A 57671-nucleotide genomic window follows, 5' to 3' on the forward strand; every position below is an offset into this window, starting at 1 on the left:
TCGTTCCGACCTCCTACGCGCGTTCCCGCTCCCCATCGCGGGCGTCATGGGAAGGACCGCGCGGCCCGGGGTCAGGCGTCGGGACCGGTTACCCACTCCCGGACCCGCAGCAGCGCCTCCCGACGCCAGCGCCAGTACGGTGCGAACTTCGTGCCGTCGTCCTCCCAGGCCCGCGTGAGCAGCCCGATCTGACGACGGCGTTCCCGCCCGGCGGTGTCTCGCCACTCGACCCAGGCGTCGTCGAGCACGGCGGTGATGCCTGATCGGGGAAGCGTCCAGGAGACGAGGAAGCCGTCGTACCGGAGCGCGTCGTCGGTGAGGTGGACCGCGACCCGTGGCAGGCGGCTCGTGAGCCAGATCCCCGTCGCGACGAAGACCGCGCCGAGGACGACGAGGAACACCCGCGCCGACGCGTCCGGGGACGTCGCAGCGAGGGCGATCGTGACCCCGGTGCCGATGAACACCGGGCCCATCACGATCACGTTGATCACACGGTCGAGCTTCGGCGGGCGGATCGTGGTCGTCACGCGGTGCCGTCCTCGAGGGCGTCGAGCTCGGCGCGGGCGCGCTCCGCGTCGGCGACGCGGTCGGCCTCCGGGCGCTCCCACCACACCGGACCGCGTTCGCCGAGGCCGTGCTTGGCCAGGCCGTTCCGGTGCCGGGCGGCCTCGAGCGCCGCGTCGTCGCCCGCGCGCTTCGCCTGCTTGACCGCGTTCCGCCCACGCCCGAGGTGCGACCGGAGGGCCGCGGCGATCTCCTCGGGAACGGCGGGGTCCGTGCGGCGCCAGCGTCGGCCGTCGACGACGAAGAAGTGCTCGTCCGGCTCGCTCATGCGTCCGAGTCTGCACCGTCGGTGGTGCCCGGTAGACAGGGAACGATGACAGAACCCCGCGTGCGCCCGATGCTCGACGTCCACCGCATCTACGCCGAACCCGCGGCGCTCGAGCTGCCCCGTGGGGCCGAGGTCGTCGCCAGGTGGCCCGACGCCGAGGTCGTCCCCGTCGAGTCGCACTGGAACATCCCCGAGGTCCACGGCGACGAGCGCAACGTCTCGCGCTGGGTCCGGATCAAGACGGAGGCGCTGGTGCTCGGCGTGAAGAAGTCGCTCGTCACCCGGCCGAACGGCCGCTCGGCGGACTTCATCGCGCCGTCGACGGCCAACGGCTGCGCGATGGCGTGCGCGTACTGCTACGTCCCGCGCCGCAAGGGCTACAGCAACCCCGTCACGGTGTTCGCGAACATCGAGCAGATCACGAAGCACATCGCGCGGAACGTCCAGAAGCGGGGGCAGAAGACCGAGCCGAACCAGTGCGATCCGGACGCCTGGGTCTACGACATCGGCGAGAACAGCGACTGCTCCGTCGACGCGATGATCAGCGACAACGTGCGCGACCTCTGCGACCTGTTCCGGATGACCCCGACGGCGAAGGCGTCCTTCGCGACGAAGTACGTCAACCGCGACCTGCTCGACTGGGACCCGATGGGGCGCACGCGCATCCGGTTCTCGCTCATGCCGCACGAGACGGCGAAGGTCACCGACATCCGGACCTCCCCGATCGCCGAGCGGATCGCCGCGGTGAACGACTTCGTCGACGCCGGGTACGAGGTCCACCTCAACTTCTCGCCCGTGATCCTCACGCCGACGTGGGAGTCCGACTGGGCGGAGCTGCTGCGTCAGGTCGACGACGTGCTCTCCCCGCGGGCGAAGGCGCAGCTCGCGTCGGAGGTCATCTTCCTCACGCACAACGAGCCCCTGCACCAGGTCAACCTCGGCTGGCACCCGAAGGCCGAGGACCTGCTCTGGCGTCCGGACCTGCAGGAGCAGAAGGTGTCGCAGAACGGTGCCGTCAACGTCCGGTACCGCTCGGGCATGAAGGGGCAGCTCGTCGAGCGGTTCCGCGAGCTCGTCGCCGAGCACCTGCCGTCCTGCCGGATCCGCTACGCCTTCTGACCGCACGAATCCGAGGGCACGAACTGCAACCACGAACGGCTCGGCATCCGTGGATGCCGAGCCGTTCACGTGTTCAGGAGCAGGTGCTCACTTGCCGTCGACGGCGTCCTTGGCCTTCTCGGTCTCCATGCGCGCCTCGCCCATGTGCTGGTCCTTCTTGCCCTGGGCGTGCAGCTCCTGGTCGTCGGTGTGCTCGCCGACGGTCTCCTCGACCTTGCCGACGATCTTCTGGGTGGCGTCCTTGGCCTTGTCTCCGAGCGACATGGTGATTCCTTCCGGTGGGGGCATCACCGGTGGTCCCGGCGGTGTGTCACCGACAGTACGGACGCCTCTGTACCCCGTTCACTGCGGCGGGCCAGGTGCGGCTGATCAGGGGATCATCCGGTCTGCGCGGTAGCGCGCGAACAGGTCGGCGAAGGCCTGTTCGGTGCGTCGGTAGCCCGTGAACCCGGCGTCGCGGCTCTTGCCCATGTCGGTGACGACCTCCATCGCGCGGCCCAGGTCGGCGTCGGTGTGCCACCACGACGCGACGCGGGCGATGTCCGGCTCGACGAGTCCGTGCCGCTCGGCGATGCCTGCCCAGGCCGCCTCGTACGGGGCCATCTGCTGCTCGAGCGGTCGGGCCTCCCCGGAGAACCCGACGACGCGCGCCGGGTCGACCCCGAGGTGTGCGGCGAGCCGCGGCCACATCCAGCGCCAGCGGAAGACGTCACCGTTGACGATGTTGAACGGCTCGTCGGCTCCCTCGGGCGAGGTCGCCGCCCACACCATGTGCTCGGCGAGCAGACCGGCGTCGGTCATGTCGGTGAGGCCGTTCCACTGGGCCTCGCTGCCGGGGAAGACGAAGTCCAGGTCGAGCTCCTTGGCCAGCGTCGCCTGCACCGCGAGGGTCAGGCCCATGTTCATCGCGTTGCCGACCGCGTGGCCGATCACCGTGTGGGAGCGGTGCACGGACCACGTGAAGCCCTGACGCTCGGCGGCGGCGAAGAGCTCGTCCTCCTGCGCGTAGTAGAAGTTCGGGGTGTCCAGCCGCGGTTCCTCCTCGTGGAAGGGGGTGTCGGGCATCTCGCCCGCGGCGTACGCCTCGAACGGGCCGAGGTAGTGCTTCAGCCCGGTCACCAGGGCGACGTGGGCGAGCGGCGCGTGGTCGAGGGCGGCGAGCAGGTCGCGCACCATCGCACTGTTGACGGCGATGTTCTCGGCCTCGGTCGCCTGTCGCTGCCAGGCGGTGAAGAACACGTGCGTGGGTCGTTCGTCAGCGAGTGCGCTGCGGAGCCCCTCGGGGTCGCGGAGGTCGGCGGCGATGCCACGGACGCCGTCGCGGGTGCCGGCGCGACGGGAGAGTGCGCTCACCGCCCACCCGTCCTGGGTCAGGCGCTCGACGAGGGAGGAGCCGGTGATGCCGCTGGCACCCACGACGAGGGCGCTGCGCTGGTCGGTGGACTGTGTGGTGGTTCCGTCGGGAGTCATCGCTGGTAGCCAACACCTGTCGTCACGAGGGTGTTCCCTCAGCGTGGACGGCGGATGCGGATCGGGCCCTTGGCGGTCGAGGGGTCGATGACGTTCCCGCCCTGGGTGATCTCGACCTCGCCCCTGGCGACCATCCGCCGTGCGGCGCGACGGGCGGGTTCCATGAGGTCGCGCCAGTCCTCGCCACCGATCGCCCGCGCGGCGTCGGAGGGGCAGATGCTCGAGGTCAGTGCCCGGGCGTCCAGCAGTTCGTCGATGGTGCGCTCGAGCGTCCGGTCGGTGTCGTCGAGCTTGTGCCGACGGCAGGCGTCCGAGCACCACTTCGCATCGGGTGACGCCGACTCCGGCATCCGACGCCCGCAGGACGCACACGTCCGCTCGGCCTGTGCCGCCTCGACCCGGCGTGCGTCGTCCTCGGTGCGGATCGCTCGTCCCATGCGACCATCATCGTCCGGAAGCGCAGTCCCGTACCCAGCCGACGCCGAGCTGGCAGCATCGGAGCAGTGACTCCCGACAGCGCCCCCGCCCGACCGTCCGAGCCCGCCTGGGTCGAGCACGTGCTGTGGTGGCACGTCTACCCGCTCGGCTTCGTCGGCGCCGAGGTCCGCCCCGAGACGCCCGTCGGCGACCGGCCGGTGGAGCACCGCCTCGACCGGGTCACCGGCTGGCTCGACCACGTCGTCGACCTCGGCCTGAACGGGCTGCTCCTCGGGCCGGTCTTCGCGAGCAGCACGCACGGGTACGACACGGTCGACCACCTGCGGATCGACCCGCGCCTCGGCGACGACACCGACTTCGACGCGCTCGTGGCCGCGGCGCACGGGCGCGGCATCCGGGTGGTGCTCGACGGCGTCTTCAACCACGTCGGCCGTGAGCACCCCGCGTTCCGGGCGCTCGAGACCGACGGACCCGGCGCGGCGTCCGCACCGCTGTTCGGCATCGACTGGACCGGCTGGAACCCCGGCGACCCGGTACCGGTCGGACTGTTCGAGGGCCACGACATCCTCGTGGCGCTCGACCACTCCGCCCAGGCGACCGAGGACCTCGTCGTCGACGTGATGACCCACTGGCTGGAGCGTGGCGTGGACGGGTGGCGGCTCGACGCGGCCTACGCGGTGCCGTCGGCGTTCTGGGCGCGGGTGCTGCCGCGCGTGCGGGAGCGGTTCCCGGACGCGTGGTTCACCGGCGAGGTCATCCACGGCGACACGGCCGCGATCGTCACCGAGTCGACGATGGACTCGACCACGCAGTACGAGCTGTGGCAGGCGGTGTGGCACGGGATCGCCGACCGGAACTGCTTCGAGCTGGCGCACGCGATCGAACGCCACGACGCACTGCTCGCGACGTCGGCCCCGAGCACGTTCATCGGCAACCACGACGTGACCCGCATCGCCAGCGCGGTGGGGGAGCGGTTCGCGCCGCACGCGGCCGCGGTGCTGTTCACCGTCGCCGGCACCCCGAGCGTGTGGGCGGGCGACGAGTACGGGTGGACCGGGGAGAAGGAGGAGCGCCTGGGTGGCGACGACGCCGTCCGACCGGAGTTCCCGCCGACGCCCCCGGAGCCGACGGCGCTGACCCACACGTACGAGGCGCTCATCGCCCTCCGCCGTCGGCACCCCTGGCTGCACCGGGCGCACACCGACGTCGTGCACCTGGAGAACACCGTCGTCGTGCTGCGGACGGCGACCGGGGACGACGCGGTGGTGACCGCCCTGAACCTGGCCGAGGAACCTGTCGAGGTACCCGCGGCCGACGCGACCCGGGTCGAGGCGGGCGCAGGCGACCTGCGGGGCGGCACCCTGAGCCTCCCGGCCGCGGGCTGGGCCGTCCTGACCAGCTGACAGGGCCAACGAGACTCGGGCCGGCGGACAGTTCCGCGGGTCCAGGACCCGCAGAGTGTCCGCCGGCCCGAGTCTCGGTCCAGCGCGCTACGCGCGCCGCGCGGTGCGCCCTACTTCCGGGCGGACGCCGCCCGGCGCTTGTTGAACACGTCGAACGCGACGGCGGCGAGCAGCACCAGGCCCTTGATGAGGGACTGGAACTCGGTGCCGACACCGAGGATCGACATGCCGTTGTTCAGGATGCCGATGATGAGACCACCGACGATGGCGCCCGGCACGGTGCCGATGCCGCCGGTGACGGCTGCGCCACCGATGAACACGGCGGCGATGGCGTCGAGCTCGAAGCCGTTGCCCGCGCTCGGCGAGGCGAGGTTCAGCTGGCCGGTGAAGACCACGCCGGCCAGGGCCGAGATGACACCCATGTTGACGAAGAGCAGGAACGTGACGCGCTTCGTCTTCACGCCGGACAGCTGCGCCGCGAGGGCGTTGCCACCGATGGCGTAGATGTGGCGACCGAACACCGCGCTGCGCATGACGAGCGAGTACACGACCACGAGCACGCCGAGGATGACGAGCACGATCGGGGTGCCGTTGTAGCTGGCGAGGAGCAGTGCGACGTACAGGACCAGCGCGACGGTGAAGACGAGCTTCGTCATGAACCAGGCGAAGGGCTCGTCCTCGAGCTGGTACTTGCGGCGGGTGGCACGGCCACGGAACGCGGTGACGACCAGGATCGCGGCGGCCGCGAAGCCGAGGATCATCGTCAGCGGCTCGTAGCCCGAGCTGCCGAACGCCGGCAGGAAGCCGGAGCCGAGCGAGCGGAAGCCCTCCGGGAACGGCGAGATCTGCTGGTTCTGCAGGGCGATCTGGGCCGCACCACGGAACGCGAGCATGCCCGCCAGCGTCACGATGAACGCCGGGATCCCGAAGTAGGCGATCCAGAAGCCCTGCCAGGCGCCGACGAGGGCGCCGATGACCAGGCAGAGGACGACCGCGATCGGCCACGGCACGTGCCACTGGGTGATCATCACGCCGGCCATCGCGCCGGTGAAGGCGACGACGGAACCGACCGACAGGTCGATGTGGCCGGCGATGATGACCATCACCATGCCGATGGCGAGGATCAGGATGTAGCTGTTCTGGACGACCAGGTTCGAGACGTTGATCGGGGCGAGGGTGATCCCGCCGGTCGTCACCTGGAAGAAGATGACGATGACGATCAGCGCGATGAACAGGCCGATCTGCCGGAGCTGCCCGGTGAGGTAACTAGCTGCGGACTTGAGCGCGTTCATTGACTGGGGTCTCCCGTTCCTGGGTCATGTACTGCATGAGGGTCTCCGGCGTCGCCTCGGAGCGGGGGACGTCCGCCGTGATGCGACCCTCGGACAGGGTGTAGATGCGGTCGCAGATGCCGAGCAGCTCGGGGAGTTCCGAGGAGATCACGATGATCCCCTTCCCCTGGTCCGCGAGCGCGTTGATGATCGTGTAGATCTCGTACTTGGCGCCGACGTCGATGCCGCGGGTGGGCTCGTCGAGGATGAGCACGTCGGGGTCGGCGTACATCCACTTCGACAGGACGACCTTCTGCTGGTTGCCACCGGAGAGCTTCCCCGTGACCGCGTTGACGGTCGGTGCCTTGATGTTCATGTTCTTGAGGAACTGCCGTGCGACGGTGGTCTCCTCGGAGCCGTTCACGAAGCCCCACTTGGCGAGCTTGCCGAGTGCCGAGCCGGAGACGTTCCGCTTGATGTCGTCGAGCAGGTTCAGGCCGTAGCGCTTGCGGTCCTCGGTGGCGTAGGCGATGCCGTTGTCGATCGCCGCGGTCACCGTGTTCGTCTTGATCGGGACGCCGCGCTTGTAGACGGTGCCGGAGATGCCGGTGCCGTACGAGTGCCCGAAGACGCTCATCGCGAGCTCGGTCCGTCCGGCGCCCATCAGGCCCGCGATGCCGACGATCTCACCGGCGCGGACGTTGAGGTTCGCCTGGTGGATGATCTCGCGCGAGCCGTCGAGCGGGTGGTGGACGGTCCAGTCCTCGATCCGCAGGAGCTCCTCGCCGATGGTCGACTCGTGCTCCGGGTAGCGGGTCGACAGGTCGCGACCGACCATGCCCCGGATGATCCGGTTCTCGGAGATGTCGTCCGCGTGCATGTCGAGCGTCTCGATCGTCTGCCCGTCGCGGATGATCGTCACCTTGTCGGCGATCGCCTTGATCTCGTTGAGCTTGTGGCTGATGATGATCGCCGTCATGCCCTCGGCCTGCAGCGAGCGGATCAGTTCGAGCAGGTGCGCCGAGTCGTCGTCGTTCAGGGCCGCGGTCGGCTCGTCGAGGATGAGGAGCTTGACCTTCTTCGACAGGGCCTTCGCGATCTCCACGAGCTGCTGCTTGCCGACGCCGATGTCCACGATCTTCGTGATCGGGTTGTCCTTGAGGCCGACGCGCTGCAGGAGCTCGGCGGCCGCCAGGTTCGTCTTGTTCCAGTCGATGAAGCCGCCCTTGGACCGCTCGTTGCCGAGGAAGATGTTCTCGGCGATCGACAGGAACGGGCTGAGCGCGAGCTCCTGGTGGATGATCACGACGCCGGCTTCTTCGGAGTCGTTGATGTTCGCGAACCTGACGGGCTTGCCGTCGAGCAGGATCTCGCCCTCGAAGGACCCGGCCGGGTAGACCCCGGACAGCACCTTCATCAGCGTGGACTTGCCCGCGCCGTTCTCGCCGCAGATCGCGTGGACCTGGCCGCGTTCGACCTCGATGGAGACGCCCTGCAGGGCCTTGACGCCGGGGAACGTCTTGGTGATGTCCCGCATCTCGAGGATGGTGTCCGTCACGTGGACTGCCTTCCGTTGTGCGCGCGAGCGCGCGTGGTGAGACGAGCGGGAGGCGCGGTGCGGTCTGGCACCGCGCCTCCCGTTCTGGAAGTGGGGCGGGCGGGAGGCGCGGGGCGGTGTGGCACCGCGCCTCCTGTCCGGAGTGGAGCAGGACCTACTTGAGGTCGGCGTCCGTGTAGTAGCCCGAGTCGACGAGGACCTTCTTGTAGTTGTCCTTGGTGACGACCGTCGGCTGGAAGAGGAAGGTCGGGACGACCTTCACCTTGTTGTCGTAGGTCTTCGTGTCGTTGACCTCGGGCTTCTTGCCCGAGAGCAGGTCCTCGGCCATGCTCGCCGACTTCTCGGCCAGCTGACGCGTGTCCTTGTAGATGGTCGAGTACTGCTGGTCAGCGATGATCGACTTGACGCTGGCGGCCTCGGCGTCCTGACCGGTGATGGTCGGGAGCGGACGGCTCGAGGTGCCGTAGCCGGCGCCCTGCAGTGCCGAGATGATGCCGATCGACATGCCGTCGTACGGGGAGAGCACGCCGTTCAGCGTGGTGCCGCCGGAGTACGACTTCGCGACGAGGTTCTGCATGCGGGACTTGGCGGTCGCCGGGTCCCACTGCAGCGTGGCGGCCTGCGTGAAGCCGTCCTGGCCGGAGCCGATCTTGATGGTGCCGTCCTCGATGTACGGCTTGAGGGTCTTCATCGCGCCGTTGAAGAAGAACGTGGCGTTGTTGTCGTCGGGCGAACCGGCGAAGACCTCGATGTTGAAGGGGCCCTTCTTGCCGGTCTTCTTGCCGTCCGCGTCGAGCACACCGAGACCGGTGAGCAGCGAGGTGGCCTGGTCGACGCCGACCTTCTCGTTGTCGAACGACACGTAGTAGTCGACGTTCTTGTTGCCCGTGAGCAGGCGGTCGTAGGAGATCACCTTGATGCCGGCCTTGGCGGCGGCGTCGAGCTGGTCGGAGAGCGAACCACCGTCGATGGACGCGACGATGAGGACCTTCGCGCCCTTGGTGATCATGTTGCTGACCTGCTGGACCTGCTGCGGGATCTTGTTGTCCGCGTACTCCAGGTCGACCTTGTAGCCGGCCTTCTCGAGGTCGGACTTGACGGCGTTGCCGTCCTTGATCCACCGCTCGGAGACCTTGGTCGGCATGGCGACGCCCACGAGGGCGCCCTTGTTGTCGGTGCTGCCGCTGCCGCCACCGTCGGAGGAGGCGCGACCGCCGGCCGAGCAGCCGGCGAGTGCGATGGCGATGCCGAGGGCTGCGACGCCCGCGACGATCCTGCGCTTCATCATCGAAGTACCTCTGTTCCCGCCACGTCGACGTCGACGTGAGCTGTGTGACCTCGGCTGCTGTGCCGGTGTCGGAGTGTGATGCTCTGAGTGAGCGCTCACATCTTGGGCTGCCCACGACGCCGTGTCAACTCGCTCAGCCGTTTCGTGCGGGCCGTGCGGTTCTCCCACCGAGCGGTACGGTGTGCACGTGACGACCGCATCGACGACGAACGGCAAGGGGCGCAAGGCCCCCACCATCTTCGACGTCGCCGAGCGCGCGGGGGTCTCCCACCAGACCGTCTCCCGCGTGATCAACGGGGACCCAACGGTGCGCGACCACTTCCGCTCCCGGGTCACGACGGCCATCGGGGAGCTCGGCTACCGTCCGCGCGCCGCTGCTCGTGCCCTCGCCGGCGGTCGGAGCAAGGCCCTCGGACTGGTGACGGCGGGGGATGCGCTCTACGGGCCGTCGAGCACCGCGATCGGGTTCGAGCGCGCGGCCCGCACCGCCGGCTACCACGTGCTGCTCTCCACGCTGCCGGACGACCCGCGGCCCGCCGACCTGTCCGGCGCGCTCGTCAGCCTGCTCGCGCAGGACGTCGCCGCGGTCGTGCTCGTCGCCGCCGACAACCGCGTGCTCGACGCCCTCGCGTCGCTGACGGTGCCGGTGACCGTGCCCGTCGTGGTCTCGAACGCGATGCAGCGGGACGCGATCCCGGCGGCATCGCGCGCCGAACAGCTCCTGCCGAGCGTCGCAGCCGTGGCGATCGACCAGGTCGTCGGCACGACCCTGGCGATGCAGCACCTGTTCGGCCGCGGGCACCGGCGCATCGTGCACATCTCGGGCCCCTCCGTCTCGCAGGAGTCCGAGGTGCGCCGGACCACCTACACGCGGCTGATGCTCGAGGCCGGGCTCGAGCCCGTCGTGCTCGACGGCGACTGGACCCCGGCGAGCGGCTTCGCGGCCGGGCGGATGATCGACGCGACGGCGGTGGACGCGGTCTTCTGCGGGAACGACCAGATGGCGCTCGGGGTCCTGCACGCCTTCGCGGACGACGGGCTCCGCGTGCCGGACGACATCGCCGTGCTCGGCTTCGACGACATCCCCGAGGCCGAGCACTTCACCCCGCCGCTGACCACCATCCGGCAGGACTTCATGGCGATGGGGGAGCGGGTGCTCGCCTCGGTGCGGTCGCTGGTCGAGGGCCGGCCGCTCGACGGCACGCTCATCCAGCCGCAGCTGGTGGTGCGCCGGAGCGCCTGAGGCGGGTGGTGCGGGTGGTGCGGCTTCTGTGCCGTGGTGCGAGGTTGCGCACCCGGTGCGGGCTCGTGACCGGGCACCGGGTGGGCAACCTCGCACGTGAGCGCTCAGCGGCCGAGCGGCAGCCAGACGCGCATCGGGACCGCACCGCGGTTGGCCCAGGCGTAGTACGGGATCGCGACCGCGTTGACGGCCTGGAGGCTCGGCGCGGCCCCGCCGTCACCGGTCCCGTCGTCAACGCTGGTCGCGGCACGGGCCGCACCCGAGCCTCCCGGCTGGCTCGCGGCGTCGAGACGGCGGTACGGCCACGCTGCCTGCTCGTGCCGCGTCGGGGCGTGGGCCGGGACGCGCAGGGTGACGATGCCGTCGAGGAGGTCCTCGCGAGGGTCCTCGGTGATCACCGCGTCGGCGTCGACCGTCAGGTCGTCGACCGTGAAGCCGTCCTGGTCGGGCTGCTCGACGGCGTAGACGAGGGGGCCGCGTTCGATCGCGACCTGACCGCGGGCGGCATCGATGCGGGCGTCCGCCACGAACCGGTGGGGCGTGGTGTCGAAGGCGAGCTCGACCGTGTCGCCGGCGTGCCACTCGCGCTCGATCGTGTGCAGGGAACCGGCGGTCGGGTGGGCCTCGGTGCCGTCGACCGTGACCGTCGTCGTGTCCGACCACGCCGGGATCCGCAGCCCCAGGGCGAGGGGACCGTCCTGGGTCACCGTGACCAGTACGCGGCCGTCGTGCGGGTACCCGGTCTCGATGGACACCGGGCCGAGGTCCGCGGTGGCGTACTGGTGCACCTGGAGCCCGCCGTCGGTCGCGGTGGCGAGGTAGCCGTCCAGGCTCGCGAACGTCCGCATGATGTTCGGCGGGCAGCAGGCGCAGTCGAACCAGCCGCGGCGGCCGTGGGCGGGGGAGCGGTTCTCGTCGGCGAGTGCGGCGTCGCGGTGCTGCAGCGGGTTGACGTAGAAGTACTCCGTGCCCGCCAGGCTCACCCCGGGCAGGAACGCGTTGTAGAGCAGGCGCTCGATCGCGTCGGCGTACTCGGGCTTCCCCGTCGCCAGGAGCAGGCGCCATGCCCACTGCACGCCGCCGATCGCGGCGCAGGTCTCGGCGTAGCCGCGGTCGGTCGGGAGCTCGTACGGGTCGCCGAAGGCCTCCCAGTCCCAGCGCGCGCCGAGGCCGCCGGTGATGAACGCCTTCGTCGCCATCATGTCGGCGAACTGGCGCTCGCTCGCGGCCAGGAGCTCGGTGTCACCGGTCTCGATCGCGACGTCGACGGCACCCGCGGCGAGGTACACGGCGCGGACCGCGTGGCCCTCGACCGTGGTGGCGGTGCGCGCCGGGACGCGGTCGGAGAAGTAGGTCGGTTCGCCGCCGGCGCGCTCGATGATGCCCTGCCCGCGGGCGTCGACGAACCAGTGCGCCAGGTCGAGGTAGGCGCGGGTGCCGGTCTCGCGGTACAGCTCGACCAGGCCCATCTCGACGACCGGGTGGCCGTCGATGTCGTGCTTCCTGGGCGTGCCGTCCGGCGCGGTGCCGTCACCGAACGTCCGCACGAGGTGGTCCGCGTTCCTGACGGCGACCTCGAGCAGGCCGGTGTCGCCCGTCGCCCGGGACTGCGCGACCGCTGCCTGCATGAGGTGGCCGGCGCAGTACATCTCGTGGCTCCACTTGAGGTCCGTGTACCGCTCGCCCTTCCCGCGCACCTGCTGCACGGAGTCGAGGTAGCCGTCCTCGGCCTGGGCGGCGGCGACGAGCGCGGTGACCTCGCGCTGCAGGTCGCGGAGGTCCTCGGCGGGTTCGCGGCCGAGCTCCCACGCCACGGCCTCGAGCCACTTGTACACGTCGGAGTCCATGAAGATCGGGCCGACGACCTCGCCCTGCTCCGTCCCCGCGGCGATGCGGAGGTTCCGGAAGTTGCCGGCGGTGTCGAGCTGGCGGTAGCCGTCGCGGACGGCGTCGCGGCCGTTGCGCTCCTGGCGGAGGTGCCAGAAGCCGCCGGTGATGCGCGGCGTGGCGGTGCCGGTTCCGGCTGTGGTACCGGTTGCGGTCGCTGTGCCGGCTCCGGTTCCGGTGCCGAGTGGGCGGTACGTCAGGTGCGCGGCGGCGGTCGGGAGGACCGGGGTCGCGGTGCGCACGCGGCTGTCGGTGGCGAGCGTGGTGGTCATGACAGCTCCTGGTGACGACGATGTCGGAAAACGGTTTCTGCACCGTGACGCTACGACACGATCCGGCGGCGTGCAAGGGGTCTTCCTCATCGCGTTCTATGCTGCGGTGGCAGCTCGACGACCGGAAAGGGGATTGCCGTGACGCTCGAACGACCCGGTCGCTCCGGTCGCCCCGGCGGTGCTCCCGTGCGGATCACCGACGTCGCGGCGCTCGCCGGGGTGTCGATCGGCACCGCGTCGAAGGCCCTCAACGACACCGGGCAGCTCCGCGAGGAGACCCGTGCCCGCGTCCGTGACGCCGCGGCCAAGCTCGGGTTCGTCGGGGACGCCCGCGGTCGAGCGCTGTCGTCCGGTCGCTCGTACACGGTCGGAATGATCACGACGGACTCCTTCGGCCGCTTCTCGATCCCCGTGCTGCTCGGCGCCGAGGACGTGCTCTCGGCCGGGCGGATGGCCGTCCTGCTCTGCGACACCCGCGACGACCACGTCCGCGAGGAGCACTACCTCCGCTCCCTCGCCTCCCGCGGGGTCGACGGCATCATCGTCACCGGGCGGTCCGCCGACCCGCGCCCGCCGATCGACGTGTCCATCCCCGTCGTCTACGCCTTCACCCCGTCCACCGACCCGGACGACGTCTCGGTCACGCTCGACGACGAACACGGAGCCGGGCTCGTCGCGTCCCACCTGCTGACGCTCGGGCGCCGGCGCGTGGCGATCGTCACCGGGCCCGCGTGGCACCGGTCCGCCTCGCGCCGCGTGACCGGGGCGTCCGAGGCGCTCGGGGAAGCGCTCGTGTCGCCGCCGCTGTACGGGGAGTGGTCGGAGCGCTGGGGGCGGCAGGCCGTCGACGTGCTCGCGCGTGGGACCGTCGAAGTCGACGCCGTCGTCTGCGGGTCGGACCAGATCGCGCGGGGCGTGTGCGATCGGCTGCGGGAGCTCGGACGCTCCGTACCCGAGGACGTCGCCGTCACCGGCTTCGACGACTGGGACGTGATGGCGCTCGCGAGCCGTCCGCCGCTGACGACGGTCGACCTGCGGCTCGAGGAGCTCGGGCGGGTCGCGGGCCAGGCGCTGCTCGACCTCATCGAGGGCTCGTCCGCCGCGTCGGCCGTGGTGACCCCGTCGCTCGTCATCCGCGGCAGCACGATCGGCGCTTGACGGCTGCGCCCGGCGGTGAGGTCGCAGTTCGTGTCGCCTCGGCCGAGGTTGAGCCGACACGAAGTGCGATCTCACCGGGGTCCGGACGGCGCTCGACCGGTCACGACGCACCGCTCACGTTCGCCGAGCGGCCACGGGTCGTCGGCCGGTGGTCTCGGGAGCGACGACGAGCGACCGGTCGACGAACAACGTGCGGGGTGTCGTGACCACTCGGCGCGCTCGGGCCCCGTGCGACGTTGGGCACTCGGTGCGAGGTCGTGGGGCCGCACGGGGTGGGCAAGGTCGCACGGGGCGGCGGAACTCGCACCGTGCGAGGCACCCGGGGCGGCGGAACTCGCACCGTGCGAGGCAGCAGGGCCGCGGAACTCGTGCCGAGCGTCCGCGGTCGGGCCCGGACACGCAGCCGCGTTGCGAGAGTGAGCGCTCACGTGCCAGGATGTGAGCGCTCACGCATCGCAGCGTGCACGGACGACGATGTCTCGGGAGGACAGCATGGGCGACGACCGCCGACAGCGCATCGAGGACGGTCGCGCGACCCTCGGGATCGAGCTCGGATCGACCCGCATCAAGGCCGTGCTCATCGACGAGGACCACGTCCCGCTCGCGAGCGGGGACCACGAGTGGGAGAACGCCTTCGTCGACGGCCGCTGGACCTACTCGCTCGAGGACGTCGAGACCGGACTCCGCGCCGCGTACGCCGACCTCGTCAAGGACGTCGAGTCGCAGTACGGCGTCCGCCCCACCACGTTCCGCGCCCTCGGTGTCTCCGCGATGATGCACGGCTACCTGGCGTTCGACGCCGCGGGGGAGCTGCTCGTGCCGTTCCGCACGTGGCGCAACACCTCCACCGGCCCCGCTGCCGAGGCCCTCAGCGAGCGCCTCGGGTTCAACATCCCGCTGCGCTGGTCCGTCGCACACCTGTACCAGGCCGTCCTCGACGAGGAGCCCCACGTCGCCGAGGTCGCCCGGGTCACCACCCTCGCCGGGTACGTCCACCACCGCCTGACCGGGCACGACGTCCTCGGTGTCGGTGACGCGAGCGGCATGTTCCCGATCGACCCCGCGACCCGCGACTACGACGCCGCGATGCTCGCGACGGCGGACGAGCTGATCAGCACGAGCACGAGCACGAGCACCGGCACCGGCACGAGCACCGGCACTGGCACCGGCGTCGACGTCGGCATCCGCGCCCTGTTCCCCGAGGTCCTCGTCGCCGGCCAGGACGCCGGCGCGCTCACGCCCGAGGGCGCCGCGTGGCTCGACCCGACCGGGTCCCTCGAGCCCGGCGTCCCGCTCTGCCCGCCCGAGGGCGACGCCGGCACCGGCATGGTCGCGACGAACGCCGTCGCCCCCCGCACCGGCAACGTCAGCGTCGGCACGAGCATCTTCGCGATGGTCGTCCTCGAACGCGCGATGGCACAGGCGCACGAGGAGCTCGACGTCGTCACCACGCCCGCCGGCGACGCCGTGGCGATGGTGCACTGCAACAACGGTGCGAGCGAGATCGCCGCGTGGGCCCGGGTGTTCGGACGCTTCGCCGAGGCCGCCGGCACCCCGCTCGACATCAACCACGTGTACGCGACGCTCCTCGCCGAGGCAGAGCAGGCCGACCCGGACGCCGGCGGGCTGCTCTCCTACAACTACCTGGCGGGTGAGCCCGTCACGCACGTCGAGGCCGGCCGTCCGCTCCTGGTCCGCGGGGCCGGCAGCGCGTTCACGCTCGGCAACCTCGTCCGCGCCGAGGTCCAGGGTGCGTTCGCGACGCTCGCGATCGGCATGGACGTGCTGGCGGAGGAGAACGTCAGCGTCGACCGGATGACCGCGCACGGCGGGCTCTTCCGGACGCCCGGCGCTCCGCAGCGCCTGCTCGCGGCAGCGCTCCGCGTGCCCGTCGCCCTCGAGGAGACCGCCGGCGAAGGTGGCGCATGGGGCATCGCCGTGCTCGCCGCGTACCTCGAGCACGCCGCCGACACCGACCTGACGACCCACCTGGCGGAGCGCGTGTTCGGCGGGGACGCCGTGCACGTGGCCGACCCCGACGAGCGCGACGTCGCCGGGTTCCGCGCCTACCTCGAGCGCTTCCGCGCCGGCCTGCCGCTGCAGGCGGCAGCGGTCGCCGCCACCACCCCCGCCGCCACAGGCGAGCACGACGCCACCACAGACGAACGCGAGACGACGGCCGGAGCCGAGCCGAGCCTCCAGACCGAGAAGGAGCCGACCCGATGACGGACGCGACCCACCACGACCAGACCACCCAGGAGGCCGTGGCCGCGACGCGTGCGCGCGTCGCCTCCCTGCACGGCGAGCTGGTCCGCTACGGCCTGGTCATCTGGACCGGCGGCAACGTCTCCGAGCGCGTGCCCGGCACCGACCTCTTCGTGATCAAGCCGAGCGGGGTCTCCAGCGACGACCTGACGCCCGAGAACCAGGTCGTCTGCACCCTCGACGGCGTCCCCGCGGAGGGCTGGGGCAACGCCCACGGCCCCTCGAGCGACACCGCAGCGCACGGCTACGTCTACCGGAACATGCCCGAGGTCGGCGGCGTCGTGCACACGCACTCCACCTACGCGACCGCGTGGGCTGCCCGCGCCGAGGCCATCCCGTGTGTGATCACCGCGATGGCGGACGAGTTCGGCGGCCCGATCCCCGTCGGTCCCTTCGCGATCATCGGTGACGACTCGATCGGCCACGGCATCGTCGAGACGCTCTCCGGGCACCGCTCCCGCGCCGTCCTGATGCAGAACCACGGCGTGTTCACGATCGGCAAGGACGCGAAGGACGCCGTCAAGGCCGCCGTGATGGCCGAGGACGTGGCGCGCACGGTCCACATCGCGAAGCAGGGCGGCGAGGTCGTCCCGATCGCGGAAGCAGACATCGATCGACTCTTCGATCGCTACCAGAACGTCTACGGACAGAACCCCGAAGGAGCCATGCGATGACGCAGGACAACGTCGACCCCCAGGCCACACTCGACGGCTACGAGGTCTGGTTCCTCACCGGCTCGCAGGGCCTGTACGGCGAGGAGACCCTCCGCCAGGTCGAGGAGCAGAGCCGCGCCGTCCACGAGACCCTCGCCGGCGCACTCCCGGTGAAGCTCGTGTGGAAGCCCGTGCTGAAGGACGCCGACGGCATCCGCCGGGCGCTCATCGAGGCCAGCGCCGACGACAGGGTCATCGGCGTCACCGCGTGGATGCACACCTTCAGCCCCGCGAAGATGTGGATCGGCGGCCTGAACGCCCTGACCAAGCCGCTGCTGCACCTGCACACGCAGGCGAACGTGGCGCTGCCGTGGTCGGAGATCGACTTCGACTTCATGAACCTGAACCAGGCCGCCCACGGCGACCGTGAGTTCGGCTACGCACTGGCCCGCATGGGCGTCCGGCACGCGACGGCCATCGGCCACGTGTCCGACGAGCGCGTCCAGCAGCGCGTGTCGAACTGGGTCCGCGCCGCGGCCGGTGCCGCCGCGATCCGGGAACTCAAGCTGACGCGCTTCGGCGACAACATGCGCTACGTCGCCGTCACCGAGGGCGACAAGACCGAGGCCGAGATCTCGCTCGGCGTGCAGGTGAACACCTGGGCCGTCAACGAGCTGGCCGCAGCGATCGACGCGGCCGAAGCGGACACCGCCGCGGTGGACGCGCTCGTCGCGTCCTACGACGCGTCGTACGACCTGGTCGCGGAGCTGCAGGACGGCGGCGAACGGCGCCAGTCGCTCCGTGACGGCGCCGCGATCGAGCTCGGCCTCCGTGCCCTCCTGCAGCAGAACGGCTCCGCCGCGTTCACCACGAACTTCGAGGACCTCGGCACGCTCAAGCAGCTCCCCGGCCTGGCCGTGCAGCGCCTGATGGCCGACGGCTACGGCTTCGGTGCCGAGGGCGACTGGAAGACCGCCGTGCTGGTCCGCGCGATGAACGTCGCCGGCGCCGGGCTGCCCGGTGGCGCGTCGCTCATGGAGGACTACACGTACGACCTCACCCCGGGCGCGGAGAAGATCCTCGGCGCCCACATGCTCGAGGTCTCCCCGACGCTGACCAGCGCGACGCCGACGCTCGAGATCCACCCGCTCGGCATCGGCGGCAAGGACGACCCGGTGCGCCTGGTCTTCACCGCCGACTCCGGCGAGGCCGTCGTGGTCGCGCTCTCCGACACCCGCGACGGCTTCCGCCTCACCGCGAACGTCGTCGACGTGGTCCCGCCGACCGAAGCGCTGCCGAAGCTGCCCGTCGGCCGCGCCGTCTGGGAGCCCCGTCCGTCGTTCCCCGTCGCAGCCGAGGCCTGGCTCACCGCCGGCGCCGCGCACCACACCGTCATGACGACGGCCGTGGGCCTGCAGGTGGTCGAGGACCTCGCGACGATGCTCGGCACCGAGTTCCTGGTCATCGACGAGCACACCACCTCGCGCGGCTTCCGCGACGAGGTGCGCGGGCAGCAGACCTGGCACCGTCTCGACCGCGGCTTCTGAGGGGCCGTACGATGACCGACGTGATCGCGGAGCAGCGGACCAACTGGGCCGGCAACGTCACCTACCGGGCGTCGGCGCTGCTGCGTCCGACCTCGGTGGGTGAGGTTCAGGACCTCGTCACGTCGACCCCGCGGCTGACGGCGCTCGGCTCGACGCACTCGTTCAACGAGGTCGCCGACACCGACGCCGTCCAGCTGACGCTGACGGAGATGCCGCCGTCGCTGGAGATCGACACGGCGCGTCAGACGGTGCGGGTCGCCGCCGGCATGACGCACGCGCAGGTCGCCGCCGGCCTGGAGGCTCGTGGCTGGGCACTCGGGAACCTCGCGTCCCTGCCGCACATCTCCACGGCCGGGGCCGTCGCGACCGGCACGCACGGCTCCGGTGTGCGGAACCCGTCGCTGGCGCAGGCGGTGGTCGGGCTGGACGTGGTGCGTGCGTCGGGTGAGCTCGAGCACGTGTCGGCTTCGTCCGGGGCCGGGTCCCTTGATGCCCATCGTGTGGCGCTCGGGGCGCTCGGCGTCGTCACGGCGCTGGAGCTCGCGATCGAGCCGACGTTCGAGGTCGCCACGACCGTGCACCTCGACCTGCCGTGGGACGCGGTCGAGGAGCACTTCGACGCGGTGATGGCGGACGCCTACTCGGTGTCGATGTTCACGGCGTTCGACGACCGTGGCGCACGTCAGGTCTGGACGAAGCACCGCGTGGACGAGCCTGCCCCGGTCTTCGACCTCGTCGAACTCGGCGCCCGCCGCGCCACCGAGGCCGTGCACCCGGGCGAGAACGACGCCGCCAGCGTCACGGAACAGGGCGGCGTCCCCGGTCCCTGGTCCGAGCGCCTGCCGCACTTCCGCTCGACCTTCTCGCCGTCCACCGGCGCGGAGATCCAGGCCGAGTACCTCATCCCCGCGGCGTTCGCGGTCCCGGCGCTCCGGGCACTGCGTCCGCTCGCCGACCTGTTCGCCCCGCTGCTCATCGCCGCCGAGGTCCGGACCGTCGCGGCCGACACCGCCTGGCTCGCGCCCTCGACCGGTCGGCAGTCGGTCGGGCTGCACTTCACCTTCCGTCGGGACGCATCGGCCGTGGCAGCGGCGGTGCTCCGGATCGAGGAGGTGCTCGCACCGTTCGACCCGCGGCCGCACTGGGGGAAGGTCTCCGCGGCGTCGCCCGCCCGGCTGCACGAGGCCTACCCGCAGTTGGCGGCGTTCGCGGAGCTGGCCCGGTCGCTCGACCCGGAGGGTCGTTTCCGGAACGGGTTCCTCGAGCGCACCCTGGGCTGACGAGGAGTGCTCCGCGCCGCTGGCTGCGGCGCGGAGCACCCGGTCACTGACCTCTGCGGTACAGGTCGTGCAGGAAGCGGGCGAGGGTCACGAGCAAGCTCGCGATCCCCAACCACGGGACCTGACGCCTGGGCCGGCGCTCGTCGTCGTGTGACATCGAGGACCTCCTGGTGTCGTCGCCGGTGGACACGAGGAGCAGTCGGCCAGGGGTGTGGAGCCGAGCGGGCTCGGCTACACTTCTACCCGAGCGGTGACTCGGGGAAGCGTCTTTTCCCCTGGCTTTCCACTCGGAGAGCGAACCGAAGCCCGGAACTGTTGTCGCAGTTCCGGGCTTCACTCGTTCGCCCTGGGGCAGCGGTCCGGCGATCGCACGGCCCCGCCCACAAGCCTACCGATACTGGAGTATCAGCAGTGTGCGGGCCTCCTCTCTCAGGGGATCGGGATGGGTTCTGCGGGCGCTGCACTGCTTCGATGCTGAGCGTTCACATGTGAGGACGCAAAGGTCGGTTCATGGCGAACCTCTCTCGGATCATCGGCATGGCCTCGAAGGTCATCGACAAGCAACTGCAGCAGCGTGGGCAGGGGGAGCGCTCCGGCGGGCAGCTGCCAGGCGAGCAGCAGTCCGGCGGCACGGACTGGCGCAGCGTCGTGCGGAGCGCAGCGGACAAGCTCACTGGGGACGACCGCGGCGGCCAGCAGCGCCCGCCGCAGCTGCACGGCCAGCAGCAGCAGTACGGCCAGCCGCCCCAGCAGTACGGGCGGCCGCGCAGCACCGGCCCTGCTGATCACGACAAGGTCGCCCTCGCGAAGTACGACTACCTCCTGCGCACCTCGTCGCCGGAGCAGCTCGAACAGGTCCACCACGACGCCTTTGCTCGACTCACCCCCGAGCCGCGTCAGCAGGTCCTGCAGCGCATGAACGCCGAGCTGCCGCCGCACGAGCGCGTCGAGGACGACTCGGCAGGCCCGATGGCTCGCGCGATGACGCGCGGCGAGGTCGGGCGCCCCGGACTCATCCGCCGGGTCCTCGGCGGCGGGAACGGCACCGGCACGGGCAACCGCGGTCGCATGGGAACGATGGCCGGTGGCGCAGCGGTCGGCGCCGGGGCGATGGCGCTCGGCGGGATCGCCGTCGCGGTCGCTGGCGGAGCGGTCGTCAGCGCCGCTGCTGCGCCGGTCCTCGCGGGGGCCGCCGACCTGGGCGTGGACTTCGAGGGCATCGCGTCGGGCATCGGGGACCTCGGGCTCGCTGACCTCGGCGGTGGCGTCGAGGGCTTCGCGGCCGAGGGGGAGCAGCTCCTCGGCGGTGTGGGTGAGCACGTGTCCGGGTTCGGCGAACAGGCGTCCGGACTCGGCGAACAGGCGTCGAACCTGGGCAGCGACTTCCTCGGCGGGCTCTTCGACCGCTGACCTGCGCCGGTGCGCAGCGCACCACAGGACGGACACGGCACCGTGCATCTGCACGGTGCCGTGTCCGTTCTGCAGTGTGGCAGCGGGATCGATCAGACGGCGATGCGGCCGCCGTCGACGGGCAGGACGGCGCCGTGCACGCGGACGGATCGAGAACGACCGGTCCACCCCGCGCCGCGGAATGTTGCGTCGTGCGTCACCGGCTGTCTCCGTGCGCATGGGGGCGGTGCCAGGATGGACGCCGCCCGGCCTGGATCGGCCGTGAGCCCCACAGCACCGACCTCTCGAGGAGCACCACGTCATGAGACGCTCGAACCGACTGACCATCACCGCGGCCGTCGCCGCAGCCGCAGCCCTGGTCCTCACCGGCTGCTCGGGCGGCGGCGCGTCGGACGACGCGTCCTCGGGCACGAGCAAGGGCGGGACGTTGAACATCCTGACCACGGCGACGGCGGTGCACCTCGACCCGGCGACGAGCCAGAACCTCAACATCACGACGCTCGGCCTGGTGCTCCGTCGCCTGACAGCGTGGGACGTGCAGCCGGGGAAGACCGCGAAGGTGGTCCCGGACCTGGCGACGAACACCGGCGACTCGAGCGACGGCGGCAAGACCTGGACCTACCACCTCAAGAACGGGCTGAAGTTCCAGGACGGCTCGACCATCACCACGAAGGACATCAAGTGGGGCATCGAGCGCTCGTTCGCGCCGACCCTCCCCGGTGGTCTGAGCTACCACAAGTCGCTGCTGGTCGGAGGCGACACGTACCGGGGTCCGTTCGACGGCAAGACGCTCGACAGCATCGAGACGCCGGACGACTCCACCATCGTCTTCAAGCTCACCGCGGCCTACGGCGACTGGCCGTGGATCGTCTCGATGCCGGCGTTCGCCCCCGTCCCCGACGGGGACGGCACGGACACCGGGGCGTACGACGCCAAGCCGGTCGCGAGTGGTCCGTACGAGGTGCAGGCCAACCAGCAGGGGTCGCAGATCACCCTGGTCCGGAACAAGCAGTGGAGCGCCAAGACCGACTCGGTCCGCACCGCCGGCCCGTCGAAGGTCGTGTTCAAGGAGTCGCAGGACCCCTCGACGGTCACGCAGACGCTCATCGCCGACAACGGCGACGCGAAGAACTCGTTCGGTGCCACGTTCCTGGGTGCGGCCGAGCTGAACCAGGTGCGCGCCAACCCGTCCGCGCAGGACCGGCTCGCGACGTCGAAGGCCGGTCCGCTCCAGTACCTGGCGATCAACACGCAGCGTGGCGCCCTCAAGGACCTCCAGGTGCGCAAGGCCCTGCAGTACGCGGTCGACCGCAAGTCCTACCGGATCGCCTCGGGAGGAGCCCTCGCCGGCAGCTACGCCTCGACGCTGATCACGCCGGGCATCGCCGGCCGGAAGAGCTACGACCTGTACAAGCCGGGTGCGAGTGGTGACGTGGCGAAGGCGAAGCAGCTGCTCGAGAAGGCCGGCGCGACCGACCTCAAGCTGACGCTCGCGACGCAGAACGACCCCGCGAACCTCTCCGAGGCCCAGGCGCTGCAGGCCGGGCTCAAGCGAGCGGGCATCGCCGTCACCCTCAAGCCGCTCGACATCGACTCGTTCTACACGGCGACGACGGACGGCACCGACTTCGATCTGGCGCTGTTCAGCTGGCAGCCGGACTTCCCGAGCGCGAACGCCAACATCCAGCCGCTCTTCGCGTCGTCGGAGATCGGTGGTGGCCGCTACAACGTCTCGAAGTACAGCAACCCGGAGGTCGACGCGCTCATCGCCAAGGCGACCAGCACGATCGACCAGCAGGACGCACGGAAGCTCTGGGCCGAGGCCGACCGGAAGATCATGGCCGACGCGCCCGTCGTCCCGCTGACCTACGCCAAGCAGTCGTTCCTGGCCGGGTCGAACGTGCAGGACTTCCGCGTCGCGGACTTCCCCGCGTACCCGAACTACCTCAAGGTCTCGCTCGCCCAGTGAGCGACCCCATCCTGCAGGTCGAGGGGCTCCGCGTCGCGTTCGGCGACGCGGAGCCCGTCGTGCGTGACGTCTCCTTCGCGCTGACGCCCGGCCGCGTGCTCGCCCTGGTCGGGGAGTCCGGCTCGGGGAAGTCCGTCAGCGCGATGAGCGTGCTCGGGCTCCTGCCGCCCCAGGCCCGGGTCTCCGGCAGCGCCCGGTTCCGCGGCGAAGAGCTCGTCGGTGCGTCCGTGGAGTCCCTGCGCGCGGTTCGCGGTGCGGGCATCGGCGTGGTCTTCCAGGAGCCGATGAACTCGTTCACACCGGTGCTCTCGATCGGCACGCAGATCGCCGAGGCGGTCCGCGCGCACCCGAGCGGCCTCGACCGAGCCGGGGTGTCCGCCCGCATCGACGAGCTGCTGCGCTCCGCCGGCCTCGACGACCCGGCACGCATCCGACGGGCGTACCCGCACGAGCTCTCCGGCGGGCAGCTGCAGCGCGCGATGATCGCGATGGCGCTCGCCGGAGACCCCGTCGCGCTCATCGCGGACGAACCGACGACGGCCCTCGACGTCACCGTCCAGGCGGGCATCCTCGACCTGCTGCGGCACCTCTGCCACGAGCGCGACCTCGCGGTCCTGCTCATCACGCACGACATGGGCGTGGTCGCGGACGTCGCCGACGAGGTCCTCGTCATGCGCCGCGGCGAGCCCGTCGAACACGGCGCGGTCGCCGACCTGTTCGCGGCCCCGCAGGCCGCCTACACCCGAGCTCTGCTCGCCGCCGTCCCCGCCCTGGAGGCTCGGCCCGCGTCCGCCCCGCCCGTCCAACCCGCCACGGGCCCGGCCGAGTCTCGCCCCACCGGACAGGATGCGGCGCACGACGCCCGCGATCTGTCCGCCGGGCCGAGTCTCGGCGACGGTGGGCGCGGGGCCGTGGCCGGGGTGGCGCGTCCTGCGGACGCGAGCCGCGAGGCGGAAGCGGGCCGAGCCTCCCGGCCGGTGGTGGCGCGACTGCGCGACGTGAGCGTGCGGTACGACCGGCGCGGCGCGCCGACCGTCTCGGGCATCGACCTGGAGCTGCTGGCCAGGGAGACGCTCGGGCTCGTGGGGGAGTCGGGGTCCGGCAAGTCGACGGTGGGGCGCGCGCTCGCGGGCCTCGTGCCGGTCGTGGCCGGCAGCGTCGAGGTGGACGGCAGCGACCTCCGGACGGCGCGCGGACGACGGCTGCGCGAGGTCCGCAGCCGCGTCGGCATCGTGTTCCAGGACCCGGCGTCGTCACTGAACCCGCGACAGACCATCGGCTGGAGCATCGCCGAACCGCTGCTGGTGCACGGCTCCACGCCCGCCGAGCGGAGCAGCCGCGTGCGCGACCTGCTCGAGGCCGTGCAGCTCGACCCGACCTGGGCGGAGCGGTTCCCGCACGAGCTGTCCGGCGGGCAGCGGCAGCGTGTGGCGGTCGCTCGGGCCCTCGCGCTGCGGCCGGCGCTGGTGGTCGCCGACGAACCGACCTCGGCGCTCGACGTGACGGTCCAGGCGGCCGTGCTCGACCTGCTGTCCGCGCTGCAGGACGACTTCGGGTTCGGGATGCTGCTCATCAGCCACGACCTCGCGGTGGTGCGCCAGCTCGCGGACGAGGTCGTCGTGCTCCACGACGGCCGCGTCGTCGAACGTGGCCGCACCGAGACCGTGCTCGACGACCCGCAGGAGGACTACACGCGCATGCTGCTCGCCGCCGCCCCCGTGGCCGACCCGGCACGCCAGGCTGCCCGCCGTGCCGCGTGGCGCCGACTCGTGGAGGTGGGACCGTGACCGCGAACGTCGTCGAGCGGCCCGTCGCCGCCTCCGGCCGGTCGACCGGGTTCCGCGCGGTCGTCCGACGTGTCCGGCAGGACCGCTGGGCCGTCACGAGCGCGGTCGTCATCGCGGTCTTCCTGCTCGTCGCCGTGCTCGCTCCCGTGATCGCCGGCCTCAGCGGACAGGACCCGTACAGCTACCACATCGGGGCGCTCAACTCCTTCGGGGCACCGCGCGGCGCCCTCGGCGGGGTCAGCGGCACGCACTGGTTCGGCGTCGAACCGCTGACCGGACGCGACCTGTTCGCGATCGTCACGTACGGCGCGCGGACCTCGCTCGGCATCGGCCTGGCGGCGACCGCGATGTCGATCGTCATCGGCGTGCTCGTGGGCGTCACGACCGGGTTCTTCGGCGGCTGGTACGACCGGGTGCTGAGCCGGGTCGTCGACGTGATGTTCGGGTTCCCGTCGCTCGTGTTCATGATCGCGCTCACCGCCATCGTGCCGACGTCGTTCCCGAAGCCGCTGCTCGTCGTGCTCGTCATCGGGTTCTTCGGGTGGCCGGCCGTCGCGCGGGTCATCCGCGGGCAGACGCTGTCGCTGCGGTCGCGGAACTACGTCGTCGCCTCGACCGCGCTCGGCGCCGGGCGGTGGCACGTCATCCGGACGCAGCTGTTGCCGAACCTCGCCGCGACCATCACCGTCTACGCGACGATCTCGATCCCGTCGATGATCGGTGCCGAGGCCGCGCTGTCGTTCCTCGCCGTGGGCGTCACCCCGCCGACGCCGTCGTGGGGTCGCAGCATCGGCGACGCGATCGGCTGGGTGCAGACCGACCCGATGTACCTGCTGTTCCCCGGCATCGCCCTGTTCCTCGTGACCCTGGCGTTCAACGTGCTCGGCGACGCCCTGCGCGACGCCCTCGACCCGCGCGGAGGCACCCGGTGACCGCGTTCCGCTTCGTCCTGTTCCGCGTGCTCGGCGCCGTGGTCGTGCTGCTCGTCGTCGCCGCGGTGACGTACGCGCTGTTCATGCTGCTGCCGACGAACCCCGCACGTGCCATCTGCGACAAGCCCTGCACCCCGGACCGGCTGCGCGAGGTGCAGGCGTTCCTCGGCACGGACAAGCCCTGGATCGCCCAGTTCGGCGCGTACCTCGGCGGGATCGTCACGGGTCGGACGTTCGGCACCGGCGCCTCGGTCATCCACTGCGCGGCACCCTGCTTCGGCTACTCGTTCCAGCTGCACGACAGCGTCACCTCGCTCATCCTGACCCGGCTCCCCGTCACGGCCTCGATCGCCGTCGGTGCCGCCCTGCTGTGGCTCGTTGCCGGCGTCGCCGGGGGAGCGGCCTCGGCGCTGCGCCGCGGGTCCCTGCTCGACCGCACCGTGATGGGCATCGCCGTCGCGGGGGTCTCCGCGCCGTCCTACCTGGTCGGGCTGCTCGCGATCCTGCTGTTCGGGTTCGTGCTCGGCGTGCTGCCGACCAGCGGGTACGTGCCCTTCGCCGAGGACCCCGTCGGCTGGTTCACGCACCTGGTGCTGCCGTGGTGCGTCCTCGCGTTCATCAGCGCCGCGATCTACGCCCGCCTGACCCGGGGCGAGATGCTCGAGTCGATGTCGCAGGACTTCGTCCGGACGGCCCGCGCGAAGGGCCTCCGCGAGCGCCAGGTCGTCGTGCGGCACGGGCTGCGGACGGCGATCCTGCCCGTGGTGACGCTGTTCGGGCTCGACCTCGGGTCGCTGCTCGGTGGCGCCGTCATCACCGAGAAGGTGTTCTCGATGCAGGGCCTCGGGGCGCTGCTCATCGACGCGGTGCACACCCTCGACCTGCAGGTGGTCGTGGGCTTCACGCTGTTCTCGGCGTTCCTGGTGGTCACCGCGAACGTGATCGTCGACGTGGTCTACAGCGTGGTCGACCCCCGGGTGCGGCGGCGCGGGTAGGCGGGGCGCTCGCGTCGTGCCGTGCGGCGCCCGCGTCGTGCGGCGCCCGCGTCGTGCGAGGTTGCGCACCCCGTGCGGCGCTGTCGGCCCGCACGGGGTGCAGAACCTCGCACCAGCCAGCTGGCCGCGCACGGTGCGAGCCGCCGCGGCCACCCCGAACCGCCCGCCCGACCCCTCAGAAGTACGTGATGCCGTGCGGCGTCCGCGGAGGCAGCAGCATCGCGCGGAGCCGGAGCGCCGCATCGTCCGACGCCCGGAGCAGTCCGGCGGCGGCGAGCGTCACCGGGGACACCGAGCCGATCAACAGCGCACCGAGGTCGGCCACGTCGAGCGCGACGTCGACCGCGATCCCGTCGACCTCGCCGAGGACGTCCGAGGACACCCGCGTCACCGAGCCCACGCCGGACACCACGTCGAGCCGGTACGTGCCGGTCGCGAAGCCCATCGCGTCGGACACCGCGAGCGTCACCGAGCCGTCGACCGCATACGGCCGCGAGGACAGCGTCGCCGCCACGTCGAGCACGCGCAGCCAGACGTGGTCCTCCTCGTGGTCGACGTCGTACGCCCGGTTGTCGGCGAGCGCCGCCACGATCGGGTCGTCGAGCCGCGAGCGCTTGTACTGCACCACGTCGTTGAGGTCGATCGAGAGCAGGAACTCCCACATCGAGAGGTAGGCGGCGTCGTCCGTGTAGACGATGTCCACGATCTCGACCGTGGTCTCGCCGCCGCTGTCCTTGACCTTCCACGTGACGTAGCCGTCGATCTCGTCGGTGCCCTCGGCCCGGTGCACGGCGCCACGGACGTCCTTCGCCTTCTCACCGTCGCCGGTCAGCGCACCGAAGACGACCGGCCACGTGCCGGAGTTCCGGACCATCGAGCCGGGCGTGCGCTCGTGGAAGCGGTCGAAGACCCCGCGTCCGACGCCGTCCGCCAGCCAGGACAGCGGCACGACGGTCACGGTGCCGGAGGTCGGTGCCAGGAACGGCAGCGCCCGGTTCCGCCGGACGCTGACGGCCCGCTCGCGGATCGCGCTGCCGAAGCCGAAGCGCCGGTAGATCGTGCCCTCGGACGCGGTGAGCGAGGCGAGCGCGTAGCCGTCCTCGACACCGCGGGTCAGCGCGTGCGTCATCATCGCGCGGAGGATGCCGCGACGGCGCTCGGTCGGTCGGACCGTGACCCCGGTGATGGCCTGCGTGTCCACGCGGGCACCGTCGCCCCAGCTCAGCCCCTTGCGGAGCCAGGTGAAGGTGCCGACGGGCCAGGTCTCGTCGACGGAGCCCGGGAAGGGCTCGCGGAGGTACACGCCGAGGAAGGTCTCCCCGTCCTCGACGAAGTTCGCCGCCATGCGCGCGGCGGACTCGGGCGACAGGGTGCCCTCGTGGAAGCCCATGCCCACGGCCTCCATCCACGGGGCAGTGCGGGCGTCGGGCGCCCCGTCGGCGTCGGTGCCGGGGGTGAACTCGCGCAGGTCGAAGCGGTCGCTGAAGTCGTCGTTGATCGGTGCCACGCTCCGACCCTATCGGGGCCGTGTCGGCCGGATCGAGTGACCGGGATCAGACCGCGGCGACGACGAGCCAGGCGACGAGCGAGAAGCCCGCCGCGCGCAGCAGCGAGGCCGCGACCGGCCGCCGCCGCCACGTCGCGACGAACTCGGCGATCGCCGCGGCGAGCGCCGTCAGCGTGACCACGACCACGATCCCCGGCAGCGGGTGTCCGACGAACCCGGCACCGACCTGGTGGAACGCGACGATGCCCCACGGGACGATCCCGACCGCCGACCCGAGGCCGAGTGTCACGCGCGAGCCGCCGACCGACCGCTCGTCGCGGCGCTGGACCAGCGCGAACAGCACGCCGGCCGACGCGAGGGCGTAGACACCGACCAGCGCGCCGACGTCCCGGACGCCGTTGAGCTGGGCGATGACGAACACGGTGATCGGCGTGGTCAGCAGCGGGTCGAGCGCACCGGACCACCACGACGACGTGCCCTGCCCTCGCGGCGACGTGCCCTGGCCTCGCGACGACGTGGCCCATGCCAGCGCGGACAGTGCGAGCACCACGACCATCGCGACGCCGAGGTCCACGTGCGAGAGCGTCGTCGTCGGCTGCCCGTCGAGCGTGACGGTCACGGCCCGCACCGTGTGCTCACCGAGCAGGACCACCAGCAGCGCACCGACCGCCTGGACCGCCATCAGGATGCTGATCGTCCTGCCCCGTGCGCCCATGTCTTCAGAGCCTGCCACCTGGAGCACACCCGGGTTCACGGGGACCTTGACCCGCACGCCGGAGACGAGGACGATCACCGCATGAGCCTCTTCATCACCTGCCCGGTCGAGAGCGTCGAGCGGGCGACGACCTTCTACCGGGCACTCGGCTGGACCATCGAGCCCAGCATGTCGGGCGACCAGGCCTCGTGCTTCGCCATCGCCCCGGAGCAGTACGTCATGCTCACCAGTCGCGAGATGTACGCCAGCGTCGGCGGGGTCGAGGAGCTCGTGGGCGGACCGGACACCCCGTCGAAGGTCACCGTCTCGTTCGACCTCGACAGCCGTCAGGCGGTCGACGACCTGGTCGAGCGTGCGGCAGCGGCCGGCGGGCGCGTCGGCGACACCGACGAGTACCCGTTCATGTACCAGCGCCAGTTCGACGACCCGGACGGCTACCACTGGTCGCCGTTCTGGATGGACCCGGAGACACCTGCGGCGCCCTGATCGCGGTGACCACCGGACAGGAGGCCCGGTGCCAGCCCGCACCGGTCCTCCCGTCCGGTGGGTGGTCGCGACCGTGTGCCGTCACGGCATGCGCCGGGCGGCCTCCTGGGCGACGACCTGCTCGCGGTCCGGCATCTGCCGGAGCTGCTGCAGCGGCCGCGTCATGCGGGTGTTGCCCCGGAGTGCTGGCTCCGCTCGGTCGAGGAACGCCCAGTACCCGGCCGTGAACGGGCAGGCGTCCTCGCCCAGCCGTTTCGTCGGGTCGAACCGGCAGCCGCCGCAGTGGTCCGTCATCCTGTCGATGTAACGCCCGCCGGCCGCGTACGGCTTCGTGGCGACCACCCCACCGTCCGCGTGCTGCGACATCCCGATGATGTTCGCGGGCATCACCCAGTCGGTGCCGTCGACGAACACGTCGGTGAACCACTCGGTCAGCTCCACGGGGTCCCAGCCGCGCTGCAGCGAGAAGTTGCCGAGGACCATCAGCCGCTGGATGTGGTGCAGCCAGCCGTGGTCCCTGGCGTCGTCGAGCGCGGTGGACAGGCAGACCGCGTCCACCTCGGAGGAGTCGAGTTCGCGCCACCAGCGGGGGAGCGAGGACCCACGAGGCCGCGCGTCCCCCGGCGTTGCGTCCCTCGGCGTTGCGTCCCGACGCGTCCCGAGTGCCGATGCCTCGGCGCCGTACGCGTCCCCGAGCCACCAGTAGAGGTGCCAGACGTAGTCGCGCCAGCCCGCGACCTGCCGGACGAAGCCCTCGACGCTGCCGATGGGGGCACCGCCGTCCTCGTACGCGCGGACCGCTGCCGTGACCGCGTCGCGCGGGTCGAGCACGCCGAGGTTCAGTGGCACACTCAGCAGCGAGTGCGCCATCGTCCGGTCGTTGGTCAGGACCGCGTCCTCGTACGGTCCGAAGTCCCCGAGCCGGACCTCGAGGAAGTCCTCGAGCGCCGCCCTGGCCTCGTCGGCGGTGACGGCGAAGCGGCGGCGGTCGTCCCGTCCGACGAACCGCACGACCCCGTCGCGCTCCCACCGGTCGAGGTCCTCGCGCACCTCGGCGTCGACCTCGTCCTCGTCCTCCGTCGGTGTCCACGGTCCGGGCAGCCCGAGGGTCGTCGCGCCGCGCGGTGGGGGCTGCCGGTTGTCGGCGTCGTGGCTGAAGACACCGCCGACCGGGGCGGTGCCGTCCATCAGCCAGCCCTCGCGCCGGCGCACCTGCTCGTAGAAGGCCTCCATCAGGAACCGCCCGCCTCGGTCGCGGGCCCAGGCGCCGAAGTCCTCCTCGGAGGTGACGAACCCGCGACTCGGCAGGACCCTCAGGCCGTGCTCCCGGACCTGCCGACGGAGGGTCCGCGACGGCGGGTCCACGACCTCGAGGTCGTCCTGTCCAGCGAGCACGTCCTCCAGCCGGAGGACCTTGACGTGTTCCGCCCGGTCGTCGAGCTCGCGCACCCGGTGGCGGAGGGCGCTGAGCCACAGGTGCGCCTTGGCCCGGTGCACGGGTCGGGCGGTGAAGAACTCGCGGGCCTCGACGACGACCGCGGGGCCACCGTCGTCGAACACCGGGCCGTACTGGCCGGGGAGCACGAGGCGGCGGCGCGGCGAGTCGGTCACCTCGCGGACGCTACGCGGTCCGCCCGCATGCGTGCCCGCGTGCCCGTGCCGCTGCCGCTGCCCGTGCCGCTGAGATCGCACTTCGTGTCGCCTGGCACGCGCCGGACCCGACACGAACTGCGATCTCAGCGGGGGCGGTCAGTCGGTGGCGCCCGCGGGCGGGTCGACCAGCAGCGCGACGCGGTCGGTCAGGTACTCGACGAGGGGGACGGCGGCGCCGGAGCTTGGCGACCACCGGACGAACGGCTCGTCGTCGCGCAGGAACAGGACCCCGTCGGCGTGGCCGAGCGTGTCGTCGAGGGGGATCGGTGTCGCGCCGTGGTTCACCGTGTCGCCCGCGTCGAAGCGACCACGGACCGCTGCCGCACGGTAGGCCCGACGGGTCTCGGCGGACACGGACACGAACTGCGCCCGCCCGGGGTCGGCGACCCGGGTGATGGTGCCCGTCGCCCAGACCCGGCCGCCGGTCTCCAGGGACGACCCGAGGAGCAGCGCCCCGACCCGCCAGACCCGACCGAGCGGGCGCATCGTCGGCTCGCGGCGGATGCCGAGCACCGCCTTCGGCTGGACGTACTCGCCGAGTGCCTCGTCCCGGACACCGGCAGCGCGCAGTTCCCGGGCGGCGTCGTCGACCAGTGCCTGCGCCCGTGCCACACCGTCCGTCACGACCCCAGAGCCTAGACGCGGGGCTCCGGCACCGGCCGCAGCGAGCGGGCGGGGTACGTGCGACTGGACCGGTACGCGGTCGGTGCGGCGTTCCATGGCCGGGCAGCGTCGCCCGCACCGGGGACGCCGACCCGACGACGAGGACCGTCCCAGTGCCCCACGCATTCGACCCCGAGCACCTCCGCCCTGTCAGCCTGCGAGCCGTCGCCGACGCGGTCGGAGGCAGCGCGGTCGGAGGCAGCGCGGTCGGAGCCACTGCGTCGGCGGGCGACGTCCTCGTCACGGGCTTGACGGTGAGCACCGGGGACGTCCTGCCGGGCGTGCTGTTCGCGGCGCTGCCCGGACGCCACCAGCACGGCGCGGACCACGTCGATGCCGCCCGTCGTGCCGGCGCCGTGGCGGTCCTGACCGACACGGCGGGGCAGCCGACCGCGGCCGCGAGCGGGCTCCCCGTCGTCGTGGTGCCCGACGTCCGGACGGTCCTCGGTGCCGCAGCCCGCGCGGTGTACGGCACGGACGACCTCGGTGTCCCGATGCTCGGGGTCACGGGCACGAACGGCAAGACCTCGACCGTGTACGTGCTCGACGCGCTCATGCGGCGGCTGGGGTGGCCCACCGCGCTCACGTCGACCGCGGAACGGCGGGTCCGGGACGACGCCGTCGCCGCGCGCCTGACCACCCCGGAGGCGCCGGAGCTGCACGCCTTCCTGGCCCGGGCCGCCGAGCAGGGCGTCCGGGGCATCGCGGTGGAGGCCAGCGCCCAGGGCCTCAGCCGACACCGGCTCGACGGCGTGCGGTTCGACGTCGCCGGGTTCACGAACCTCAGCCACGACCACCTCGACGACTACGCCGACATGGACACGTACCTCCGGGCGAAGGCGGCGCTGTTCACCCCCGAGCACGCGCGCCGCGGTGTGGTGTCGGTGGACAGCGCCGCGGGCCGGACGATCGTCCGCGACGCCGGCATCCCCGTCGAGACGATCACCTCGCTGCCCGGCCAGGACGCGCCCTGGCGGGTTGCCGTGCTCGACCAGCGGCTGGAGGGCACGCGCTTCCGCCTGACCGGGCCGGACGGCACGGACATCGTCACCGAGGTGCCGTTGCTCGGCCGACACATGGCGGCGGACACCGGTCTCGCGATGGCGATGCTGATCCGCGCCGGCGTGGAGCCGGAGCGCCTCCGGGCCGCGATGGGGGACCGGCTCGAGGTCGTCGTCCCCGGTCGGATGTCCGACGCCTCGGCACCGACCGGCCCGCGGGTGTTCGTCGACTTCGCCCACACGCCCGACGCCTTCGCGAAGAGCCTCGAGGCCGTCCGCGCCGTCGCACCCGCGCGCGTGGCGATCGTCCTCGGCGCCGACGGGGACCGCGACCCGACGAAGCGGCACGGCATGGGTGTGGTCGCGGCGACGGCGGCCGACGTCGTCGTGGTCGCCGACCACCATCCCCGCTTCGAGGACCCCGCACCGATCCGGGCGGCGATCCTGGCCGGGGCACGGTCGGTCGGCTCAGCGGCGATCATCGTCGAGGAGCCCGACCCGGCGACCGCGATCCGGACGGCGCTCGCCGCGATCGGTGACGACGGGGTCGTGTACTGGGCAGGACCGGGTCTCACCGACTACCGGGACGTCCGCGGGGAGCACGTGCCGTACTCGTCGTTCGAGGACGCCCGCGTGGCGCTCGCCGAGGCGGGTCACCCGGCAGAGGAGACCGTTCCGTGCGGCTGACCCGTCCGCCGGTAGCCGGCGACGTGCCGCGCCCCTGAGCGTCGAGCGCGGCGACGGCGACGACGGGCCGCTGAGACGGTGCCGGCGATGATCATCACCGCGCCGTAGGTGAGCAGCACCGCGGCGACCGTCGGGACGAGCCAGCTCCGCGACCCGTTGACGAGCTGGTTGACCCAGCCGATCCCGGGGACGCTGTACCAGACGACGCCGCACACCTGTGCGGGCACCACGACTGCCGCGTCCGCCACGGCGTTGTTGTCCCCCTTCAGCACGAAGGTCCTGGTGCCGTCCGAGGCGGTCGCGATCGAGACGACGCGGTGGCTGACGACCTCGGGCTGTCCCGACGTGATCTGGTAGGTCACGACGTCGCCGACGTGGACGTCGTCGACCGGGGTCGGCCGGACGACGAGCAGCGTGCCCGGGGGCAGCGTCGGCTCCATCGACTGCGTCAGGACGGTCAGCGGCGTCGACCCGGTGGCCTTCGGGATCACGATGACCACGAGGGCGATCCCGACGACCGCGAGCAGCAGTCCGGTGCTCACACCCAGGGCGACCGCGTGCAGTGCCGCCCGCCAACCGGTGCGCCGCGTCCGCGGGGTCGGACGACGGATCGAGGCCGGACGTCGAGTCAGGGTCATGCGCCGCATCGGATCGCCGCTCCGTCGTTCTGCGTGAACAGGGTCACCGGGCCGCTGCCGGCGACGGTCGAGGTCGGCGCTCCGGTGCTGTCGACGACCTTCACCACGACGGTCGAGGTGCCGGCGGGGACGGACGACGGGAAGTCGCTCGGTGCGAGCTGGATGGACCCGGAGTAGTCCTGCGACGTCTGTCCGACCATCGTGTCGCCGACGTAGGCGGCGTACCAGGTGTCGGCCGGGCGGGAGGACGCCGGCCAGGTGAGGTCGACGTAGTTGCCGTCGTGGTCGGTGCACGTCGTGGCGGGGGACGCGGTCGTCGCCGCGGAGGTGGTCAGGTAGAACCCGCCCGTGACGGGAGCGGAGACCCAGGACCCCCAGCTCGTCGTCAGGGTGACCCTGATGTTGGCCGTCGCCGGGGTCGGGGCGGACGCCCGCGGCGTGCTCCTGGTGCACCACACCACCTCGGTGTGGGCGGCGAGCGTCGTGGTCATGCTCGGCAGTGACGCCCAGGTCCCGGAGACCGATCCGCTGCCGACGGCCGCGCCGTCGGTGCAGTCCGCCGTCGTGGGGACCGGCCAGGCGACGACGTCGATGGCCTGCGCGAGCGCGGACGAACTGTCACTCGTGACACTGACGGAGGTCATCGTGGTTCCTCGCAGGTTCTCCGAGTTCATCAACGTCAGGGGCTTGGTCAGCGAGGTCACCGTGCTGGAGAACGTCGTCGTGAGGTCCTGCGCGCCCTTGATCCCGGCGGCGACCTTGCCGATGGTGGTGCTCGACGTCGCGTTCGCGGTCGCGGTCCACAGCGCCCACGCGGCACTCGAACCGCCGACGACCAGCGCCAGGCTCAGCAGCGCGGCGAGGAGCACGCGGACACGGCGGCTCACGGTGCGACCTGCGTCCCGGTCACGGTCAGCGTGAAGTCGGTCACGGCACCCGACACGCTCTGGGGCGCGTCCATCGACAACACGATCTCGATGCAGCCCATGCCGGAGGCGCCCGGGGGCAGCGTGTAGTAGCCGCTGCCGGTGTCGAAGGTCGCGAGCGGACCGGTCGCGCCGGAGATGCCCGCGTGGCACTCCGCCGCCGAACCGACGGACGCGAGCCGCAGGGTCTGCGCGCCGAGGACGACGTCGTCGGTGGTGTCGGCGTAGGACACCTTCGTCGCGGTGATGGCCACGCGCATCGAGAGCGGGACCGTCCCGGTGTTCCGCACGGTGAACGTGCCCGTCGTACTGGACCCCGGGCCGATCGCCGTCTGGTACATCGGCGACAGCGGGCTCACCGTGAGCGTCGCGGTCCCCGACCTGACGACGGACGACTTCGTGCTCGCCGAGGCGTTCCACAGGGCGTAGGTCCCGCCGGTGCCGAGCACCGACGCGACCACGGCGACCGCCAGGGCGAGCGCGGTGGCCCACACCCAGCGATGACGCGACGGCGCACGGTGGCGACGTCGTGATGTGGTCGAACTGGTCATTTCCCGTCACCCCCCGGTGAACATGGTCGTGGTGGTGGAGCCGGCGCGGTCGACGGATCAGGGACCGACCGCGCCGGTGATCAGGAGCCGATCGCCGTCTGCGTCAGCGTGAAGGCGAGCGCACCGACGTTGACGGTGCCGTTCTGACCGGTGGTGGCCGTGGAGGGCAGCTCGATCGTGAAGACGACCTTCACCGCCGAGGTGCCGGCGGCCGGGGAGACCACGAAGGTGTTGGTCGAGGAGGTCGACTGCACGACCGACGCACTCGACGACGTGACGGCGAGGGTCTTCGTCGTCGCTGCGATCAGGCCGGAGTCGCCCGTGATGCTCTGGTTGGCGTAGGTCAGGTTCGCCTTGAGGTCCTGGCCGGTCGCGGCGATGTTCAGGGTCTGCGTGAACTGGTACTTGTTGCCCGGGACCATGAGCACGGACGCGGGGTTGATGGTGGCCGAGCGGCCGTTGGTCAGGTCGGTCCACACGCCGTCGTTCGCAGCCGTGAGGGTCAGGGTGCCGGAGCTGATGGACGACGCCGCGCTCGAGGCGTTGGCGTTCCAGAGCGCGAAGCTGCCCGCGCCTCCGAGGAGGAGGGCGATGCCGGCGGCGCCGGCGAGGGCACCCGTGACGATCTTGTGCATGGTGGATCCGTTCCTGCGCTCCAGGGAGCGCTGAGGCCGCCGGCACGGTGATTCGGGTTGCGTGCAGGCGGGACGGTGTCATCGACCCCGTGGTACGAGGGTCGCGGCTGACCGGTGCCGAGCGGGACCGCCGGGCTCCGGAGCTCAGGGCGGCTCGGGCGGGCTGGATTCCGTCTGACATCGACGCTACCGGTCCCCCAAAGTGCTGACAACAAAGATGATGCGTCTGAATGGACCCAAAACGGGGGTGATTTCCGTCCCCAGGAGTGCCGACGCGATCTGTACCCCGTTTCGGCTCCAGTGCCCAAGGAATGCCACCCGGACCCATGCGGTTGCATCGACCGGAATCGAGGAGGGGACCATGGGCATCGTGCGCTGGTTGTTCGACGCGCAGATCGTCATCGGGGACCAGACGGTGCTCTGGCGCGAGGTGATCGGCAACGTCTTCGGGCTGCTCAGCGCGCTCGGCGGCATGCGTCGCCGCATCTGGGCCTGGCCCGTCGGCATCGTCGGCAACGCCCTGCTCTTCACGGTCTTCATGGGCGCGCTCTTCGACACCCCGAACCCCGTCAACCTGCTCGGGCAGGCCGGCCGCCAGGTGATGTTCATCATCGTCAGCGTCTACGGCTGGTATCGCTGGACGCACCGCCCCGCCGAGTCGGTCACCGTGATCGACCCGCGCTGGGCCTCCTGGCGGACGCGCGGGCTGCTCGTGGTCGCCCTGGTCGGCGGCACGGCGCTGCTCACGCCCGTGTTCCGCGCACTCGGGTCCTACGAGCCCGTCTGGTCCGACGCCTGGATCTTCGTCGGGTCGCTGCTCGCGACGTACGGCATGGCGAAGGGCTGGGTCGAGTTCTGGCTGATCTGGGTCGCCGTCGACCTGGTCGGGGTGCCCCTGCTGTTCTCGGCCGGGTACTACGCCTCGGGGCTGATGTACGTCGTCTACGGCGTCTTCACCCTCACCGGGTTCTTCGTGTGGATGCGCCAGCGCACCCGCCCGTCCGCCGCCCCGGTCACCGTCGGCTGACGCCGGGAGCTCTGACCGGCAGCACCCCCCGCACTGGGACGCGACGTCGACCCCTCGCGTGCGGTGAGATGTCCCCTGTGCAGACACTCACCGAGGGACTCGCCGACGGGACGCTCGACGCCGAGCAGCCGTTGCCAGAACAGACCATCGCCGAGCGCCTCGTCCGTGCCGCGATCCGCGCCTACCGGCTGCACCCCTTCAACGACGTCGACGCCGCGGTCGTGGCGGACGTCGCCGGGCTCCCGCTCGACGCCGTCTCCCGCGCGTTCCCGACGTGGGACGCCCTGCTCCTCGTGACGTACGACCACTGGACGGCGATGCGCGGTTCGACCCGTCGTCGGACCCCCACCTGCACGATCGAGCACGTCCGCCAGATGCTCGCCGAGGACGTCGCCGACCCGGGCCGCGTCCGCGTGCTGGCCGGCGTGATCAACATGGCCGGTGCCGGCACGAGCTTCGCCGACCTGTTCCGGAAGCGATACCAGGACTACGTCGTCGGGCTCACCGTCGGCCTGCAGCGCGACGTGGACGCCGGCATCGAGTCGATCGTCGTCGCGCCCGAGCGTGCCGCGACGCAGCTCCTCGCCGTCTTCGAGGGCCTGCAGATCCAGATGCTCATCCGTCCGCACCTCGACGCACTGACGGAGTTCGAGCACGCCGTGCGTGCGCTCCGCGAGGGCTGGCGTCGCCGCCACGTGCCCGCCTGGGACCTCGGTTCCGTACCGGCGTGGGACCTCGGCTCGGTGCCGACCTCCCCGATCCTCCCGGCCTAGTACGCACGGTCACCACTGACAGCCTGGAGGCCCGGTGCCAGCTGGCACCGGGCCTCCAGCCCGTCATCGGGTCGCGTCGGAGCCGCGACCGGTCAGGAGCGTCGCCAGGACGCGATCTGGCGCAGCGTCACCTTGGAGCCGTACTGGGCGACGGAGTGCCGGAAGAGGTACTGCGCGAACCAGAGCAGCAGGACCGCGACGCCGAAGACCTCGACGATGCAGACGACGGACTCAAGCGGGGACAGCGCCCCGACCGCGTTCCGGACCATCGCGGTGATCGGGGTGAACGTCGGGAAGTACGTGAAGAACGCCACGACCGGGCTGGTCGGGCTCGTCATCACGAAGAACGCCGCGTAGACGGGGATGATCAGCGCGAAGATCGCCGTGGACTGCAGGGCGGAGGCGTCCTTGATCGAGGGGACCGCGGCACCGACGGCGACGAACAGCGCCGAGGCCAGCAGCACCCCGCCGACGAGCAGCAGCGCACCGACGAGCATCCGCCACGGGTCGATCGTCACGTGGCCGACCCGACCGGCCAGCAGGGGCACCACCACCACGAGCGACAGCAGTCCCGGCACCATGAAGACGCCGATCTGCACCAGGCACACCAGCAGCATCGCCACGACCTTGCCGCGGATGAGGTCACCGGCGGTCACCGTGGTCAGGATCATCTCCGAGATCCGGTTCTCCTTCTCCTCGACGACGACCGTCACCATGCGGGCGGCGAGCAGGATCACGAGCCCGAAGAACGCGGCGACGTAGAGGAGCGGCGGCACGATCGACAGCCAGCCGGGGGCGACCCGGCCGTCGGCGTACGCCGTGACGTCCGCCGACGGTGGTGACCGGAGGAGCGCCACGGCCTCGGGGTCGTCGACGCCCGCGGCCACGCTCTGCTCGAGGACACGCTGCGCGAGGGACGCGTACGCGTTGTTCTCGAACAGGCCGCGGTCCGTCGCGGTGACCCGGATCGACTCGGTCGAGGGCTTCGCCGGGAACACGACGAGGGCCTCGAGCCGCCCGGCGACGACGTCCGCGCGGTCCCCGGACTCGTCGTCCGACGGGGTCCCGCCCCAGCGTGCGGCGACGGACTCGGAGACGAGCCCCGAGCGGTCGACGTAGTGGAACGGGGTCTTCGTGGCCGACGCCCGCGAGAGCGCGGAGTCGGTGCCCGCGGCCTGCCCGACGCCCACCAGCAGCGACACGAGGACGACGACCAGGGGCAGCGCGAGGGTGCCGATCCAGAACGCCGGCTTCTTGACCGCGCGGGTGAACTCGAACCGGATGACGGTGCCGATGCGGCTCATCGTGCGCTCCTGGCGGTCTCGTCGACGAGGGCGTCGTGGCCGTAGACCTGGACGAAGATCTCGTCGAGGGGGATCTTGCGCATCTCGAAGCCGGTGACGTGCACGCCGGCACCGACCAGTGCAGCGAGGATGTCCGACCCGTCGGGCGCCGCGGTCGTCGACGGGACGAGGTAGGCGACGTGGCCCTCGTGCCGCGCGAGCTTGTACAGGGGGGAACGGGGGACCGGTCCGCGCAGCGAGACCTTGGCGACCGCGCCACCGAAGGCGTCCTGCACCTCGGGGATGGTGCCGTACGCCGCAGCGTCCCCGTCCTTGAGCAGCAGGATCCGGTCGCACAGCCGCTCGACCTCGTCCATGTGGTGGGTCACCAGGACGACGGTCGCACCGTCGGCCTTCCGCTCGTCGACCAGGTCGAGGAGGAGCCGGCGGTTCACCGGGTCGAGGCCCTTCGTCGGCTCGTCGAGGATGAGCAGGCGCGGGCGGTCCATGATCGTGATGCCGAGCTGGACCTTCTGCTGCTGCCCGCCGGAGAGCTTGTCGACCCGGAGCTTGGCCTTGTCCGCCAGGCCGACACGGGCGAGGTAGTCCATCGACCACGCCGTCGCGGCCGGGCGCTTCATGCCGCGGAGGGCGGCGAAGTACGTCATCACGTCGAGGACGGACTCCTTGCGGTAGAGCCCACGTTCCTCGGGCAGGTACCCGATCCCGCCGGTCGCCGGACGGTAGGGGCGACCGTCGATCGTCAGCGTGCCCGACGTCGGCGCGGTGATGCCGAGGAGCGCGCGGATGGTCGTCGTCTTCCCCGATCCGTTGCTGCCGAGGAGCCCGAAGGTCTCACCGGGCGCGACGTCGAACGACAGCCCGTCCACCACGGCACGGTCCCCGAACCGCATCACGAAGTCCCGCACGCTGATGCTCGCCCCGGCCATGGAGCCCCCTTCTCGCTCCGCTGACCCTACCGGCCGCGCGTGTGGCCCACCTTCCCAGGCACTGCCGACCCAGGACGGGCAGGCTCGTCTTCGAATGAGAGGACCTCACATGGATCGCATTCGGCGTCTGCCGCTCCCGGCACTGCTGCCGATCATGTTCGTCGTGGTCGGCGGGCTGTACTTCCTCATCGGACTGGCGGGGGACTCCTCGCACGAGCACGTGCTCGCGCGGCTCATCGGCGCACTGTTCTACGCCACGGGCATGACCGTCGTGTTCGGCATCCTGATCGCCGTCCGGCGTCGGAAGGCCGGAGGCGCCGACGCCGTCACGGCGATGCAGCGCACGATCCGCACCGGCGCAGTGCCGGCAGACGCTGACACCGCGACGTGGATCCCGGAGCTCGAGCGCTACCGGGTCCGGTACCGCCGCAACCGCTGGGTGGTCCCGGTCGTGTTCGTGCTGTTCGCCGTGACCTGCGTCACGCTGGCGATCTCGGCTGGCCCGGTCTGGTGGCTGTTCCTCGTGCTGTTCGCCGGGCTCTGCGTCTACTCCGTCTGGGAGACCCGCCGGGCGCTCCGGAACCTCGACGCGTCGCTCGAGGAACTGCGCCGCCGCCCGATGACCTCGGCTCCCGTGGGCTCGACTCCCGGGACGCCGCAGCCGACGGCGGGCGCCGTCTGGACCCTGCCCGGCGACGAGGCACCCCGACCGTAGGACGCATCCGCGGCGGTGACGGATCTGGTTCGCGATCCTCGGGGTGCGAGAACCAGATCCGTCACCGCCGAATCCGAACGTCGTCGTCCCGCCAGCGCCGCCACCACCGGGCTCAGCGGGGGATCGGGGCCAGGCGCTGCAGCTGGGTGACGTGGCCGGGCTCGAGCTCCTCGAGGGACGCGACACCGAGCAGCCGCATGGTCCGCTCGATCTGCTCGGACAGGATCTGGATCATCCGGTCGACGCCGGCCTCGCCCCCGGCCATCAGACCGTAGAGGTACGCGCGACCGACCATCGTGTACCGGGCGCCGAGCGCGACCGCCGCGACGATGTCCGCGCCGGACATGATGCCCGTGTCGAGGTGCACCTCGGTGTCCATGCCGACCTCCTTGACCACGGAGGGCAGCAGGTGGAACGGGACCGGGGCGCGGTCGAGCTGGCGTCCGCCGTGGTTCGACAGGGTGATCCCGTCGACGCCCATCGTGGCCAGGCGCTTGGCGTCCGCCAGGGACTGCACGCCCTTCACGACGATCCTGCCCTTCCACTGCGTGCGGATCCAGGCGAGGTCCTCGTAGGTGACGGTCGGGTCGAACATGTGGTCGAGGAGTTCCCCGACGGTGCCGGACCAGCGGTCGAGCGAGGCGAACGCCAGCGGCTCGGTCGTCAGGAAGTCGAACCACCACCACGGGCGGGGGATCGCGTTGACGATGGTCTTGACGCCGAGCTGCGGCGGGATCGAGAACCCGTTGCGCTTGTCGCGGAGCCGCGCTCCCGCGACGGGCACGTCGACGGTGACCAGGAGCGTGTCGAACCCGGCGGCCTCGGCGCGGGACACCAGCGCCATCGACTTCTCGCGGTCCTTCCACATGTAGAGCTGGAACCAGTTGCGCCCGTGCGGGTTGGCGTCGCGGACGTCCTCGATCGCGGTGGTGCCCATCGTGGACAGGGCGAACGGGATGCCCGCGCGGCCGGCGGCCCGTGCTCCTGCACGCTCGCCCTCGGTCTGCATCATCCGCGTGAAGCCCGTGGGAGCGATGCCGAACGGGTACGCCACCGGAGCGCCGAGCACGTCCCAGTCGGTGCGGACCGTCGACACGTCGCGCAGGACCGCTGGCGTGAACTCGATGTCCTCGAACGCCTGTCGCGCCCGGGCGAGGGAGATCTCGGCCTCGGCGGCGCCCTCCGTGTAGTCGAACGCGGCCCGCGGTGTCCGTCGCTCGGCGATCGCCCGGAGGTCCCAGATCGTCAGCGCGTTCTCCAGCCGACGACGTCGGGCGTTGAGGTCCGGCTTCCGGAACTGCATGAGCGGCGCGAGGTCGCGCACCGTCGGCAGCTGCCGCTTCATCGGCGTCCGCGCGGTCGACGGTGTGCCGGGAGTCGCTGCCGGTGCCCCGGTCGCGGGGTCGACGCGGTGCTGGTCGTCGGTCGAGGTCATGCGGACGTCCTCTGTCTCGTGGTGGGTCGATCTGCTGGGTGTCCTGGTCGCGGACTGTACCGGACGGGTTCGACGGTCCTGGCGACCATCGCCCGGAGGGCTTCGAGCGACGCTCCGCCCAGGTCGGCGAGCCCGGCAGCCCGAGCCTGCACCAGGACGTTGCCGAGCGCCGTGGCCTCCACGGGCCCCGCCAGGACGGGCAGCCCCGTCCGGTCGGCGGTCAGCTGGCAGAGCAGGCGGTTCTGCGAGCCGCCGCCGACGACGTGCACCTGCCGGATGTCCTTCCCGGTGACCGCGATGATCGTCCGCAGGGTGTCCGCGTAGGCCGCAGCGAGCGACTCCAGGATGGACCGCACGACCTCGGCGCGGCCCCGCGGAGCGGGCAGTCCGTGGTCGGCGCACCACGCAGCGATGCGCGACGGCATGGCACCCGGCGGGGTGAAGGACGCGTCGGACGGGTCGAAGACGGGGACCGGGGTGGTGACGGCCGCGGCGGCGGCGAGCAGGGCCTCCAGGTCGATCGTGGAGCCGTCCCGCTCCCAGGTCCGGACGCTCTCGGACAGCAGCCACAGGCCGGACACGTTCTTCAGGAACCGGACCCGGCCGTCGACGCCGCCCTCGTTCGTGCAGTTCGCCGTCCGGGCCGCGTCCGTGAGGACCGGCGCCTCGAGCTCGACGCCGACGAGCGACCAGGTGCCGGAGGAGATGTAGGCGAAGTCGGACTCGGTCGCGGGGACCGCGACGACCGCGCTCGCGGTGTCGTGCGACCCGACGAGCGTGACCTGGGCACCGCGTCGACCGGTTCCGGCGCCGACGGCGGCCGCGACGGCGGGCAGCAGGGGGCCGAGCCGGTCACCCGGGTCACGGAGCGGGGCCAGGAACCCGGACGGGAGGCTCGCGGCGGCCAGCAGCGCCGGGTCCCACGCGCGGGTGGTCGCGTTCAGGAGACCGGTCGTCGAGGCGTTCGTGCGTTCGGCGGCCTCGACCCCGGTGAGTCGGGAGCCGAGCAGGTCGGGGACGAGGAGCGCCCGGTCGGCTCGTCCGCGTGCGGGGTCGGCCGCGAGCTGGAACAGCGTGTTGAACGGCAGGTGCTGCAGGCCGTTGCGGGCGTAGAGCTCGGCGGCACCCATCCTGGCGTGCACGATCCCGACGCCGCGCTCGTGCCGGTCGTCGCGGTAGTGCATCGGCGGTCCGAGCAGCTGCCCGTCGCGGAGCAGGCCGTAGTCGACCGCCCAGGAGTCGATGCCGATGCTGGCGAGGTCGGGGGACCGCCCGAACGCGACGCGGAGCCCGTCGAGCGCCTGGCGTTCGAGCTCCTCGACGTCCCAGTGCAGCGTGTCGCGGCCGTCCTCGGTGCGCGTGACGGGGCCGTTCGGGAACCGGGCGACCTGCTGCATCCGGACCCCGTCGGCGTCCACGTGCCCGACCACCACGCGCCCGCTCGTCGCGCCGAGGTCCACCGCCGCGACGCTGCCGCCCGTGGTCATCGCGTCACCGGAGGAACGCGGCGGCCACGCCGGCGTCGACGGGCACGTGCAGCCCGGTGGTGTGCGAGAAGTCCGCCGTGCAGATCGCCGCGACGGCGTTCGCGACGTTCTCGGGCACGACCTCCCGCTTGAGGATCGTGCGCTGGGCGTAGAACGCGCCGAGGTCCTGCTCGTCGATCCCGTAGGTCTTCGCCCGGTTCGCACCCCAGCCGCTCGCGAAGATGCCCGAGCCACGGACGACCCCGTCGGGGTTGATGCCGTTCACGCGGACGCCGTGTTCGCCGAGCTCGGCCGCGAGGAGCCGGACCTGGTGCGCCTGGTCGGCCTTCGTGGCGGAGTACGCGATGTTGTTCGGCCCCGCGAACACCGAGTTCTTCGACGAGATGTACACGATGTCGCCGCCGAGGCCCTGCTCGATGAGCACCTTCGCGGCCGCCTTCGACACCAGGAACGAGCCCTTCGCCATGACGTCGTGCTGCAGGTCCCAGTCCTGTTCGGTGGTCTCGAGGAGGCTCTTGGACAGCGAGAGCCCGGCGTTGTTCACGACGAGGTCCAGGCCGCCGAAGTGCAGCAGCGTCTCCTGCACCGCCCGCTCGATGGCCGCGGCGCTCGTGACGTCCGCGGCGATGCCGATCGCTCGGTCCGTGTCGCCGATCTCTGCGGCGGCGGCCTGGGCCTTCGTCAGGTCGAGGTCCGCGATGACGACCGCGGCGCCGTCGGCCGCGAGGCGCTTCGCGATGGCCTTGCCGATGCCCGACGCGGCCCCGGTCACCAGGGCGATGCGCGTCGCGAGCACCTTCGGGGCGGGCATCCGCCGGAGCTTCGCCTCCTCGAGCGCCCAGTACTCGATGCGGAACTTCTCGGCCTCGTCGATCGGGGCGTAGGTGCTGAGCGCCTCGGCGCCGCGCATCACGTTGATCGCGTTCGTGTAGAACTCGCCGGCGACCCGTGCGGTCTGGGCGTCCCTGCCGTACGAGAACATCCCGACGCCCGGCACGAGCACGATGAGCGGGTCGGCGCCGCGGATGGCGGGGGAGTCCTCGTCAGCGTGGCGGTCGTAGTAGGCCTGGTAGTCCGCGCGGTACTGCTCGTGGAGTTCGTGCAGGCGCGCGACCGCGTCCTCGACCGAGGCACTCGCGGGCAGGTCGAGGACCAGCGGCTTCACCTTCGTCCGGAGGAAGTGGTCGGGGCAGCTGGTGCCGAGGGCGGCGAGCTCCTCCGCCCGTGCCGACGCCAGGAAGTCGAGCACGACGTCCGTGTCCGTGACGTGTCCGACGACGGGCGTGTCGTGCCCGGCGATGCCGCGGATCGTCGGGGCGAGGGCAGCGGCACGTGCCCGGCGCTCCTCGGTCGGCAGGGCCTCGAACCCGGGGCGCACGGGGCCGAACGGCTCGGGCTTCCCGTTGGCCGCGATGTAGCGCTCCGCGGTGTCGATGATCCAGCGCGAGTTCGCCTCGGCCTCGTCGCTCGTGGCACCCCACGCCGTGATGCCGTGGCCGCCGAGGACGGTGCCGATCGCCTCGGGGTGCTCACGTTCGACGGCGGCGATGTCGAGCCCGAGCTGGAACCCCGGTCGACGCCACGGCACCCAGACGACCTTCTCGCCGAAGACGCGCTCGGTCAGCGCCGGTCCGTCCGCCGCGGTGGCGATCGCGATGCCGGCGTCCGGGTGCAGGTGGTCGACGTGCTGAGCCCGCACGAGGGCGTGCATCGCGGTGTCGATCGACGGGGCAGCGCCGCCCTTCCCGAACAGGCAGTGGTCGAACGCGGCGACCATCTCGTCCTCGCGCTCGACGCCCGGGTAGACCTGCTGCAGTGCCCGGACCCGGTCGAGCCGCAGCACGGCGAGGCCCGCCGGGGTGAGCGTGCCGAGGTCGCCCCCGGAGCCCTTCACCCAGAGCAGCTCCACCGGTTCGCCCGTCACGGGGTCGGTGTCGGTGCCCGTGGCGGACGTGTTGCCGCCCGCGTAGTTCGTGATCCGCGGGTCGGAGCCGAGCGCGTTCGAGCGCGCGACGAGCGCCGCGACCGTCGCGTCTGCGTCGGTGCCGTGCGGTGCGGGGTCCACCCGTGCCTCCAGGTCGTTGATCGTCATGTCCCTACGCACCCCAGCCCGCCTGGACGCCACCGACGCGGTCGGCCGCGATCGACTGCTGGTACCCGGAGTCGAGGTAGGCGCGCATCGGGTTCGCCGGCAGCCCGCGCGACTCGCGCCAGGCCGCCAGGTCCTTCCGGACGTCGGTCTGGAAGGCGTCCATGAAGACCTCGTTCGCACCGAGGACGTCGTGGGCCTCCTGTGCCGCGGTGAGGGCCACGCGGTCGAGCAGCAGCGCCCGGGCCGTCATCTCCTGCACGTTCAGCACCGAGCGGATCTGCCCGGGGATCTTGTCCTCGACGTTGTGGCACTGGTCGAGCATGAACGCCACGTCCGCGTTGTCGTACCCGCCGCCGCGGATGACCTCGACCAGGATGCGGAAGAGCTGGAACGGGTCGGCGGCGCCCACGATCAGGTCGTCGTCGGCGTAGAAGCGCGAGTTGAAGTCGAAGCTCCCGAGCTTCCCGAGGCGCAGGAGCTGCATCACGATGAACTCGATGTTCGTGCCGGGGGCGTGGTGCCCGGTGTCCAGGCAGACCATCGCCTTCGGGCCGAGGGCGCTCGTCTGCACGTAGCTGGTGCCCCAGTCCGGGACGTCCGTGTGGTAGAACGCCGGCTCGAAGAACTTGTACTCGAGCACCAGGCGCTGGTCGTCGCCCAGGCGGCCGTAGATCGTGCTGAGCGACTCGTGCAGGCGGTCCTGGCGTTCGCGCATGTCGGCCTGGCCGGGGTAGTTCGACCCCTCGGCGAGCCAGATCTTCAGGTCGCGGCTGCCGGTGGCGTCCATCACGTCGATGCAGCGCAGGTGGTGGTCGATGGCCTTCTGCCGGACGACGGCGTCGGTGTGGGTGAGCGCACCGAACTTGTAGTCGTCGTCCTGGAAGGTGTTCGAGTTGATCGTCCCGAGCCGCACGCCGTGGTCCTCGGCGTGACGACGCAGGTCGGCGAAGTCGTCGACGAGGTCCCACGGGATGTGCAGCGCGACCGTCGGGGCGAGCCCGGTGTACCGGTGCACCTGCGCGGCGTCGGCGATCTTCTCGTACGGGTCCCGCGGGGTGCCCGGCGTGGTGAAGACCTTGAAGCGGGTGCCGGAGTTGCCGAAGGCCCATGACGGCAGTTCGATCTGCTGGCGTGTCAGCTGGTCGGCGATGCCGGCGAAGCTCGGGGTGGATGTCATCGTGTCACTTCCTCGTGTGCGACTGGTTCGTGCTGCTGCGGCCGGGTCATCAGTGCACCGGGACCGCCGCCGGCGCCCGCAGCTCGTGCGTGCCGCCCGCCAACCGCTGCTCCTCGAGCCCGGGCAGGCGCACCACCGCGGTGACGCCCTCCGGCACGGTCACCCGCACCAGGAGTGCCTCGTCGGCCAGCTCCCACCGCACGGCGACGTGCCCGTGCACGGTGTCGAGCGTCGTCTCCGCCCAGGTCAGGCCGCCACCGGGCTGCGGCGCGACGAGCACCGTCTCGTACCCGGGCGTCAGCGGCGCGAGGCCACCGACCACCCGGTGCATCCAGTCCGCCACGGCACCGAGTGCGTAGTGGTTGAACGAGGTCATCTCGCCCGGGTTGATCGTGCCGTCCGGCAGCATCGAGTCCCAGCGCTCCCACACCGTCGTCGCCCCCATCGTCACCGGGTACAGCCACGACGGGCACTCCGTCTGCAGCAGCAGCCGGTACGCGTCGTCGAGGTGCCCGGTCTGCGTCAGCGCGTCCGTGATGAACGGCGTCCCCGCGAAGCCCGTCGAGATCCGGTACCCGGACTCGGCCGCCAGCTCGGCGAGCCGGTCGCCCGCCGCGCGGGTGTCCTCGTCCGAGAGGATCCCGAACACGATCGCCAGCGCGTACACCGTGGTGCAGTCCGACCTGATGCGGCCGTCCGTCACGTAGTGCTCCCGGAACGCGGCCTGGAGGCTCGCAGCCATCTCCCGGGCCTCGGTCGTCTCCGCCTCGTGGCCGGGGAGCAGGGCGCCCGCCTCGGCGACGAGCGTCGCCGACCGGTACGCGCAGACCGTCGCGACGACGCCGGGGTCGGCCTTCGCCTTCGCGGCGTCCTCCGGCGGGGCGTCGGGGTCGAGCCAGTCGCCGAACTGGAAGACCGTGTCCCAGAGGCCCTGCGGCGAGAGGTGGTCGCGGATCCGGCGGAGGTGCGCGGCCATCGAGTCGAACTGCTCCTCGAGCACCGCGGTGTCGCCGTACGCCTGGTACAGCGTCCACGGCACCCAGACCCCGGCGTCCGACCAGATCGCGGTGGCGTCGGGGACGCCGAAGTCCTCGGCGGGGGAGTACTTCAGCACGTCGGGCACGACGAACGGGATGACCCCGTCGGCGTGCTGCTGCTCGAGCCAGACGTCACGGAGCCAGTCGCCGAGGAACGCCCGGGTGTCGAACAGGTACGACGCGGTCGGGGCGAACGCGGCGATGTCGCCCGTCCACCCGAGTCGCTCGTCGCGCTGCGGGCAGTCCGTCGGGACGCTGAGGAAGTTGCCCTGCATGCCCCGCACGACGTTCTCGTGGAAGGTGTTCAGCAGGTCGTGGCTCGACGTGAAGGTGCCCGTGCGGGTGAGGTCGCTGCCGACCTGCACGGCGGTGACGGCCGCGCGGAGGTCGTCGAGCGAGCCCGGCCACCCGTCGACCTCGGCGTACCGGAACCCGTGGAAGGTGAAGCGGGGCTCGAACACGTCGGGGGTGTCGGCGCCGTTGCCGCTCAGGGTGAAGTGGTCCGTCGCCTTCGCGGTGCGCAGGGGGCGGGTGCCGAGCTCGTCGTGCTCGAGGACCTCGGCGTGCCGGAGCGTCAGGACCGTGCCGGCGGGGCCCGATGCCGTGACGCGCACCCAGCCGACCAGGTTCACGCCGAAGTCGACGAGGGTGGCGCCGGACGGGCTCGTCCAGACGTCGACCGGGGCGAGCTCCGCCAGGGGCCGGACGGGCGGCACGGTGTCGGCGACGAGCTCGCGGTCGCCGATCGACACGGTGTGGACGCCGGCCGCGTGCTCGAGCTGCCCCGGGTGCTTCCACGTCGTGTCGTCGACCCGGGCGTCGACGTCCTGGCCGTCGTAGAGCTGGTCGTCCGTGATCGGGCTCGGCAGCGCCTGCCAGTCGGTGTCCGTCGCGACGGTCTGCTCGTGGCCGTCGGCGAAGGTGACGTGCAGCTCGGCGAACCCGGCGCGCTCGTCCGTGTACCAGCCGCCACCGCCGCCCCACGCGAGCCGACCAGCAGCCCAGCCGCGGCCGAGGACCAGCGCGAGCACCGCAGCGCTCCCCGGTGCCACGGTCAGGTGCTCCGTGACGTCGTGCGAGACGACGCGGATGCGCCACTCGTAGCTTGTCCACCCGGGTTCGAGCAGGTGGTCCGAGACGCGGGTGCCACCGAGCCAGGCCTCGACGACGCCGAGGGCGCTGACGTCGAGGGTCGCCGCGGTCACGGCACCGTGGCCGTCGTCGAGGGTGAACTCCCGACGGAGGATCGGTGCGCTGCCGGACTCGGCGTCGGAGTCGGCCGCGATGAACGGTGCGGTCCAGGTGGTCATGGTGTCCTTCCGGCGGCCGTCGTCGTCGACGGCCGCGTCGTTGTGTCGGTGGGTCCGGCGGTGGTGGGCCGACCTGCGCGGGGCGGGTCGACCCTCCTGGCCGGGGTGGGCGTCAGCCCTTGACGGCGCCGCTGGTCATGCCGGCGACGATCTGGCGTTGGAAGAAGACGTACAGGATCAGCGGGGGGATCGTGATCAGCAGCACGTCGGTGAACAGCAGGTTCAGCTGGCTGACGGACTGGCTCTGGAACGCGTAGAGCGTCTGCTGGACCGTGGCGTTCTCGGACCCGGGCAGGAAGTACAGCGGGTTCGCGAAGTCGTTGAACACGGCGACGGACTGCACGAGCACGACCGTGATGATGACCGGCTTGAGCAGCGGCAGGACGACCCCGAAGAACAGGCGGATCGGTCCGGCGCCGTCGAGCACGGCCGCCTCGTCGAGCTCCTTGGGGATCGTCGCGACGAACGCCCGGAAGAGCAGGATGCAGAACGACAGGCCGAAGGTGGCCTCGATGAGGATCATCCCGCCCATCGTCTTGAACAGGTTGAGCCCCTGCAGCACCCAGATCGTCGGGACGATCGCCGGGGGGACGATGAGCCCGGCGAGGACGAAGAAGTTGACCACGCCGTTCCACCGGCCGGGGCGACGCTGCAGCACGTAGCCGACCATCGCGGAGAAGACCACCATGATGAGCACGCTGCCGACGGTCAGCACGGCGCTGTTCACGAACGCCCGGACGATGCCGGACTCGCCGCTCTGGAACACCGCCCGCAGGTTCTGCCACAGCTGCCAGTCGGTCGGCAGGGTGAAGCCGAGCTGGTTCGCCTCGGCCGGGGACTTCGCCGCCTGCAGCAGCACGAAGACGAACGGCACCAGGAACACGACGAACGACACCACGATGGCGACGATGCCGATGACCCACCGGCGGACGGTGCCGGGGTGTCGGCGCCGCGGTGCCGTGGCCGGACGGGACGCGGCGAGGGCGCTCACAGCTCCGGCTCCTTCCGGTTCAGCAGCCACGAGACCGGCACCATGATCGCGGTGACGACGACGAAGAGCACGACGTTGCCCGCGGTCGACAGGCCGTAGAAGCCCGCCTGGTACTGCTTGTAGATCACACTCGCGATGACGTCGCTCGTGAAGCCGGGGCCACCGCCGGTCATCGCCCAGATGAGGTCGAAGGACCGCAGCCCTCCGATGAGCGACAGGATGACGACGGTGCCCATCGCCGGCCGGGACAACGGCAGGGTGATGTTCTTGAAGATCGTCCACGCGCTCGCGCCGTCGACCCTGGCGGCCTCGAAGTACTCCTGGGGGATCGCGACGATCCCCGCGATGAAGATGAGCGTCGCGATGCCGACGCCCTTCCAGACGTCCACCGCGGCGACGCTCCAGAGGGCGAGGGCCGGGTCGGTCAGCCACCCCGGGGTGGGGAGGCCGACCGAACCGAGCAGCCCGTTCACGATCCCGTGGAAGGGGTCGAGCAGGGCTTTGAACGTGATGCCGATGCCGATCGTCGACACGAGCACCGGGAAGAACACGACCGCCCGGAGGTAGCCGCGCCCGAGCACCGGGGACGTGAGGAGCAGAGCGAGGGCGAGTCCGAGGACCACCTTCGCCGCGCTCGTCACGAACCCGTACTCGAACGTGTGCACGAACCCGGAGACGAGCTGCGGGTCCTGGAAGAACCGGACGAAGTTGTCGAAGCCGATGAAGGTCTGGTCGAACAGCGTCCAGCGAGTCAGGGCGAACCAGAAGCCGGCGAACGTCGGGACCGCGAAGAACACGACGTACAGCGCGATCGCGGGGATGAAGAACCACGCGGGGTAGAACGAGCGCATCCTGCTGCGGGCCGGACCCGGTCCTGCCTTCGTCGTCTGCGGCGGGGCCACCGCCGTCGTGAGCGTCGCGGTCACGTCGTCACCAGCCCTTGATGCCGAGCTGCTGGGCCTGCTGCACGACGTCCTGGTCGTACTGCTTGGCACCCACGGCCGCGGTCGAGATGCCGGAGCCGACCTGCACGCAGATCTTCTCGAGGTTCGGGCCCTTGATCGGGGAGAGGAACTCCAGGGCCGGCGTCGCCTTGCCGTCGTCGATGTACTTCTGGAGGTCACCGAGCATCGCCGGCACGTCGTCCGGCAGGGTGCACGTGGAGATGACGTACGGGCCACCGGGCGTCCCGGTGTCGTTCTGGATCGCGCAGCCCTTCGACGAGTTGACGAAGGCGATGAACTTCTTCGCCGCCGCGAGCTTGTCGCCCTCGGTCGTCTTCGGGATGTACAGGCCGTTCGGCTCCCAGATTGTGAGCGTGGTGTCGTCGGCGGCCTGGGCCGGCAGGGCGAAGGCGCCGATGTCGTCGACCGCGTCCGGGCTGTCCTGCTGCAGGGTCGAGATGGCGTTCGTCAGCATCGGGTACTGCGCCCCGGTGCCGTCGGCGAGCATCTTCAGGCCGTTCGCCTGGGTGGCGGAGGCGAAGTCCTCGTTCACGAGGCCCTTCGCCTCGACCTCGGCCAGGTGGTCGAAGCCCGCGAGGGCCGGGTCCTTCGCGTAGGACTCCTTGTTCGCGGTGTACTTCGACGCCCAGTTCGCCTGCTGCGCCGTGATGTTGGCGAAGTCGCCGAGCACGAACAGCTGGCTGGTCCAGGTGTCGCCGTAGGTCTGGATGACCGGGGTGACCTTGCCGGCGTCCTTGATCGCCTGGCTGTTGCTGATGAACTCGTCCCACGTGGTGGGCACCTTCAGCCCGAGGTCGGCGTAGACCTTCTTGTTGTACATGACCGCGCCGCCGAAGCTGGTGCCGATCGGGGCGCCGTACACGCCCTTGTCCGTGCTGACGACCTTCGTGAACTGCTTGTCGACGTCCTTCGTCCAGCTCTGGTCGGACAGGTCCACGAGGGTGTTGTCCGGGTTGAGCGCCTGCATCAGCGACCCGGAGTTGTAGTTGAAGACGTCGGCCATCTCGCCCGTCGACAGCTGGGTCTTCACGAGGTTGTCGCCCTCGGTGCCCTGCGGTCGGGTGTCGAACTTGACGGTGACGCCCGGGTTCGCCTTCTCGAACGCGGCGATGAGCGGCTTCGCGGTGGCGGCGGTCGCCGGGGAGTTGTCCGCCTGGTAGGTGATCTGGACCTTGCCGCCGCCGGTGTCGGCCGAGCCGCCGGACGAACAGCCGGCGAGACCGCCGATGAGGACCGTGGCGCCGCCGATGGCGAGCAGCCGGGTGGTCAGGGAACGAGCTGACATCCTTACCTCCTCGTAAGGGCCCGGGTGGTGGGACGCCCGGGTGGAACGGACCGGACACCGCATCGTCGCGGTGCCTGGCTGGTGCTGTTAGAACGTTTCAATCGGAATGGAACCACGAGGATTGAAGCGTGTCAATCGCCCGGGCGAGATCGGTGTCGCGCGGTGTTGTCGGTGCGGGTGGTCGAACCGCGCGTCGGGGGTCGAATCCCGCGCGGGAGGTCGAATCGCGCGTGGGCGGTCGACCCCGGGCAGGAGGTCGAATCCCGCGTAGAGGGTCGAATTCCGCGTGGGAGGTCGAATCGCGCGTAGGGGGTCGTTCGTTCCCACCACCAACGCGCGGAACCGCTTCCCATCGCGGGCGTCAGGGGAAGGAACGCGCAGATCGGGCACGGCGCACCGCTTCCCATCGCGGGCGTCAGGGGAAGGAACGCGCAGATCGGGCACGGCACACCGCTTCCCATCGCGGGCGTTATGGGAAGGACCGCGCGGTCAGGGCTCCGTACGCCGCAGGTCGCTCGGGGTGCAGGCCGCCGCCCGGGCCGCAGCCGCCGCAGCCGAGCGACCGATCGTGCTCTCCCGGGGGACGAGCTCGCTGCCGATCACCACGGTCCGGTGCACGTGCGTCTCGGGAGCGTCGGTGAGCTCGGCGAGGAGCAGCTCCACGGCCGCTGCGCCCATCTCGGCGCCGTGCATCGTCACCGAGGTGAGCGGCACGGCCCCACCCCAGGCGATCGAGTTGTGGTCGCACCCGGACACCGGGATGTCCTCGGGGACGCGGATGCCCGCGGCCCGGAGCTCCGTCACGACCGCCATCGCGAGCAGGTCGGTCACCCCGAGAACCCCGTCGGGCCGTTCGTCCGCCGGCATCCGCGCGACCCGGGCCCCGGCGTCGGTGCCCCCGGGTGGGTCGATGCCCCCGGCGTCGACGTCGACCAGGGTCACCCCGGGGTGGGCGGCGACGGCGCGGAGGACCCCGGCCCGCCGCCGGTGCACCGGTTGCAGGTCGAGCCGGGCGCTGACGAACCCGATGCGTCGACACCCCTGGGCGATGAGGTGCTCGGTGGCGATGAAGCCCGCTTGCTCGTTGTCCACGATCACGGAGCAGGCGTCGACCTCGCTCGGCTCGTAGTTCACGTAGACGACGGGCCGGCCGTGGCGGCGGGTGAGTTCGACCTGGTCGCGGGACTCGGTCATCGTGGCGAGCAGGATCCCCGAGACCCGGGAGCTCTCGAGGGACGCCAGGTGGTCGCCCTGCGCGCGGAGGTCGTCCTCGCTGCTCGTGATGAGCAGGGTGCGGTCCTGTGCCCGGGCGGCAAGCTGGGCGCCGCTGACCATGTCGCTGAACAGCGAGTTGCGGAGCGACATGACGACGAGGCCGATCGCGCGGCTGCTGCCGGCGACGAGGGCCCGGGCGTTCCGGTTCGGCGTGTACCCGAGCTCGGCGATCGCGGTCTGGACCCGCTCGGCGGTGGCCGGGCGGACGCGCTCCGGGTGGTTCAGCACGTTGGAGACCGTGGCCAACGAGACCCCGGCCCGCGCGGCGACGTGGTGGACGCTGGGTGGCCCGTCACGACGCGGGGACTGGGCCATCCCACGATCGTAGACGGCGCGCGTAGGCACAGCCGGGCGGCGCGGGCGCAGCCGGGCCCACAGGCGCAGCCGGGCAGCACGCAGCGCGGGGCCGGTCAGCGCACGGTGGACTGCCGCACGACGAGCTCCGGCGTGAACTCCACCTGTTCGAGCTCGATGTCCTGCCCCTGCTCGACCTGCCGCACCAGCAGGTCGATCGCCCGTCGGCCGAGGTCCTGCGCCGGCTGCCGGACCGACGTCAGGGGCACGACGGCGACCTCGGCGAACGCGATGTCGTCGTAGCCGACGATGGCGATCTCCTCCGGGACGGCGACGGAGCCGCGCATCACGAAGGCCTGCTCGAGCCCGACCGCGACCAGGTCGTTCGCGGCGAACACGGCGTCCGGCCGCTCGGACGCGGGGCGGCGCTGGAGCTCCTCGCCCACGCGACGGCCCTCGAGCACGGACAGCGACGTCGTCGGCAGCACCTCGAGGGACGCGCCCGCGGCGGTGGTCGCGGCGAGGGCTCCCGCGTGCCGGTCGACGACCTGGCGGATGCCGAACGGTCCGCCGACGTACGCGATCCAGCGTCGTCCGATCGCGAGCAGGTGTTCGACCGCGATCCGGCCGCCCGCCACGTCGTCGACGGACACGGAGGCGAACGGCTCGTCGTCGGCCCGGCGGTCGACGAGCACGACGGCGGTGCCCTGGTCGCGGAGCCGTGCGAGCCGGGAGAGGTCGTCACCGGCGGGGGAGATGAGCAGCCCGGCGACACGGCGTTCCTCGAAGAGGTCGACGTAGGTGCGTTCGCGGTCGGTGGACTCGTCCGAGTTCCCGATGAGGACGGCGAGGCCCTTCGACATCGCGGCGTCCTCGGCTCCGCGGGCGACGTCGGTGAAGAACGGGTTGCCGCCGTCGAGCACGATGAGCCCGACCGTGGAGCTCCGCCCGGCACGGAGCTGTCGGGCGGAGTCGTTGCGCACGAAGCCCAGCTCGGCGATGGCGTTCTGCACCCGGACGACGGTGCCGGGGGCGACCTTCTCGGGACGGTTCAGCACGTTCGAGACCGTGCCGAGGGACACGCCGGCGAGTGCCGCGACCTCTCGAACACTCACCGTCATGCGGTCATCCTGACAGTCGGAGTGCCCGTGGGGCGTCAGTCGGTCCGCAGGGTGTCGTTCGTGTCGGCCGCGACGGGCTCCTCGGTGGTCCACCCGTACCAGCGGCCGTCGACCTCGACCGTGGCACGTCCGTCACCGCAGGTGTGCAGGCCGGTGGTGGGCAGGTGGTCCGGCAGGAAGCCGGCGGACATCGCGGGGCCACCGTGGGGCCCGTCGAGGGGCGTGCAGGCAGCGGTGTCGACGCCCGCGGCGGAGTCGAAGGCGATGACGTACCCGGGCTCCTCGGTGTCGAGGCGGACGTCGATGTCCTCCGCGTCCGAGGGGACCCACGCCGGCATGAACCAGGCCAGGTCCTCCGAGTCCGCCTTCGACGGGGCGTCGGAGTACGTGTCGTAGTGGTGCTGCTGTTCCTTCTGGTACGGCTCCAGCAGGCTGCACCCGGTGAGGGTGGCGACGATGAGGCCCATCCCGAGGACGGCGAGACCGGAGGTCAGGGCGGAGCGCTCGGAACGGGCGGTGGCGGGGGATGCGTTCTCGGTCATGAGACCATCCTCGAACCGACATGCGACCGGTGGAACACGGCCGTCACCCGCTTCCTGGGTGGGGTTGTCCCCCCGGTCGGCTGGCGGGTCTCACCCCGGTGGCGGGACGGTCCCACCGGACTGGAGGCGCGCCTCCAGTCCGGTGGGGTGGTGTCAGTGACCGACGGTGACGGTCTGGTCGAGCTGGTTCCGACCCGTCTTCGCGTCCCAGGTTCCGACGTTCGCGGTCTGGACCGCGAAGTCCGGGTTGCCGGCGATGCTGCGCTCGGCTGCCGGCATGGCCAGCGCGAGGGACCAGGTGCCCTTCGGCAGACCGCGCAGCGGTGCCGACAGGGTGACCGTCTGGCCCGGCTGCCAGGAGCGGACGTCCGTGCGCACCGGCACGGAGACGGTCCGCTTCCCGTTGGTCAGGACGACCTGCACCGGGCGGGCGTTGTACGGGGCGGCCCAGCCGTCGTTGCGGACGGAGACCGAGACGGACGGCGTGCGGCCGGTGGTGACCGTGCTCTTCGTCATGGTGAAGCGGTAGCCCAGACGCTTGGCGGTCTCGGTCATGCCGGCGTCACCCCACGTGGCGAGCACGTCCTGGTTGTAGTCCAGGTTGAGGTAGCTGTAGTGGTACTTCGCCATCTCGGCCGAGGCGGACGGGAACTCGGAGCGCGGCGGGTTCACGGTGCAGGTCTCGCCACCGACGGGCACGTACCGCGAGTCCGCCGCCAGGTAGTCCTGGTCGAGCGAGAGCGGGTCGGACAGGAACGTGCCGAAGTCGTCGGGCGAGGCCAAGAAGCAGTCGTTGTGGTGGCCGACGCGGGACTTCGCGGAGCCGTCGTGGGCCTGGGCCGGCGTGAGCGCACCGGCCGTGCCCGACGGCAGACCGAGTGCTGCCTGCTTCGTCGCCATGGTCCGGACCTGCACCGAGCGGCTCCCCGGCAGTGCGGCGAGCTCGGCCTGCAGCACCTGACGGCGTGCGGCCTGGTCGGCCTCGGTCAGGACGCCGGGGTTCGACGGGTCGCTGGCGAAGTGGTCGGTGTAGTAGCCCTCGCCCCAGAGGCCGATGAAGCCCTCCTGCAGGGTCGGGATGACGTCGGCGTTGCGGCGGAGGAGCGGCGTGAGCTGCTTGATGTGCCCGAGCACGGTCGGCAGGTCGGCGTCGCCGTACGGTGCGGAGTACGGGTAGTCGCCGCCCTGGACGTAGGCGAAGCGGGTGATGACGCCGACGCCGGCCTGGCGCGCGGTGTCGTAGTCCCGCTGCACCAGCTTCAACCACGCGGGCGAGAGCTTCGCCTGGTCGACGAAGGCCTCCATGTAGAAGACCCGCACGATCTGCGTGACGCCCTCGGCGCGGTAGGAGCGGAGCGTCGCGAGGTCGAGCGGCGTGTAGCCGGTGCCGTCGGCGCGGTAGTGCGTCGCCGTGGTGTGGTCGAAGCCACGCTCCGGGTTCGGGATCACGGCGTCGCTCGCCGTGTAGGAGACCGTCGACGAGTGCGACGGTGGGCGGTGCGTCGCCGTCGCCGCGGAGGCGGCGGTCGGGACGGCGAGCGTCAGAGCGGCAGCGGCTGCGACAGCCCCCGCGACGATGCGGTGGTGGAGCATGGAGGAGACCCCTTCTCGGTCACGCGTGGACCTCGACACCGCGACCCCTGATCGCGGCGATCCTGCGTGATTCTGGTGAG

Annotated in this window: 49 protein-coding genes; 18 read left to right on the forward strand and 31 right to left on the reverse strand. The window is 71.5% G+C overall.

The annotated features are described in order from the left end of the window. Window positions 1-71: 71 nt before the first annotated feature. Together OXR63_RS13210 and OXR63_RS13215 are read right to left on the reverse strand one after the other, a co-directional pair. Window positions 72-527 carry a hypothetical protein gene (locus OXR63_RS13210; RefSeq protein ID WP_267423986.1) on the reverse strand — a complete coding sequence of 152 codons (456 nt, stop codon included), beginning with the start codon at window positions 525-527 and terminating at the stop codon, window positions 72-74. Beyond that, window positions 524-832 carry a biopolymer transporter Tol gene (locus OXR63_RS13215; RefSeq protein WP_267423987.1) on the reverse strand — a complete coding sequence of 103 codons (309 nt, stop codon included), beginning with the start codon at window positions 830-832 and terminating at the stop codon, window positions 524-526. The genes OXR63_RS13210 and OXR63_RS13215 overlap by 4 nt, the downstream gene beginning before the upstream one ends. Window positions 833-877: 45 nt before the next feature. On the opposite strand from OXR63_RS13215, the gene OXR63_RS13220 reads away from it, so the two are divergent. After that, entirely contained in the window at window positions 878-1951 is a 1074-nt protein-coding gene (locus OXR63_RS13220) for a spore photoproduct lyase family protein (RefSeq protein ID WP_267423988.1), read from the forward strand. Window positions 1952-2038: 87 nt separating this feature from the next. Here OXR63_RS13220 and OXR63_RS13225 read toward each other — a convergent pair whose 3' ends face one another. The 3 genes from OXR63_RS13225 to OXR63_RS13235 all read right to left on the reverse strand — a co-directional run bounded on the left by OXR63_RS13225 (window position 2039) and on the right by OXR63_RS13235 (window position 3858). Then, window positions 2039-2215 (reverse strand): CsbD family protein, encoded by a 177-nt coding sequence (locus OXR63_RS13225; protein WP_139200483.1) that lies wholly within the window; start codon window positions 2213-2215, stop codon window positions 2039-2041. Between the two features lie 105 nt (window positions 2216-2320). Next, window positions 2321-3421 (reverse strand): SDR family oxidoreductase, encoded by a 1101-nt coding sequence (locus OXR63_RS13230; RefSeq protein WP_267423994.1) that lies wholly within the window; start codon window positions 3419-3421, stop codon window positions 2321-2323. Between the two features lie 38 nt (window positions 3422-3459). Continuing rightward, window positions 3460-3858 carry a DUF3253 domain-containing protein gene (locus OXR63_RS13235; RefSeq protein ID WP_267423995.1) on the reverse strand — a complete coding sequence of 133 codons (399 nt, stop codon included), beginning with the start codon at window positions 3856-3858 and terminating at the stop codon, window positions 3460-3462. Between the two features lie 66 nt (window positions 3859-3924). On the opposite strand from OXR63_RS13235, the gene OXR63_RS13240 reads away from it, so the two are divergent. Then, a complete protein-coding gene (locus OXR63_RS13240; RefSeq protein WP_267423996.1) occupies window positions 3925-5262 on the forward strand; it encodes an alpha-amylase family glycosyl hydrolase in 1338 nt (445 codons plus the stop codon). Between the two features lie 110 nt (window positions 5263-5372). Here the strand turns inward: OXR63_RS13240 and mmsB are convergent, their stop codons facing one another. The 3 genes from mmsB to chvE all read right to left on the reverse strand — a co-directional run bounded on the left by mmsB (window position 5373) and on the right by chvE (window position 9379). Further along, a complete protein-coding gene (mmsB, locus tag OXR63_RS13245; RefSeq protein WP_267423998.1) occupies window positions 5373-6554 on the reverse strand; it encodes a multiple monosaccharide ABC transporter permease in 1182 nt (393 codons plus the stop codon). Then, window positions 6529-8091 (reverse strand): multiple monosaccharide ABC transporter ATP-binding protein, encoded by a 1563-nt coding sequence (mmsA, locus tag OXR63_RS13250; RefSeq protein WP_267424000.1) that lies wholly within the window; start codon window positions 8089-8091, stop codon window positions 6529-6531. The genes mmsB and mmsA overlap by 26 nt, the downstream gene beginning before the upstream one ends. A 154-nt stretch (window positions 8092-8245) precedes the next feature. Then, window positions 8246-9379, reverse strand: a complete 1134-nt coding sequence (gene chvE, locus OXR63_RS13255; RefSeq protein ID WP_267424002.1) for a multiple monosaccharide ABC transporter substrate-binding protein — start codon at window positions 9377-9379, stop codon at window positions 8246-8248. Window positions 9380-9566: 187 nt separating this feature from the next. Here chvE and OXR63_RS13260 point away from each other — a divergent pair, with 187 nt between their 5' ends. After that, entirely contained in the window at window positions 9567-10622 is a 1056-nt protein-coding gene (locus tag OXR63_RS13260) for a LacI family DNA-binding transcriptional regulator (protein WP_267424004.1), read from the forward strand. Window positions 10623-10726: 104 nt separating this feature from the next. On the opposite strand, the gene OXR63_RS13265 is transcribed toward OXR63_RS13260, so the two are convergent. Further along, window positions 10727-12781, reverse strand: a complete 2055-nt coding sequence (locus tag OXR63_RS13265) for a glycoside hydrolase family 127 protein (protein ID WP_267424006.1) — start codon at window positions 12779-12781, stop codon at window positions 10727-10729. A 138-nt stretch (window positions 12782-12919) separates the two neighbouring features. Here OXR63_RS13265 and OXR63_RS13270 point away from each other — a divergent pair, with 138 nt between their 5' ends. From OXR63_RS13270 to OXR63_RS13315, 10 genes are all read left to right on the forward strand, one after another. Further along, on the forward strand, window positions 12920-13939 hold the full coding sequence (locus OXR63_RS13270) for a LacI family DNA-binding transcriptional regulator (RefSeq protein ID WP_267424008.1): 1020 nt from the start codon (window positions 12920-12922) through the stop codon (window positions 13937-13939). Between the two features lie 492 nt (window positions 13940-14431). Next, window positions 14432-16165: a xylulokinase gene (locus tag OXR63_RS13275; protein ID WP_267424009.1), complete on the forward strand. Its 1734-nt coding sequence runs from the start codon at window positions 14432-14434 to the stop codon at window positions 16163-16165. Then, window positions 16162-16878, forward strand: coding sequence for an L-ribulose-5-phosphate 4-epimerase (locus OXR63_RS13280; RefSeq protein ID WP_267424010.1), 717 nt, complete (start codon window positions 16162-16164; stop codon window positions 16876-16878). Before OXR63_RS13275 ends, OXR63_RS13280 begins: the two co-directional genes overlap by 4 nt. Then, the gene (araA, locus tag OXR63_RS13285; RefSeq protein ID WP_267424012.1) at window positions 16875-18404 is read left to right on the forward strand and encodes an L-arabinose isomerase; all 1530 of its coding nucleotides are present in this window, start codon (window positions 16875-16877) and stop codon (window positions 18402-18404) included. The genes OXR63_RS13280 and araA overlap by 4 nt, the downstream gene beginning before the upstream one ends. An 11-nt stretch (window positions 18405-18415) precedes the next feature. Continuing rightward, on the forward strand, window positions 18416-19684 hold the full coding sequence (locus OXR63_RS13290; protein WP_267424013.1) for an FAD-binding protein: 1269 nt from the start codon (window positions 18416-18418) through the stop codon (window positions 19682-19684). 510 nt (window positions 19685-20194) lie between these two features. Continuing rightward, on the forward strand, window positions 20195-21094 hold the full coding sequence (locus OXR63_RS13295) for a cation-transporting ATPase (RefSeq protein ID WP_267424015.1): 900 nt from the start codon (window positions 20195-20197) through the stop codon (window positions 21092-21094). Between the two features lie 301 nt (window positions 21095-21395). Further along, window positions 21396-23063 carry an ABC transporter substrate-binding protein gene (locus OXR63_RS13300; RefSeq protein WP_267424016.1) on the forward strand — a complete coding sequence of 556 codons (1668 nt, stop codon included), beginning with the start codon at window positions 21396-21398 and terminating at the stop codon, window positions 23061-23063. After that, window positions 23060-24850: a dipeptide ABC transporter ATP-binding protein gene (locus tag OXR63_RS13305; protein ID WP_267424017.1), complete on the forward strand. Its 1791-nt coding sequence runs from the start codon at window positions 23060-23062 to the stop codon at window positions 24848-24850. The genes OXR63_RS13300 and OXR63_RS13305 overlap by 4 nt, the downstream gene beginning before the upstream one ends. Then, window positions 24847-25782 (forward strand): ABC transporter permease, encoded by a 936-nt coding sequence (locus OXR63_RS18465; protein WP_267424018.1) that lies wholly within the window; start codon window positions 24847-24849, stop codon window positions 25780-25782. Before OXR63_RS13305 ends, OXR63_RS18465 begins: the two co-directional genes overlap by 4 nt. Next, entirely contained in the window at window positions 25779-26777 is a 999-nt protein-coding gene (locus OXR63_RS13315) for an ABC transporter permease (protein ID WP_267424019.1), read from the forward strand. The genes OXR63_RS18465 and OXR63_RS13315 overlap by 4 nt, the downstream gene beginning before the upstream one ends. A gap of 175 nt (window positions 26778-26952) precedes the next feature. Here the strand turns inward: OXR63_RS13315 and OXR63_RS13320 are convergent, their stop codons facing one another. Together OXR63_RS13320 and OXR63_RS13325 are read right to left on the reverse strand one after the other, a co-directional pair. Next, complete coding sequence (locus OXR63_RS13320; RefSeq protein WP_267424021.1) at window positions 26953-28284, reverse strand: GNAT family N-acetyltransferase; 1332 nt, start codon at window positions 28282-28284, stop codon at window positions 26953-26955. Between the two features lie 46 nt (window positions 28285-28330). Next, a complete protein-coding gene (locus OXR63_RS13325; protein ID WP_267424023.1) occupies window positions 28331-29077 on the reverse strand; it encodes a hypothetical protein in 747 nt (248 codons plus the stop codon). 3 nt (window positions 29078-29080) lie between these two features. Here OXR63_RS13325 and OXR63_RS13330 point away from each other — a divergent pair, with 3 nt between their 5' ends. Continuing rightward, a complete protein-coding gene (locus OXR63_RS13330; RefSeq protein ID WP_267424025.1) occupies window positions 29081-29485 on the forward strand; it encodes a VOC family protein in 405 nt (134 codons plus the stop codon). Between the two features lie 81 nt (window positions 29486-29566). On the opposite strand, the gene OXR63_RS13335 is transcribed toward OXR63_RS13330, so the two are convergent. Both OXR63_RS13335 and OXR63_RS13340 read right to left on the reverse strand, forming a co-directional pair. Next, on the reverse strand, window positions 29567-31096 hold the full coding sequence (locus OXR63_RS13335) for a cryptochrome/photolyase family protein (protein WP_267424026.1): 1530 nt from the start codon (window positions 31094-31096) through the stop codon (window positions 29567-29569). Window positions 31097-31234: 138 nt separating this feature from the next. After that, window positions 31235-31762, reverse strand: a complete 528-nt coding sequence (locus OXR63_RS13340) for a hypothetical protein (RefSeq protein ID WP_267424028.1) — start codon at window positions 31760-31762, stop codon at window positions 31235-31237. A gap of 152 nt (window positions 31763-31914) precedes the next feature. Between OXR63_RS13340 and OXR63_RS13345 the strand changes: the two genes are divergently transcribed. Then, window positions 31915-33489 (forward strand): Mur ligase family protein, encoded by a 1575-nt coding sequence (locus tag OXR63_RS13345; protein ID WP_267424030.1) that lies wholly within the window; start codon window positions 31915-31917, stop codon window positions 33487-33489. Here OXR63_RS13345 and OXR63_RS13350 read toward each other — a convergent pair. The 4 genes from OXR63_RS13350 to OXR63_RS13365 form a co-directional block, all read right to left on the reverse strand. Next, window positions 33456-34127: a signal peptidase I gene (locus OXR63_RS13350; RefSeq protein ID WP_267424032.1), complete on the reverse strand. Its 672-nt coding sequence runs from the start codon at window positions 34125-34127 to the stop codon at window positions 33456-33458. The two genes, OXR63_RS13345 and OXR63_RS13350, sit on opposite strands and share 34 nt — an antisense overlap. Then, window positions 34124-35014: a hypothetical protein gene (locus OXR63_RS13355; protein WP_267424034.1), complete on the reverse strand. Its 891-nt coding sequence runs from the start codon at window positions 35012-35014 to the stop codon at window positions 34124-34126. Before OXR63_RS13355 ends, OXR63_RS13350 begins: the two co-directional genes overlap by 4 nt. After that, entirely contained in the window at window positions 35011-35604 is a 594-nt protein-coding gene (locus OXR63_RS13360) for a TasA family protein (RefSeq protein ID WP_267424036.1), read from the reverse strand. Before OXR63_RS13360 ends, OXR63_RS13355 begins: the two co-directional genes overlap by 4 nt. Before the next feature lie 80 nt (window positions 35605-35684). After that, on the reverse strand, window positions 35685-36239 hold the full coding sequence (locus tag OXR63_RS13365; RefSeq protein ID WP_267424037.1) for an alternate-type signal peptide domain-containing protein: 555 nt from the start codon (window positions 36237-36239) through the stop codon (window positions 35685-35687). Window positions 36240-36600: 361 nt separating this feature from the next. Between OXR63_RS13365 and pnuC the strand changes: the two genes are divergently transcribed. Together pnuC and OXR63_RS13375 are read left to right on the forward strand one after the other, a co-directional pair. Continuing rightward, entirely contained in the window at window positions 36601-37266 is a 666-nt protein-coding gene (pnuC, locus tag OXR63_RS13370) for a nicotinamide riboside transporter PnuC (RefSeq protein ID WP_194661748.1), read from the forward strand. Window positions 37267-37343: 77 nt separating this feature from the next. Beyond that, complete coding sequence (locus tag OXR63_RS13375) at window positions 37344-38039, forward strand: hypothetical protein (protein ID WP_267424040.1); 696 nt, start codon at window positions 37344-37346, stop codon at window positions 38037-38039. A gap of 92 nt (window positions 38040-38131) precedes the next feature. Here OXR63_RS13375 and OXR63_RS13380 read toward each other — a convergent pair whose 3' ends face one another. Together OXR63_RS13380 and OXR63_RS13385 are read right to left on the reverse strand one after the other, a co-directional pair. Then, window positions 38132-39343 (reverse strand): ABC transporter permease, encoded by a 1212-nt coding sequence (locus OXR63_RS13380; protein ID WP_267424042.1) that lies wholly within the window; start codon window positions 39341-39343, stop codon window positions 38132-38134. Then, on the reverse strand, window positions 39340-40272 hold the full coding sequence (locus OXR63_RS13385; protein ID WP_267424044.1) for an ABC transporter ATP-binding protein: 933 nt from the start codon (window positions 40270-40272) through the stop codon (window positions 39340-39342). The genes OXR63_RS13380 and OXR63_RS13385 overlap by 4 nt, the downstream gene beginning before the upstream one ends. A gap of 109 nt (window positions 40273-40381) precedes the next feature. On the opposite strand from OXR63_RS13385, the gene OXR63_RS13390 reads away from it, so the two are divergent. Beyond that, a complete protein-coding gene (locus tag OXR63_RS13390) occupies window positions 40382-40987 on the forward strand; it encodes a hypothetical protein (RefSeq protein ID WP_267424046.1) in 606 nt (201 codons plus the stop codon). A gap of 112 nt (window positions 40988-41099) precedes the next feature. Here OXR63_RS13390 and OXR63_RS13395 read toward each other — a convergent pair whose 3' ends face one another. The 12 genes from OXR63_RS13395 to OXR63_RS13450 all read right to left on the reverse strand — a co-directional run bounded on the left by OXR63_RS13395 (window position 41100) and on the right by OXR63_RS13450 (window position 57591). Next, complete coding sequence (locus OXR63_RS13395) at window positions 41100-42332, reverse strand: alpha-hydroxy acid oxidase (protein ID WP_267424079.1); 1233 nt, start codon at window positions 42330-42332, stop codon at window positions 41100-41102. Between the two features lie 86 nt (window positions 42333-42418). Beyond that, window positions 42419-43909 (reverse strand): rhamnulokinase, encoded by a 1491-nt coding sequence (locus OXR63_RS13400; protein WP_267424048.1) that lies wholly within the window; start codon window positions 43907-43909, stop codon window positions 42419-42421. 4 nt (window positions 43910-43913) lie between these two features. Continuing rightward, window positions 43914-46001: a bifunctional aldolase/short-chain dehydrogenase gene (locus OXR63_RS13405; protein ID WP_267424050.1), complete on the reverse strand. Its 2088-nt coding sequence runs from the start codon at window positions 45999-46001 to the stop codon at window positions 43914-43916. Between the two features lie 4 nt (window positions 46002-46005). Then, complete coding sequence (rhaI, locus tag OXR63_RS13410) at window positions 46006-47178, reverse strand: L-rhamnose isomerase (protein WP_267424052.1); 1173 nt, start codon at window positions 47176-47178, stop codon at window positions 46006-46008. 49 nt (window positions 47179-47227) lie between these two features. Continuing rightward, window positions 47228-49525 (reverse strand): family 78 glycoside hydrolase catalytic domain, encoded by a 2298-nt coding sequence (locus tag OXR63_RS13415; RefSeq protein ID WP_267424054.1) that lies wholly within the window; start codon window positions 49523-49525, stop codon window positions 47228-47230. Window positions 49526-49637: 112 nt separating this feature from the next. Then, window positions 49638-50516 (reverse strand): carbohydrate ABC transporter permease, encoded by an 879-nt coding sequence (locus OXR63_RS13420; RefSeq protein WP_267424056.1) that lies wholly within the window; start codon window positions 50514-50516, stop codon window positions 49638-49640. Further along, a complete protein-coding gene (locus OXR63_RS13425; protein WP_267424080.1) occupies window positions 50513-51367 on the reverse strand; it encodes a carbohydrate ABC transporter permease in 855 nt (284 codons plus the stop codon). The genes OXR63_RS13420 and OXR63_RS13425 overlap by 4 nt, the downstream gene beginning before the upstream one ends. 79 nt (window positions 51368-51446) lie before the next feature. After that, window positions 51447-52766 (reverse strand): ABC transporter substrate-binding protein, encoded by a 1320-nt coding sequence (locus OXR63_RS13430; RefSeq protein WP_267424058.1) that lies wholly within the window; start codon window positions 52764-52766, stop codon window positions 51447-51449. Between the two features lie 489 nt (window positions 52767-53255). Further along, entirely contained in the window at window positions 53256-54356 is a 1101-nt protein-coding gene (locus tag OXR63_RS13435; protein WP_267424060.1) for a LacI family DNA-binding transcriptional regulator, read from the reverse strand. A gap of 95 nt (window positions 54357-54451) precedes the next feature. Further along, window positions 54452-55456 carry a LacI family DNA-binding transcriptional regulator gene (locus OXR63_RS13440; RefSeq protein WP_267424062.1) on the reverse strand — a complete coding sequence of 335 codons (1005 nt, stop codon included), beginning with the start codon at window positions 55454-55456 and terminating at the stop codon, window positions 54452-54454. Between the two features lie 35 nt (window positions 55457-55491). Further along, window positions 55492-55998 carry a hypothetical protein gene (locus OXR63_RS13445; protein ID WP_267424064.1) on the reverse strand — a complete coding sequence of 169 codons (507 nt, stop codon included), beginning with the start codon at window positions 55996-55998 and terminating at the stop codon, window positions 55492-55494. A 153-nt stretch (window positions 55999-56151) separates the two neighbouring features. Then, window positions 56152-57591 (reverse strand): DUF4832 domain-containing protein, encoded by a 1440-nt coding sequence (locus OXR63_RS13450; RefSeq protein ID WP_267424065.1) that lies wholly within the window; start codon window positions 57589-57591, stop codon window positions 56152-56154. Window positions 57592-57671: the final 80 nt, after the last annotated feature.

The sequence above is a fragment of the Curtobacterium sp. GC_Cur_3 genome, from assembly GCF_026544205.1.
Taxonomy (GTDB): Bacteria; Actinomycetota; Actinomycetes; order Actinomycetales; family Microbacteriaceae; genus Curtobacterium.

What these genes read in the sequence shown, in the direction of transcription:
- OXR63_RS13215 (WP_267423987.1), bottom strand. Translation starts at nt 832, where the DNA reads ATGAGCGAGCCGGACGAGCACTTCTTCGTCGTCGACGGCCGACGCTGG.
- OXR63_RS13220 (WP_267423988.1), top strand. Translation starts at nt 878, where the DNA reads ATGACAGAACCCCGCGTGCGCCCGATGCTCGACGTCCACCGCATCTAC.
- OXR63_RS13225 (WP_139200483.1), bottom strand. Translation starts at nt 2,215, where the DNA reads ATGTCGCTCGGAGACAAGGCCAAGGACGCCACCCAGAAGATCGTCGGC.
- OXR63_RS13230 (WP_267423994.1), bottom strand. Translation starts at nt 3,421, where the DNA reads ATGACTCCCGACGGAACCACCACACAGTCCACCGACCAGCGCAGCGCC.
- OXR63_RS13235 (WP_267423995.1), bottom strand. Translation starts at nt 3,858, where the DNA reads ATGGGACGAGCGATCCGCACCGAGGACGACGCACGCCGGGTCGAGGCG.
- mmsB (WP_267423998.1), bottom strand. Translation starts at nt 6,554, where the DNA reads ATGAACGCGCTCAAGTCCGCAGCTAGTTACCTCACCGGGCAGCTCCGG.
- chvE (WP_267424002.1), bottom strand. Translation starts at nt 9,379, where the DNA reads ATGATGAAGCGCAGGATCGTCGCGGGCGTCGCAGCCCTCGGCATCGCC.
- OXR63_RS13265 (WP_267424006.1), bottom strand. Translation starts at nt 12,781, where the DNA reads ATGACCACCACGCTCGCCACCGACAGCCGCGTGCGCACCGCGACCCCG.
- OXR63_RS13275 (WP_267424009.1), top strand. Translation starts at nt 14,432, where the DNA reads ATGGGCGACGACCGCCGACAGCGCATCGAGGACGGTCGCGCGACCCTC.
- OXR63_RS13280 (WP_267424010.1), top strand. Translation starts at nt 16,162, where the DNA reads ATGACGGACGCGACCCACCACGACCAGACCACCCAGGAGGCCGTGGCC.
- araA (WP_267424012.1), top strand. Translation starts at nt 16,875, where the DNA reads ATGACGCAGGACAACGTCGACCCCCAGGCCACACTCGACGGCTACGAG.
- OXR63_RS13290 (WP_267424013.1), top strand. Translation starts at nt 18,416, where the DNA reads ATGACCGACGTGATCGCGGAGCAGCGGACCAACTGGGCCGGCAACGTC.
- OXR63_RS13295 (WP_267424015.1), top strand. Translation starts at nt 20,195, where the DNA reads ATGGCGAACCTCTCTCGGATCATCGGCATGGCCTCGAAGGTCATCGAC.
- OXR63_RS13300 (WP_267424016.1), top strand. Translation starts at nt 21,396, where the DNA reads ATGAGACGCTCGAACCGACTGACCATCACCGCGGCCGTCGCCGCAGCC.
- OXR63_RS13330 (WP_267424025.1), top strand. Translation starts at nt 29,081, where the DNA reads ATGAGCCTCTTCATCACCTGCCCGGTCGAGAGCGTCGAGCGGGCGACG.
- OXR63_RS13350 (WP_267424032.1), bottom strand. Translation starts at nt 34,127, where the DNA reads ATGACCCTGACTCGACGTCCGGCCTCGATCCGTCGTCCGACCCCGCGG.
- OXR63_RS13360 (WP_267424036.1), bottom strand. Translation starts at nt 35,604, where the DNA reads ATGACCAGTTCGACCACATCACGACGTCGCCACCGTGCGCCGTCGCGT.
- OXR63_RS13365 (WP_267424037.1), bottom strand. Translation starts at nt 36,239, where the DNA reads ATGCACAAGATCGTCACGGGTGCCCTCGCCGGCGCCGCCGGCATCGCC.
- pnuC (WP_194661748.1), top strand. Translation starts at nt 36,601, where the DNA reads ATGGGCATCGTGCGCTGGTTGTTCGACGCGCAGATCGTCATCGGGGAC.
- OXR63_RS13380 (WP_267424042.1), bottom strand. Translation starts at nt 39,343, where the DNA reads ATGAGCCGCATCGGCACCGTCATCCGGTTCGAGTTCACCCGCGCGGTC.
- OXR63_RS13385 (WP_267424044.1), bottom strand. Translation starts at nt 40,272, where the DNA reads ATGGCCGGGGCGAGCATCAGCGTGCGGGACTTCGTGATGCGGTTCGGG.
- OXR63_RS13390 (WP_267424046.1), top strand. Translation starts at nt 40,382, where the DNA reads ATGGATCGCATTCGGCGTCTGCCGCTCCCGGCACTGCTGCCGATCATG.
- OXR63_RS13395 (WP_267424079.1), bottom strand. Translation starts at nt 42,332, where the DNA reads ATGAAGCGGCAGCTGCCGACGGTGCGCGACCTCGCGCCGCTCATGCAG.
- OXR63_RS13400 (WP_267424048.1), bottom strand. Translation starts at nt 43,909, where the DNA reads ATGACCACGGGCGGCAGCGTCGCGGCGGTGGACCTCGGCGCGACGAGC.
- OXR63_RS13405 (WP_267424050.1), bottom strand. Translation starts at nt 46,001, where the DNA reads ATGACGATCAACGACCTGGAGGCACGGGTGGACCCCGCACCGCACGGC.
- rhaI (WP_267424052.1), bottom strand. Translation starts at nt 47,178, where the DNA reads ATGACATCCACCCCGAGCTTCGCCGGCATCGCCGACCAGCTGACACGC.
- OXR63_RS13415 (WP_267424054.1), bottom strand. Translation starts at nt 49,525, where the DNA reads ATGACCACCTGGACCGCACCGTTCATCGCGGCCGACTCCGACGCCGAG.
- OXR63_RS13425 (WP_267424080.1), bottom strand. Translation starts at nt 51,367, where the DNA reads ATGCGCTCGTTCTACCCCGCGTGGTTCTTCATCCCCGCGATCGCGCTG.
- OXR63_RS13430 (WP_267424058.1), bottom strand. Translation starts at nt 52,766, where the DNA reads ATGTCAGCTCGTTCCCTGACCACCCGGCTGCTCGCCATCGGCGGCGCC.
- OXR63_RS13435 (WP_267424060.1), bottom strand. Translation starts at nt 54,356, where the DNA reads ATGGCCCAGTCCCCGCGTCGTGACGGGCCACCCAGCGTCCACCACGTC.
- OXR63_RS13440 (WP_267424062.1), bottom strand. Translation starts at nt 55,456, where the DNA reads ATGACGGTGAGTGTTCGAGAGGTCGCGGCACTCGCCGGCGTGTCCCTC.
- OXR63_RS13445 (WP_267424064.1), bottom strand. Translation starts at nt 55,998, where the DNA reads ATGACCGAGAACGCATCCCCCGCCACCGCCCGTTCCGAGCGCTCCGCC.
- OXR63_RS13450 (WP_267424065.1), bottom strand. Translation starts at nt 57,591, where the DNA reads ATGCTCCACCACCGCATCGTCGCGGGGGCTGTCGCAGCCGCTGCCGCT.